We start from the raw sequence: 56802 nt of genomic DNA, 5'->3' as shown, positions 1-56802 counted from the left end.
GGGCGGGCGAGGCGCCGGACTGCCGCCTCCTCGAGCTGCCCGGCACGCCCCGCCACCTCCGCCAGGCACTCCCGGAACACCCGCACGGCCGGCGACGCCAGCTGCGCCTCGCGCTGGGCGGTGAAGATCGTGCGGCGGGGCGTGCCGGGCAGCTCGAGGAGGCGGCAGTCCGGCGCCTCGCCCGCCCAGACCAGGTCGGGCATCAGGGCGACGGCGTGGCCGGAGGCGGCGAGTCGGATCTGCGCCTGCAGGTCGGCGGTCTCGAAGCGGACGTCCGGCTCGAAGCCCGCGACCCGGCAGGTCTGCTCGGCGAAGTGGCGGCTCGCGGTGCCGCGCGGCTCCATCACCCAGGCGGAGTCGCGGGCCGAGGCGAGGTCGACGACGGCGGAGTCGCGGCTCACGGCGAGGCGGATCGCGTCGGTCGTCAGGTCGCTGCGCACCAGTCCGGGCAGCCAGGAGGTCGAGTGGCCGGGGTACTGCTCGGCGACGACGAGGTCGAACTCCCGCGCCCACGACGTCTCGTGCAGCGCACCCTCCGGCTCGCGCTGCACCATCTCGACCCGCACCTCCGGGAAGCGGTCGGCGACGGCCCGGAGCGCGCCCGGCATGAGCGCGAGCGCGGCCGACTGGAACACCGCGACGCGCACCCGCCCGGTCACCGACTCCCCCGAGGCCGCGAGCGCCGCCTCCGCCCGCTCGAGCAGGGCCATCACCTCGCCGGCCGCCTCGACCAGGATCTCGGCCTGGGGCGTCAGCTGCACGCGCCGGCCCGCCTTCCGCAGCAGCTCGACGCCGGCCTCGCGCTCGAGCACGGCGAGCTGCTGTGAGACGGCGGAGGGACTGTAGGCGAGGGCCTCGGCCGCGGCGGCGAGAGTGCCGCGGATGGCCACCTCGCGGAGCAGGACCAGGCGGCGGACATCGAGCACGGCGTCTCTCCGATCGTTCAGCTGAGCTGACCGGTACCGGTAAGGAACGGTCGCTTCTGCTCAACGGTAGTCGGTCGAATACTGAAGGCACCCACCTCAGAGCAGAAGGACCGCACCATGACGGATCTCGCCAGCCCCGCTCTCGCCACCGGCCCCGCGGCCGACGGCCCGTCCGCCGATTCGATCGATCCCCGCCTGGTCGACGAGAGCGTCGCCCTGGTGCGGCGCTGGCTGCGCGAGGCGTCCGCGATCCCGATCGACGCCTCCGGGGCGCAGCTGGCGGGCGTGCTGAAGGACCCGGCCGGCCTGGACTTCACGGTCGGCTTCGTCGACGGCGTCGTCCGCCCCGAGGACACCCGCGTCGCGGCAGCGGCGCTGAAGGCGATCGCGGGCGGCGTGCCGTCCTTCCTCCCGGCTCCGATGCGCGGCGCGGTCGCCCTCGGCGGCGTGATGGCGCCGCTCCTCCCGGACGTCGTGGTGCCGATCGCGCGCCGGGTGCTGCGCCGGATGGTCGGCCACCTGATCATCGACGCGACCGACTCCCGCCTGGGCCCGGCCATCGCCGCGATCCGCCGCGACGGCGTCCGGCTCAACATGAACCTGCTCGGCGAGGCCGTCCTCGGCCGCGAGGAGGCCCACCGCCGCCTGGAGGGGACGCACCGGCTCCTCGCCCGCGACGACGTCGACTACGTCTCGATCAAGGTCTCCTCGAGCACTGCCCCGCACAACCCGTGGGCCTTCGACGCCGCGGTCGACGACATCGTCGAAGAGCTGGCGCCGCTGTTCGCCCGGGCCGCCGCCTCCTCGCCGCAGAAGTTCATCAACCTCGACATGGAGGAGTACAAGGACCTCGACCTCACCATCGCGGTCTTCACCCGCATCCTCGACCGGCCGGAGTTCCTCGGTCTCGAGGCCGGCATCGTGCTGCAGGCCTACCTGCCGGACGCGCTCTCGGCGATGATCCGCCTGCAGGAGTGGAGCGCCGCCCGCCGGGCCCGCGGCGGCGCCGGCATCAAGGTGCGCCTGGTCAAGGGCGCGAACCTGCCGATGGAGCAGGTCGAGGCCTCGGTCCACGGCTGGCCGCTGGCGACCTGGAGCAGCAAGCAGGACTCCGACACGAACTACAAGCGCGTCGTCGACTACGCGCTGCACCCGGAGCGGATCCGCAACGTGCGGGTCGGCGTCGCCGGGCACAACCTCTTCGACGTCGCGTACTCGTGGCTGCTCGCCGGCACCCGCGGCGTCCGCGAGGGGATCGAGTACGAGATGCTCCTCGGCATGGCCCAGGGCCAGGCGGAGGCGGTGCGCCGCACGGTCGGCTCGCTCCTGCTCTACACGCCGGTCGTCGCGCCGGCCGAGTTCGACGTGGCGATCGCCTACCTGATCCGCCGGCTGGAGGAGGGCGCGTCGAGCCAGAACTTCATGTCGGCCGTCTTCGAGCTCGAGGCCGACCCGGCGCTCTTCGCGCGGGAGGAGGAGCGGTTCCGCGCCTCCGTCGCCGCCCTCGACGGGGCCGTCCCCCCGGCGCACCGCGTGCCCGACCGGTTCGCCGCGAGCGGCCGTCCGGGACCGGGCGACTTCCGCAGCACCCCCGACACCGACCCGTCCGTCGCCGCGAACCGCGAGTGGGCGCAGGCGATCCTCGCGCGCGTCCCCTCCTCCCGGGCCGGCGCCGACGCGATCGAGGCCGCCACGATCGTCACCCTCGACGAGCTGGAGTCGGTGCTCTCCGGCGCCCGCGGCAGCGGCTGGAGCGACGTCCCGGCCGAGGAGCGCGCCCGCATCCTGCACCGCGCGGGCGACGAGCTGGAGGCGCGCCGCGCCGAGCTGCTCGAGGTCATGGCGGCCGAGGGTGGCAAGACCCTCGACCAGGGCGACCCCGAGGTCTCGGAGGCCGTGGACTTCGCCCACTACTACGCCGAGCGCGCCCTCGAGCTCGACGCGGTCGACGGCGCCCGCTTCCACCCGGCCGCGCTGACCCTGGTCGCTCCGCCGTGGAACTTCCCGGTCGCGATCCCGGCCGGCGGCGTCCTCGCGGCGCTCGCGGCCGGCTCCGCCGTGGTGCTGAAGCCCGCCGGTCCGACCGCGCGCTGCGGCGCCGTGGTGGCCGAGGCGCTGTGGGCGGCGGGCGTGCCCCGCGAGGCCCTGCGCCTGCTCCGCCTGCCGGAGGAGGAGCTGGGGCGCGACCTGATCGCCTCCCCGCAGGTCGACCGCGTGATCCTCACCGGCGCCTACGAGACGGCGGAGCTGTTCCGCTCCTTCCGGAACGACCTCCCGCTGCTCGCCGAGACGAGCGGCAAGAACGCGATCGTGGTCACCCCCTCGGCCGACCTCGACCTGGCGGTGAAGGACGTGGTGGCGAGCGCCTTCGGGCACGCGGGCCAGAAGTGCTCCGCCGCCTCGCTCGTCGTGCTGGTCGGCTCCGTCGCTCGCTCGAAGCGGTTCCGCGCGCAGCTGCTCGACGCGGTCTCCTCCCTCACGGTCGGCTACCCGACCGACCCCGCGACGCGGATGGGGCCGGTGATCGAACCCGCCGAGGGCAAGCTGCTGCGCGGCCTGACCGGGCTCGGCGCCGGTGAGACCTGGCTGCTGCAGCCGCGGAGCCTCGACGACTCCGGACGCCTGTGGAGCCCCGGCGTCCGCGACGGCGTGCGCCGCGGCTCCGAGTTCCACCGCACCGAGTACTTCGGGCCGATCCTCGGGATCATGACGGCGGCGACCCTCGACGAGGCGATCGCGATCGTCAACGAGGTCGACTACGGGCTCACCTCGGGCCTGCACGCGCTCGACCCGGAGGAGATCGGCACCTGGCTCGACGGGATCGAGGCGGGCAACCTCTACGTGAACCGCGGGATCACCGGGGCGATCGTGCAGCGCCAGCCGTTCGGCGGCTGGAAGAAGTCGGCGGTCGGCCCGGGCACCAAGGCGGGCGGGCCGGACTACCTGCTCGGCCTGGGCTCGTGGACCGCGGCGCCGTCGGAGGCGACCGCTCCCGTCGTCGGACCGGCCGCCCGCCTGCTCGCCGCGTCGCGCGCGGAGCTCCCGGCGGAGGAGCACGCCGCGGTGGAGCGGACGGCGCGCAGCTGCGCGGCGGCGCGGGCCGCGGGCGCTCCTCGCGACGTGACGGGGCTGGAGGCGGAGCGCAACGTCTTCCGCCGCCTGCCCTACGACTCCGCCGTGCTGGTGCGCCTGGCCGCCGGGGAGCCGCTGGGCTCGCTCGTGCGGGTGGCCGTCGCGGCGGCGACCGCGCAGGCACGGGTGGTCGTCTCGAGCGCCGCGGCGCTGCCTCCGCAGCTCGCCGCCGGTCTCGACGAGGCGGCCGGCGCCGTCGTGGTCGAGGACGACGCGGCGTGGGAGGCGCGGGTGCGCGCGCACGGCGCCGGACGGGTGCGCCTGCTGGGCGCGTCCGCCGCGACGGTGACGGCCGTGACGGGCGGGCGCCCCGACCTCGCGGTCTACGCCGGCCCGGCGACCGAGGCGGGCCAACTGGAGCTGCTGCCGTTCCTCCGCGAGCAGGCCGTGTCGATCACGGCCCACCGCTTCGGCACGCCGGACCACCTCACGGACGGGCTGCTCTGACCGGCGTGATCCGACCGGCGTGATCCGACCGCCTGCCACGAGGTGCCGCTCCGGTACGCCCGCTCCGGCGTGTCGCGTACCGGAGCGGCGTCTCGCGGCAGAGGGAGACGGAGGGACGACGGGGCGGAGAGGGATCAGCCGCAGGCCGCACGTCAGTCCGCGTCAGCTCCGCGGCGGGTCCGCAGGGGTGGAGCGCGCGTCGTTGCTGGTGCGCGGGCCCTCCGGGAGGAGCGCGGCGCGTCCCACGCCCGATCGACGGCGGCGGCCGGGGTCAGCAGGATGTGCGCATGACCCGCCAGGAGAACGGCCGGCGCACCGCCGCGCCCGCCCGCGCGCCACGCACGCGCCCGACCGTCGGCTCCGCCTTCGACCCGCGGTCGAACAGCATCAACGCCCTGCGGCTCGGGCTGGCGGTCCTCGTCATCGTGTCGCACTCCTTCCCCCTCGGCGGCTACGGCGACGACCCCGGGTTCGGCGGCTCGACCCTCGGCGCCTGGGCGGTCGGCGGGTTCTTCGCCACCTCCGGCTTCCTGATCACCGCGAGCCGGCTGCGCTCGCGATCGCTGGTCGACTTCCTCTGGCGGCGCTTCCTCCGCATCCATCCCGCCTTCCTCGTCTCGCTCCTGGTCGTGGCCTTCGTCGCCGCACCGCTCGCGTCGCTCCTCCTCGGAGCCGGCGAGTACAGCGCGGCCGGGGCGGTGCGCTTCGTGGTCGCCAATGCGGCCCTCTACATCCGGGAGTACGGCATCGCGGGGATGCTCGGCTCCGTGCCCTACCCGGGCGCGTGGAACGGCTCGCTCTGGAGCCTGTTCTACGAGTTCGTCAGCTACGTCGTGATCGGCCTGCTCGTCTCCCTGGCGCCCGCGCGCTGGGTGCGCCCCCTCGTGGTCGCGGGATTCGCGGGCCTCACCCTCGTCGCGGCGGTGCTCGCGACGGACCTCGTCCCGTTCCCGGCGCCCCTCAACCAGACGGTGACGCTCGTCGGGTACTTCCTCGCCGGCGCGCTCGTGCACCTGTACCGCGACCGCCTCCCCCTGACGGGCGCGCTCACCGCCGTCGCGGCCGTGCTGCTCGTCCTGGTGATCGCGACCGGCCTCTACAGCGTGCTCGCCGGCCTCCCCCTCGCCTATCTGATGATCGCGCTCGGCGCCCGGCTCCCCCTGCGCCGAGTGGGCGCGACCCACGACGTCTCCTACGGGATGTACATCTACGCGTTCCCCGTGCAGCAGCTGCTCTCGCTGGCGATCGTCGGAGCCGGAGCCGACGTGCCGCTCTGGGCCTACATCGCGCTCTCGGTCGCAGCGACGGTCCCCCTCGCGTGGGCGAGCTGGCTGCTGGTCGAGCGCCCCGCGATGCGGCTGAAGCGCCTCACCGCCCGGGCTCCCGTCGACGTCGAGGGCCACATCCTGCGCTGAGAGCCCGGAGCCGCGAGCCCGGAGCCGAGAGCCCGCGGCCGTCCACGCCCGGTCGCGCCCCGGAGCCGCCCGCCTCCGACCCGCCGCGTCAGCCGTCCCAGCCGCCGGGGAGGTCGCGGACCACCCGCCAGCGCGGGTCGAGCTGCGTCGCCGCCCCTCCGTTCCACGCGCGGCTGTGGAACCACGGCGCGATCACGTCGGCGCCGCCGTGCACGTGGTCGCCGAGATGAGCGCCCCAGTACGAGAAGGTCGAGTTCGTCAGCACGAGGCGGCGGGACGCGGCCAGCAGGGCGAGCTGCTGCGGCACCGGCGTCCCCGCCCCCGGGAAGCGCACCTCGAGGCCCTCGAGGACGCGGGCCAGCTTCACCCGGCACCAGTCGAGGTCGTCCGACACGATCAGGACGCTGCGCACGGGCTCCCGCTCGCGGGCCAGGGCGAGCGCCGCGTCGACGTACTCGACCACGTCGAAGGAGTAGCGGCCGCGGAAGGCCGGGACGCTGTAGTAGTCGCCGCGCCGGATGTTCAGGGTGAGGTCCGCCTCCGGTCGCGCCGCCGCCACCAGAGCGGTGAAGGAGCCGCCGGGCGGGAGCAGCATCGTCGCGACGAAGTCCGCCAGCTCATCCGTCGTGAACTCCACGCCGAGCTCCTGGTGGACGCTCCCGAGCTCGCGGGGGCTGAAGAACGACATCTCCGCCGGGGGCACCACGAGCTCCTCGAGGACCCGCGGGAAGACCTCCGCCCACTCCGCGGTCCTCCGCGTCGCGCGCACCGCGGTCGGCACCCCGCGGCCCCGGCGGGCGTGGGCCTGCAGCCAGAAGTAGGCGAGGTTCCCGACCCCGAACGACTCGCCGGGCAGCAGCACCGTCGTGCCCCGTCGGCGGAGGGGCGCCAGCAGCGCCGAGCGGACGTCGCCGAGCGTCACCACCGCGGGCCTCCCCCGCTCACGAGAGCTCTCCGAGCGCTACGAGCTGGGCGAAGCCGGGGTGCGCGGCCCGCACCTCCTCGAAGGTGCCGGCCCCCTCGATCCGGCCGCCGTCGAGGAAGAGCAGCCGGTCGGCGCCGCGCACGGTCGAGAGCCGGTGGGCGACCACAAGGACGGTCATGCTGCCGTGCAGCTCGGCGACGGCACGCGAGATCTCGTGCTCCGTGCGGTTGTCGAGCGCCGAGGTCGCCTCGTCGAGGACGAGGACGGAGGGGCGCCGGTACAGCGCCCGGGCGAGGCCGAGCCGCTGGCGCTGGCCGCCGGAGAGGCGGACGCCGCGCTCGCCCACGCGGGTGTCCAGACCCTGCGGCAGCCCGCCGACGAACTCCTCGAGCTGCGCCGTCCGCAGCACCTCGCGCACGCGCTCGTGATCGACCTCGGCCGCCGGGACCCCGAAGGCGACGTTCGCGGCGACGGTCGCGTCCAGGAGGAACACGTCCTGCGGCACCACGCCGAGCCCCGCGTACCAGGCCGCGGGGTCCTCGTCGATCGGCCGCCCGCCGCAGAGGATCCGGCCGCTCGTGGGCGGGAGCAGGCCGAGGACCAGGTCGAGGAGGGTGCTCTTGCCGGCGCCGCTGGATCCGACGAAGGCGGTCGTGGCGTTCCGCTGGATCACCAGCGAGACGTCCCGCACCACGTCCACGTCGGAGTCGGCGTAGCGGTACGTGACGTGCTCGAGCGCGATGTCGCCGGAGTAGCGGCCGCCCGGCCCGGGCGTCTCGTCGTGCGCCCCCTCGGAGGCGAGCTCCTCGGCCGCCTCGGAGACGATCCGCAGCCCCGCCTGCCCGCTGCGCACGATCGCGAACGTGGCCGAGACGCGGTTGAGCGTCGGCAGGGCGCGGAGGGAGGCGGCCGCGAAGACGCCCAGGACGGAGAGCGCCTCGGCGCCGGAGCCGGTGGCGACGAGGATCCCCGAGACGCCCACGACGGCGACGACGAAGCCGATCTCGAGCAGGTACTTCGGCAGCTCCGAGACGAGCGAGAGGGAGCGCAGAGCCTGGGCGCTGCGGCGCTTGGCCCCGCTGAAGCCGGCGACCAGGCTCGCCGCGCTCGAGGTCAGGCGCGCCTCGCGGAACCCGTCGAGCGAGGGGAGCAGGAACTGCCACGACTCCAGCGCGGCCTCCGCCATCTCCTCGCCGATCCGGCCCTGCCGCCGCCGCAGGAGCGCCTGGACGCCGCCGAGCAGCACCGCGAAGAAGACGGCCGCGAACAGGGTCGCGACCGGCGAGGCGACCAGCAGGATCGCCACGATCGCGACGAGCACCAGCAGGTCGGAGGCGATGCCGATCACGCCGAGGAGCACGCCGGCCGCCTGCGCGCTGGCGTCGTTGATGGTCCGGTACACCTCGGCGAGGCGCCGGGAGCGGTGGACGGCGTAGGGCGCGAGGACGTACCGCCGGAGCAGCTCCGTCGCAGCGTCGGCCGATATCCGCGTGGTGCGGCCGAGCAGCCACCACCGGAAGACGATCGTCCCGGCGCTCTTGAGCACGAAGACGACCGCGACGAAGCCGGCGATGATCGGGAGGAGGGTCTGGACGTCCGTCGAGCCGAGGACGCCGGAGAGGACGCCGAGCGCGCCCGTGGTGGTGTCGGTCCCGGTGAGCAGCGCCATGAGCGGCACCATCGCGGCGACGCCCAGGGTGTCGAGGACCGCGAGCGCGAGGGAGCCCGCGACGGCGGCGGTGATCCAGCCCGGAGAGGCGGCACCGGCCAGCGAGAGGAGGGTGCGCAGTCCCGGTCGCAGGGACCCGCCGCTCACGCCGCCACCCCCTCGTACACGGCGGCGATCCCGCCGCACATGGCGGCGACGTCCCGCACGGCGCGAGGAGCCGCGGCTCTCGACGCCTGCCGCTCCAGCGCCGCGGCCACCGCCTCCGGGTCGTCGGCGTCGACCAGCGAGTCCCGCTCGACGATCTCGGGGTTCCCGCCCACCGCGGAGGCGACCACGCCGATCCCGCGGGCGGCCGCGTCGAGCAGCGTGTAGGAGCAGTTCTCCCAGACCGAGAGCTGGGCGACGACGTCCGCCGCGGCGAGCGCCGCCTCCGGATCGGCGAAGCCGGGGAAGGACACCGCGTCGCCGAGGCCGAGCCGCTCGGCCCGGGCGCGCAGGGCGCCGTCGAGCGGTCCCTCGCCCGCGACGGTCAGCGTGGCGCCGGGGACGCGCCGGTGCAGCACCGCGAAGGCCTCGAGCAGCGCGTCCAGGCGCTTCTCCGGCGCCAGGCGCGCGAGCGAGAGGACCCGGAGGGAGCCCGGCTCCCCCGGCTCGCGGTCGCGGGGCGCGGCGTCGACTCCGTTGAGCACGACCTGCACCGGCAGGCTCGGCCGCCACTTCTCGATCATGGTGCGGCGGGTGGCCTCCGAGACGGCGATCGCGCCGTCGAAGGACCGCAGCCGCGCGTGGTGCGCCGCCGCGGTCGTCCGCGCCCGCAGTGCGGTGCGGTGGTAGACGTCGGGCCCGGCGATGCCGTGCTCCGTCGTGACGCGGCGGACCCCGCGGGGCAGCGGGGTCGCCGCGGTCACGAGGTCGGCGTGGGCGAGGTGGGAGTGGACGACCGCCGGGCGGAGAGCCGCCGCGGTCGCGCGCAGGGTCGCCACGGAGGCGGCGGCACCGGCGGACACTCCGAAGCGCCCGGTCGTCACGGCCGAGCCCTGCTCCCGCAGCCGCTCGGCGAGCGCTCCCTCCGGGCAGAGCACGACGAGCCGGTGGCCGGGGATCCCGTGCCGGGCGGCGTCGAGGACGTGGCGGGCCACCCCGCCGAACTCGCCGACCGGCACCGCCCAGAGCGCGAGCGGGGTCACAGCCACTCCTCCAGCCGCTCGAGCGCGGTCCAGAAGCCCTCGCCGCTGTTGACGTGCCCCTGCCAGATCTCGGGGATGAACGGCACCCCGGGCGCCAGCTCGTCGAGCGACGCCGCGAAGTCCGGCCAGTCGATCTCGCCCTCGCCGATCTGCACCCCCTCGCCGTCGACACCCGTCGCGTCGACGAGGTGCAGGTGCGCGCTGAGCGGAGCGAGCAGCGCCACCGCCTCCGAGAAGGCGAGCCCGAGGTGGTTCGCCGCGAGCTTGGTGTGCGAGGCGTCGAGGCAGAGCGGCGTGCCGGTCGCGGCCGCGAACTCCGCGGTGTCGCGCGGGTCCACGAAGAGGTTGTGGAACTGCTGCCCGCCCATGAGCCACGGGTAGGGCGGGAGGGTCTGCGCCAGCACGCGGACGCCGCTCGTGTCGATGCGCTCGAGGGCGTCGGCGACGCGCTCGTAGAGGGGAGCGCGCTGATCCGGAGCCACGTGCGCGTGGCGGGTGAAGCCGCCCATCGTGACGACCATCATCGGGTCCTCCTCCTGGCGGAACCAGCGCGCGAGGCTCCGGGTGGTCTCGACGGTGCGCTGCACCTCCGCGATCGAGCGCTCCCACACGTCGTCGTCGAAGGAGGCGAGGTCGACGAGGAAGTCGCCCGCGAACAGGTCCGGCAGGTGGGTGGTGAAGCCGGAGTCGAGGCGGCGGGTGAACACGTCGTCCGGCTCGATCTCCAGGTCGCGGTACGAGAAGTGGAACTCGAGGAAGTCGGCGTTCGACTCCGCGGCGAGCGCCGCGTGGTCGTGGTACCGCACCGGCAGGCCCCAGGGGCGGCGGAACCGGAACGGCCGGCCGGACGGCGTGCTCTCGCGCAGGTCGCCGGCGAAGAAGAACCCGCCCTCCTCGACGTCGCGGTGGAGGGCGCGGCCGAGCAGCTGCGGCAGCTCGTTGGGCTGGAGGCCCCGGCCGGGGCTGCGGACGACGACGTCGGCGGCGCGCACCACGTCCCCGATCGAGAGGTCGCGGGAGGCGACCAGCGACTTCGCGAGCGAGACGCGGTTCATCGACTCCCCCGTCGAGACCGATCGGGCGTCGCGCGTGCCGAGCGAGTCCTCGATGTCGCGGATCTCGCCGACCATGCGGCGGAACTCGTCCGGGAGCAGGGACACCGTGTGGTCGTTGCCCTCCATCCCCCGGTCGACCGTGAAGTGCTTCTCGACGATGCGGGCCCCGCGGGCGACGGCGGCGACGGGGACGTGCCAGCCCCGCTCGTGGCCGGAGTAGCCGACGACGCCGCCGCCGATCTCGGCGAGCCGGTCGAGGTAGGCGAGGTTCAGGTCGCGGTAGGGCGCCGGGTACGTCGACTGGGTGTGCAGCAGGGCGAAGGAGGTGCCGAGCGAGCGCAGCAGCGCGACCGACTCGAGGATCTCGGACTCGCGGGACATCCCGGTGCTGAGCAGCAGGGGCAGCCCCCGGGTGCCGGCGTCCTCGATCAGGCCGTGGTTGGTGAGGTCCGCCGAGGCGATCTTGAGACCCGGGATCCCGTAGTCGACGAGCGCCTGCACGCTCGGGGCGTCCCACGGGGTGCAGAGGACGTCGATCCCGGCCTCGGCCGCGTGGTCGAAGACCCGGAGGAGCGGCTCGGCGGGCAGCGAGAAGCGGCGCAGGAGGTCGATCGTGTACTGGGCGCCGAGGTCCTCCCCCGCGGTGGCCCCGCCGGCGCGCCGGTAGAGGGAGTCGAGGTCGCGCAGCTGGAACTTCACCGCGTCGGCTCCCGCCTCGACCGCGAGGTCGACCAGCCGCCGCGCCAGATCGACCGAGCCGTTGTGGTTGTTGCCGATCTCCGCGATCAGGAAGGCCGGGTGGCCGTCGCCCACCTCGTGGCGGCCGATCCGCAGCGCCCGATCGCCCTCGACCGCGATCGCGACGAGGTGCCCGCGGTCGTCGACGAGCGGGAGGTGGCTGATCCCGTCGCGGCCGAGCCGGGCGGCGATCGCGGTGGCCGGCTCGTCCGCTCCCGCCGTGCGGACGGCGGTGTTCGCGACGGCGAGGGCCGGGACGTCGAGGGAGGCCGTCGGGTTCGCGATGATCCAGCGGCGGAAGTCGCCGTCGGACACCGACCCGCGGAGGATCCCGTGCCCGTCGACGCAGAAGACGATCCGCTGCTTGTTCGCGTTGATCTTGGCCAGCGCGGTGAGCACCGGGTCCTCGGCGAAGACGATGAACGGGGCGAGGTGGCGGTCGATGATCATGCGCCGCCTCCCGCCGCGAGGCCGAGGAGGGTCTGCTCGACCACCGCGAGGTCCGCCTCGGTGTCGATGTCCCCGCCCTCCGCCTCGTCCATGACGAACAGGCCGACCCGGCCGCCGATCCGGTTGCGCTCGCGCTCGTAGACCTCGGTGCGGGTGAGGTAGAGGGACCCGGTCTCCCGGTAGAAGAAGTCGGCCTCGGCGAGGTCCTGGCGCCGCGGGCGGGCCGTGACGTCGTACTGCGGCACGGAGGCGCCCTCCTGCAGGCGCCAGAGGAACGGCGTCTGCGGGACGACGCCCACCAGCGAGTCGACCGCCGTCGAGGCGAACTGCTCGAGCGCGCGGGCGAGGGTGCCCGGGAGCCGGATCGGCGAGGTCGCCTGGAGGAGCATCACCGCGTCCGGGCGGCGGCCCAGCGCGGCCCGGTGCTCGATCGCGTGGAGCACGACGGGCTCGGTCGCCGTTTCGTCGCGCGCCAGCTCGGCGGGCCGGAGGAACGGCACGTCCGCTCCCGCCCCCTCCGCGATCGCGGCCAGCTCGGGGTCGTCGGTCGACACGAGCACGTCGAGACCGGCGGCGAGCGCCTGCTCGATGCTCCAGACCACCAGCGGGCGGCCAGCGACGGGGCGGGCGTTCTTGCGCGGGACGCCCTTCGAGCCCCCGCGCACGGGGATGACGCAGAGAACGGTCACGGGGTGCCTCCTTCGGCGATGGCGAGTGCCCGGCGGGCGACGGCGACGGCCGGCTCGACGGCCGGGACGGGCGGAGCCGCGGTCGGCGTCTGCCCGCCCCAGCGCGCGAGCCGGTACCGGCTCCAGAACTCGAGCACCCAGGCGGGCGGGTCCTCGCAGACGACCCACGCGGGGATCCCGGCGGCCGCGGCCTCGAGGACCCCGGTCGAGAAGATCGAGGCGACCGGCCGGGCCTGCGCGGCGAGGTCGCCGCCGCGGAGCACCCGGATGCCGCGGCGCTCCCACCGCGCGTGCTGCCAGCGCGAGCGGCGGTCGACCTCGGCGGGGTGGGGGCGGTAGTCGGCGCCCGCCTCGCGGCAGAAGCGGGAGGCGGTGGCCGCGGCCGTCCGCCGGGGCAGCTCCGCGCCGTGCAGCTGGCCGAGGAACAGGGGCCGCTCCTCGAGCCTCTCGGGACGCGGGCGGCGCGACGCGGTCCAGAGCAGCTGGCTGCCGACGACCTCGGTCTCCACGTCGCTGCGGCCGGAGGTCCAGAAGGCCGCGTCCTCCTCCGAGAACGCCAGCAGTGTCGCTCCGGGCGGGAGCGGCGGGGCGGAGGGGGTGAGCAGCCCGTGCTGCACGACCAGGAAGCGGGCGCCGAGGATCGCGGACCAGCGGTGGGCGGCCGCTCCCGCCGCGAGGAAGTGGCCGGTGGCGATCACGGCGCGGAGGCTCCGCAGCTCGGCGGGCGGGTCCGCCTCCGGGTCGACCGGGTGCGCACTCCAGCGGCCCGGCAGCAGCCCGGACAGCGCGTCGCCGGCTCCGGAGGGAGCGAGGACCGCCGCGGGAGCCCCGCCGAGAGGAGCGAGCGAGGCCGCGGTCGAGGCGAGGGCGCTCGCCGTCGACGCCTCCACCGCGAGCAGGACGGCGGGCCGGTCGCCGCGCACGTGCAGCACCAGGCGGGTCGGCTCGGAGCGCCGCAGCGCCGCCCGGGCGGTGCGCAGCGGGTCGCGGCCGCGCTGCCAGCGGCGCCAGGCCTCCAGGTCGGTCGGGTGCGTCAGCGCCACAGGGCCCTCACCTCCCGCATCCGGTGCACGAAGGTGTGCTCGGCGCCGGTGCGGCGCGCGCCCGCCTCGCGGATGCGCCGCGCCCACGAGGGGTCCGCGCCCGCCCGCCGCACGTGCTCGACGAGCTGGTCGCGCTCCTCGAAGACGAGCACCTCGCTGCCCACCTCGTAGAACTCCGCCACCTCGGGCCGGTCGATCAGGGTCAGCGCCCCGACGCCCGGCGCCTCGAAGGCGCGCATCGAGAGTCCGCCGTGGCCCGCGCCGTGCAGAGCCAGGGTCGCGGTCGAGCCGGCCATCACTCCGTAGTAGCCCGCCCGCGGGACGTCGCGGCGGGCGGGGACGCCGGCCGAGCGCCAGCGGCCGGTGCGCGCCACGTCCCAGGGATGGCGCGACCACTGCCGCCCGTACGCCTCGACCGCGACCCCGCCGGCCGCGAGCTCCCGCAGCACGCGCTCGCGCTCGGGGTAGCGGGCGCCGACGAAGGTCACCGCGGAGGAGGGGCGGGGGCGGAAGGAGAGGAGGGAGTCGAAGGCGTCGGGCAGGTGCCCGGCCGGAACCCCCGCGCGGGCGAGCTCGGCGACGTCGGCGGCGGAGTAGCTGACGATCGACACCGCCTCCCCGGCGAGGGAGCGCAGACGGTCGACGGGGTGCCCCATGTTGCGGAGCTCGTCGTAGAGCCAGAGCACCACGGGGACGCCGGCGCGGCCGATCTCCTCCCACCAGGCGTCGCCGAGGGAGTCGCCCTTCACCACGAGGACGGCCCGGGGCCGGACGGCCCGCAGCGCCGCGATCGCGCGGTCGGTCTCGGCGCGCATGGACGAGCGCCGGAGCCGGCCCCCGGGGAGCCGGTGGCCGAGGGCGTCGCGCACGTGGCCCAGCCCGGTCGCGGCGTCGTAGCGGTGGACGACCACGTCGTCGCCCAGGTGGGCCAGCGCCGACTCGAGCGCCTCCCAGTAGCCGTGGAAGACCGGGCTCACCACGAGCACGGGCCCGCTCACCGGGACGCCGCCTCGGCGGCGGCGACGAGCCGGAGCTCGCGCCGGAGGACGGCCAGCGGGCGCACGTCGCTGCCGGCGGCGGCGCGCACCGCGTTGGCGGCGAGGTTCACGGCGGAGGCGGCGCGCAGGGCCGCGGCGAGGGCGGCGGGGCGTCCGCCCCACTTGCGGGCGTAGCGCAGGCGCGAGGCGACCAGCCAGACCAGCCGGCGCGCGGGGTCGGAGGAGCCGCCTCCCGTGTGCTCGGCGACGACGGAGCCGGCGAAGACCGAGGGCACGCCGCGCTCGCGCAGCCGGCGCTGGAGGTCGACCTCCTCGCAGTTCATGTGGAAGGACTCGTCGAACCCGCCGACCGCGCGGAACTCGGCCACCGGCAGCAGCATCACGGCGCCCACCACCCAGTCCACCGGCACCGTCGCGCCCGGGGCGCACCGGGTGTCGTGGCCGACGGCGGCGTGCAGCCGCGGGCGCCAGCGCGCGAGCGGAGTGAGCCACTCCACGACGTAGTGGCGCAGCCGCGGGAAGCGCCGGCCGACCCACTGCCGCTCCCCGCCCGCGTCGACGAGGTCCGGAGCGACGACCGCGGGCAGCCACGGCCGTCCCGCCTCGAGCAGGTCGCGGAGGAAGGAGGGTCCGACGACGAGGTCGCTGTTGAGCACCAGGAGCAGCGGGTGGCGCGCCCGGGCGGCGCCCGTGTTCACCGCGGCGCCGAAGCCGCCGTTCCGCTCGCGCCGCACGACCTCCACTCCGTCGTTCCCGGCCGGGAACGGGACCGGGGAGGCGTCGTCGACGACGACGATCTCGAGGGCGGGGGGCGACTCCTGGCTGCGGAGCCGCTCGACGAGGGCGAGCGCGGGCGCGGGGTCGCCGTAGTGCGGGATCACGACGCTCACCCCCTCGGCGGTCACCTCGCGACCGTCTCGGCGGCGCGATCCCGGCGGAGCGAGCGGCGGGTGCTCCGGACGGTGGCGGCCGGGGGCTCCGCGCCGACGGGCAGAGCGCCGAGAGCGGGGAGGATCACCCGGAGCAGGGCGTCGATGTCCTCGACGGCCGCCGCGGCGACGTCCGGTCCGCGCCCGAACGGGTCGGCGAAGTCGTCCTCGGCGCCGTAGGGGGCGGTGTCGTCGGCGAGCAGCCGCAGGAGCGGGACGCCGGGGGCGGCTCCCGCCAGCCGCGCCGCCCGGCGGACCGTGGTGGTGCGCCGCGCGGCGGCCGGGAAGTGGCGGGTGACCCACTCGCGCTGGCCCGCCTCGAACACGAGCACGGGGTCGGTGCCGGCGAGCATCCGGCCGTCGACCTGGCGCGCGCGGTGCCCGGCCGTGGAGAGCCCGCGGGCCCGCAGCGCATCGCTGAGCTCGGGGTCGAGCCCGCGGCCGACCTCCGCGTGCGTTCCCGCGCTCTCGACCCGCCAGTCGGAGCCGGCGCCGAGCAGGCGCGCCGCGATCAGCTCGGCCGAGGGCGACCGGGCCACGTTCGCATGGCAGAGCAGGAGCAGGCGCCCGCTCATCGAGCCGCCCGGCGGGACGTCTGCGGAGGCAGGGCTCGCGACTCCACCGGGGCGAGCTCGGACCGGCGCGGTGCCGTCGCCGCGCGCTTGCGCCCCGTCGCCGGCTGCGGCTCGGCGTAGTACGCGTTCTTGCGGTCGTAGTAGTAGTACCCGGTGTCGCCGTCGCGGGCGGTGACCATGTTGAGCACGGTGCCGAGCACGCGGGCGCGGACCTGCTGGACGATCCGCCGGGCGGCGACGACCTCGGGCCGGCGCGTCTGGTTCGAGGCGACGACGAAGACGACGCCGTCGACGACGGTCGCGACGATGGAGGCGTCGGTGACGGGCAGCACGGGCGGCGCGTCGATGACGACGAAGTAGTCCTTCGAGAGGCGCGCGACCAGGGCGCGCATCGCCTCGGAGCCGAGCATCTCGGACGGGTTGGGCGGGATGTGCCCGGCCGGGAGGGCGTAGAGGCCCGCGGTGCCGGTGGGGCGGATCGCGTCGTCCACGGGGATCTGGTGGCTGAGGACCTCGCTGAGGCCGATGGCGCCGTCGATGTCCAGCATCCGCGCCACGGAGGGCCGGCGGAGGTCCGCGTCGACCAGGAGGGTGCGCTGCCCGGACTCCGCGGTGACGCGGGCCAGTCCGGCGGCGATCGTGGACTTGCCCTCGGCCTGGTTGGCGCTGGTGATCACGACGCTGCGCGTCTCCTCGTCGACGCTGGAGAAGCGCAGGCCCGTCCGGAGCGAGCGGAACGCCTCCGCGGTGAGCGCGTCGGTGCCGCGGCGGCCGCCGGTCCGGCCCGGGCGTCCCGCCTTGGGGATGCGGCCGAGGACGCCGACGCCGAAGAGCTCGGTGAGGTCGTCGACGGTCCGCACGCGGATGTCGAGGGCCCGGCGGAGGAAGGCGAGACCGAAGCCGAGAACGAGCCCGCCCAGGGCGCCGAGCAGGATGTTCCGCACCCAGTCGGGGCTCGTCGGGGCGGCGGGCGGCTCCGCGTTCTCGAGCGGGACGACGGTGATCTGCGGTGTGCGGTCCGCGGTGGACTGCGTCTCGATGTCGGTGATGACGGCCGCCAGCGCCGCGAGCGCCCCGTTGGCCAGGGCGGCGGCGTTCTGCGCGGTCCCGGCCGCGGCGGTGACCTCGATCAGGGTGCTGCCCGGAGCGACCCTCGCGGTGAGGCGGCCGCTCAGGGCCTCCCCGCCGGGGTTCGCCTCCGGGTCGGCCTCGATCCGCTCGGAGACGGCGCTGCTCGAGATCAGCGGCAGGTAGGCGTTGGCCCGGGTCACCGCGGTCTGCGACCCGCTGATCGCATCGGCCGAGCTGCCGTCGCTCGCGGCGATCACGAATCCGGCCGAGCTCGACTCGTAGACCTTCGGAGTGAGGAACGAGAAGGCGGCCATCGCCAGGGCTCCGACGAGCACGGCGACCACGAGGGTCCGCCAGTTCCGCCGGATGAATGCGATGAGATCGACGACAGTCACTGCGCACCTTTCTGCGTGCCGCGCATGCGCCGCACGACGATGCTGAGGTGTCGGTCACGCTAGCAATGCGGAGCGCCTTTCCCTAGGCGGTCCCCGACCCCTCGGGAGGCCCTTTCTGCGAGGATGACGACATGTCCGCGCCAGGGGGAGAGATCGTCGTCGAGAGGCGTTACCCGCTCGTTCACGCGGCCTTTCCGATAGCACATTCCACTCGGATACTCGATGCCGTCCTGATGGGCCTCCTGGTCTACCGGCTCCCCACCCCCTTCCTCCCGGGGAGCGTCCCGCTGGCCCAGACGGCGCTGGCCGCCCTGGTCCTCGTCAGCCTCTTCCGGCGGCCCACCCGCCGTCTCGGACGGGCCGCCTGGTACCCGTGGCTGTGCCTCGCACTGCTCGCCTTCGTCCTCGCCGGCTCGTCCTTCGACGGCCTCGACGCCCTGCGCCGGGCGGCGAACATCGCGCTCGTCATGCTCGCCGCGGGCTTCCTCGCGAGCGGGCGGATCGACGTGGTCTCGGGGCTCAAAGGACTCGCCGCGGCCCTGTCGCTGAACGCTGTGCTGTTCGTCGCGGGACTCGCCCCGGACAGCTACCAGGGCGCACTGACCGGCTTCCTCCAGGACAAGAACGTGGCCGGTCTCGTCTACGGAGCGGCGGCGCTGCTGGTCTCGGCGCTCAGCTCGCGGCTGTGGCTGCGGGTCGGCGTGCTCGCGCTCGGGGCCGCCGCGGTCGTCGCCACCGACTCCCGCACGTCCATGGCGGCCTACGCCTGCGCGCTCGTGTGGCTCGTCGCGGCGCCGCACCTGCGCCTGCTCTTCCGCGCGCTCCTCGGCGGCGGCCTCGTCCTGCTGTTCCTCTGGGCCGAGCGGAACCTGGCGACGGCGGGCGACTACGGGGTGGAGCGGGCCGGCTCCGACGCCCTGCGCGCCCGCATCCTCGACGCCTCGGTCGACAAGGCGGCGCTCTCGCCGTGGACCGGCTCCGGACTCGGCGAGGCGACCGCGCGGGTCGACGGGATCGACTGGTTCTTCCACAACTCCTACCTGGCGCTGATGGCCGAGGGCGGCGTCGTGCTGCTCGTCGGCGTCGTCGGCACCGTGCTCGTGGCCGGCTTCGCGACGACGGCCGCCGGGGCCGGGAGCCGCCCGGGGCACGCGGTCGGCGCGGCGAGCATCCTGGTGCTGCTGTGCGCGACGCAGCTGGGCGAGGTGTTCTTCGCCCCGATCTCGTTCGTCGTGATCGGCGCGGGTCTCGCTCTGCTCGCGGAGCGGTCCGCTCGCGCCCGCGCTCTGCCGCCGGAGTAGCGCCTCCCGCGTCCGCCCGATCCGGCGCGGATCCACGGGTCCGGGGCGCGGAGGTCCCGGTCGGCGGGCCCTTCCCGGCGCGACGGAGGTCGCCTGGTGGGGCCCCGGCCGACCGCCGCTCAGACGCGGCCGCGCTCGCGGACCGCGTCGCGGAGGACCGCGCGGACGCCCGCCCACATGTGCCGCGCGTTCAGCTCGGCCAGCACCCGCTCCCGGCCCGCGCGGGCGACCTCGGCCCGCTTCCCGTCGTCGCTCAGCACCGCCTCCAGCACCGCCGCGATCCCCGCTGGATCGTGCAGGGGCAGCGAGAAGGACGTCTCGCCGTCGCGGACGTAGCCGGTCATCGCGGCGCTCGCGGTGACCGCCGTGCAGGTCCCGCAGCCGGAGGCCTCCAGGAGGACGCTCTGGCCCGTCGGGTAGGCGAGGTCGTGGCTGGTGACGACGACGAGCTCGGCGTCGCGCAGGTTGTCGCGGTGCCGACCGACCGGGACGGGATCGTGCAGGACGACGTTGGCCGGCAGCGCCCGGGACGGCCGCCGTGCAGGAGTGGTCACGATGTCGAACCGCCGGTGCGGCAGGCGCTCGGCGGCGGCGACCAGCGAGTCGAAGTCGCGCCCGCGGTCGACCCCGACGGCGAGCACCTCGAACCGCTTCGGACGCGGAGGAACGGGCCGGTAGTAGTCGGAGTCGACCCCGAAGAGGACCGGTGCGATCCGCCGCTCATCGACGCCGTGGCGGGCGAAGACCTCGCGCTGGTTCTCGCTGAGCACGACGAGCCGGTCCACGCCCTGGAGCAGCCGGACCACCTGTCGGCGCCGCTGCGGCGAGCCGGTGAGCAGCTCCTCCGCCCACCAGCAGGAGAGGACCACGAGCGGCGTGCGGCCGTACGGCCCGAGCCGCGCGCGCCGGAGCAGCGCGGGGAGGCCCGCCTCCGGCTCGAGCACGCAGAGCACCGCGTCGGCCGAGCGGACCGCCCGGAGCGCGCGCAGCTGCGTGTCCACGTTCAGCCCCGTGCGGTGCTCCACGACGTCGCGGAGCTTCACGTGCGCGGGCCGAGACGCGTGACCGGGGACGAGGAGCCGCGTCGAGTCGTCCCGGAGGAGGTCGGCCCGGTACGGCAGCCTCCCGCGGGCGAAGGGCTCACCCGGAGCCAGGCGCAGTGTCGGGTGCTTGAGGAACAGTCCGAGCACTCTGAGGACTTCCGGTTCGCGGGTCATCGTCGTCCTTTCCCGAGGGAGGAGGAGAGGCTCCCCGCGGCATTCCTCGGAAAGTGGATCGGTCTCCTGGCGGGAGGATCAGGAATCATCGGAGAGGGCCATCCGCGCCAGAAGTCCGTCGATAGCCGACTTCCCGGAGGACGGGGAGTAGGAATCGTTCCAGCGGGCACGATCCCTCTCCCGCGACTCCGATAGTCCTCTCTTCTTCCGGGCTCTGATCAGCTCGGCCAGAGCCCGCGGATCCCCGGCTCGGAACGTGGCGTCGATCGACGGGCCGACGACCTCGGGGAGCGCACCGGCATCGCTCACCACCACGGGGACGCCGGCCGACATCGCCTCCGTCACGACCAGGCCGAACGACTCCGGCTGCACCGACGGCACCACCAGGAGGTCGATCCGCGAGAAGAGGTCGCCGGGCTCGATCCACCCCGGCCGGTCCACCAGAGCGGCGACCGGAGCGAGGGCCGCCTCCACCTCGCGACGCTCCCGCTCCGCCACGAACCGGGGCTCGCCCGCCAGCACCAGGCGATACGCGCCCGGTTCCCCGGCCTCCAGCAGCGCCAGCGCCTCGGTGAGGACCCGCACCCCCTTCGCGAGCGAGGGACGCCCGAGGAAGCCGAGGACGGTCGTCCCGTCCTCCCGCGGCCGCGCCTCCGGCAGGTCGACGCGGCGGCTCCAGTTCGGCAGCACGGTCGACCCGGGGACGACCCCCGCGAGGTAGCGGGAGGGGACGAGGGTCGCCAGCGCGCCGCGGCGGGCCACGGGCGCGAGCAGCCGCTGCAGGCCGGACGGGCGCTGGTGCAGGTGCACGATCCGCCGCGGACGCCCTGCCGTCGCCACGGCCGGCACCAGCCCGTTGCACCACAGCACGCCCTCGCGGGAGGACGCGTCCCAGCGCCGCAGCGCGCGCATCCAGGCGGGTCTGCCCGCGGCCTCGAGCTCGACGACCCGGTGGCCGGCGGCGAGGGCGGCGGCGACGAGCGCACGCGGCTCCGAGGGGCCGACGACCACGACAGGCACCTCGAGCGCCTCGAGCGCCTCCGCGATGCTCAGCAGCATCACCTCGCCGCCGCCGATGTCGCCGTTGTTGGTCGCGAGCGCCACCGGAGGCCGCCCGGCGCCGCCCGCTCCCCCGTGGATCATCCGCCGCCCCGCCCGCCTCCGTGCGGTGCCCCCGCGGCCCGCGCGCCCATCCTCACCGAGACGAGCGCCCGGCTCCACCGGGCCCGGCCGGGCTCCGCGGGCCGCGGGAGCGCTGGAATACTGACCGGATGGAGCTCGTGGGCGTTCTCTGGGCCGACGAGGCCGTGCCGCTCGTGTCGGCGTTCGTCCACCGGCGGGCCGACGCGGCGGGCCTGCGCGCACTCGTGCTCAAGGGACCGACCGCCGCCGCCGACCGGCTCCGGCCGCCCCGCGCCTCCGGCGACGTCGACCTTCTGGTCGCCCCCGACGACCTGCCCGGGATCCTGGCCCTCCTGGCCGCCGACGGCTGGACCGAGCGGCCCTGGCCGGACGGACCGACGCTCGCGGCCAAGCACTCGCGCTCCTACCGGCACGCCGCGTGGCCGGTCGACATCGACGTGCACTGGCGGTGGCCGGGATTCCTCGTGCCGCCGCGCGACGCCTTCGAGGCGCTGTGGAGCCGGCACCGGATCGTGGAGCTGGCCGGCCGTCCGGTCGCGACCGCGAGCGTCGCCGACTCGGCGCTCGTGCTGGCGCTGCACGCGCTCCGCGACGCCTGGCAGATCACGGACCCGCGCCTCACGCGGCCCTCCGACTACGACCTGCTCGTCGAGGCGGTGGCCGCCCGCGCGCAGCTGCACGCTCCGCTCCGGGCGGCGGCGGAGGAGCTCGGCGCCGTCCAGACCGCGCAGCCCTTCCTCGATGCGCTCGGCATCCGCGCGCGCGCCGGGGAGGTGCCCGCGGCCGAGCTGCGGGCGTGGCGGATCAACGCGAGCTCGCCCCACGCCTCCGCGGGGTGGGTGCAGGCCGTGCGCGCGGCCGGCTGGCGGCAGCGGCCGCTGCTCCTCGCCCGCGCCGTCTTCCCCGCTCCCCACGCCCTGCGCGCCGCCGACCCCGCCATCGGCCCGCGCCGGATCGACGTGGCGGCCGGCTGGTGGCGGCGGCTGCGCCGCGGCGCCCGCACAGCTCCGCTCGCGTGGGACCACCTCCGACGGACGGACAGGACCTGACATGACCCGCCGACTGATCCGCGCCCCCTTCGGGCTCGGCGTGCGCTTCACCTTCGACGACACCGTCCCCGACCGCTTCGTGGCGGAGGTGGAGGAGTCGTGGAACGACGTGGACGACGACGCCGATCGCCCGGGCTCCGAGTACCGGGTGTCGCTGACCGAGCCGGTCGGGGAGCCCGGAGTGATCGCGCAGCCGACCGAGGACGCCCTCGCCGAGCACATCGGCGCCGCGCTCACCCTCGCGGCGGCCGACGCCTGCGAGGGCCGGCTGCTCAGCGTTCACGCCTCGGCGGTCGCCCTGACCGACGGCCGCGTCGTCGCGTTCGTCGGCCGGCCCGGTGCCGGGAAGTCGACCCTCGTGAGCCTCGCCGCTCGGCGGTACGGGTACGTGACCGACGAGACGCTCGCCGTCCGCCGCGACGGGCGGGTGCTGCCGTTCCGGAAGCCCGTCGCCCTCCTCGACGGCGGCGACTGGAAGCGGCACCGCTCCCCCGCCGCGATGGGCCTGCAGCCGCTGCCGGACGCTCCGCTGCGCCTGGCCGCCCTGCTCCTGATCGCCCGCGACCCGTCCGGCCCGGCGGAGCCCCGGCTCGAGCCGATCGCCTTCGACGAGGCGCTCTCGGTGCTGCTGCCCGAGCTGAGCCACTTCGCACGGCTGCCCGCGGCGCTGCACCAGCTCGCCGGGCTGCTCGATTCCGTCGGCGGGGCGCAGGTGCTCCGCTACCGCGAGGCGGAGACGGTGCTGCCCCTCCTCGAGCGGATCGGGGAGCCGTCGTCGGTCGTCGCCGACGCGCCGGAGGCCGATCCGGCGGCGCCCGGCCCGGGCCTGCTCGCGCGCGCCGCCGGCGTCGAGTGGGTCGAGCGCGACGGAGTGGTCAGCTGCCTCCTCGACGAGCGGGTCGAGACGCTGACCGGGATCGGCCCGGTGCTGTGGCGCGTTCTCGGGACGCCCGCGACGGTCGACGCGCTGACCGGGGCCGTCGTCGCCGAGCACGGCGCCCCGCCCGCGGGCGACCCCCGGGCGCACGTCGAGGCCGTGCTCGACGCGATGGTCGAGCACGGCCTCGTGGTCCACGGCGCCTGACGGCGCCGAGCGCGCGGCTAGCCCGTGCGGACGTTCGGCCCGACGGAGCCGCGGGCGATGAACAGGTCGAGCAGGTTCACGAGCCCCACCGCGCGGATGTAGAGCGCCGCGACGTCGTAGCGGCCGACGGGGAGCGCCTCGAGGGCGGCGGGCCCGGTCGGGTTGGTCGAGCGGTTCTGCGCGTTGACGTCGATCTGGATGACGTCCCGCAGGGCGGCGAAGACCGGGGTGATCGCGGTGGTGACAACGGCTCCGACAAGAGCCGGCAGGGCCGCGAGCAGCGGGTTCAGCACGTTCAGGACCAGGGTCAAGACGTTGGCGGGCACGCCAGGGCCGTTCAGCGGGATCCCGAGGATCCTGATGTTCTCGCGCAGCCTCTGCGTGAGAACAGTGACCAGAGTCGTCGTGAAAGCGGTCAGGGCAGCTGCCGGAACGCCGAGACCGCTGTCCACGAGGAGAGTCGAGTTCGGTGGCAGGTTGTTGAGGAAGGCGGAGTAGGAGCCGAACTGCGTGCTCCCGGGCTGCCCGGGAGCAGGACCGAGAAGCGAGGCGAGATCGATCGTCAGCGTCGCCGGAGTCGTCCCGAGGCTCGCCTGGATCGGCTGACCTCCGCCGGGCAGGTTTCCCGCCAGGATGGCGGCGACGTCGACCGTGACAACAGCGACCGTGGCAACACGAATGTCTTCGATCAGAGCAAGGGCGTTCCTCACCGCGGTGACGAGAGCTGTCAGCGCCGTCGACGTGAGCACCAGGTTCAGCCTGGTGATCTGGTAGTCGCGCTGCAGGTTGTCCGACCCGGGCACGCAGGCCGACTGAAGAGCAGCGCGTCCGGTGACGGCGCCGATCTGCAGGGTGAGCCCGGCAACGTTGGTCAGGAGGTCAGACAGATCCGGCCTGCCGACGGCGGCGAGGATCGCCTGCAGGTTGACGGTGCCGAAGTCGGGGTAGCTCCCCGAGGTCGGGGTCAGCGCCAGCTGGCCGGCATTGGTGATCGCACCGGAGGCTCCGCGGACGGTGCCGGTGGTGCTCGCCTCCGCGTACTGGTTGAGGGTGCCGACGCCGGCGGGAGCCGCCAGCGTGAGGAGGGAGGAGAGCGTGCCGGTCAGCCCGGTCGCGTTCACGGCGATGCCGTTCAGTACCGTGGCGTTGACGCCGCCCGTCACGACGACCGGGTCGGGCGGATTCGGTCCCGACGCCGGCGCAGTCGCCGTCACGCCCGAGACACCGGCGACATTGTCGAGGTTCACGCCGCCGAGGAAGCCGCTGAGGAGGCGTCCGCGGGCGACCGCCTGGAAGACCGTCCCCACCGGGAAGCAGCTGATCGAGACGGCGGAGGCGGACTGCGCCAGCATCACCGCGGGCACCGACCAGACCGCTCCGGCCACGACCGTCCGCCGTGCGAAGACGCCCGCGGAATTCGCGCTCTTCTTCTCGCTCTTATCGCTGATATCGCTGGATGCGAGCGGATTAGACTCCGACATTGGCGGCCCTCCGGTGCTGTCGCTCGACGTACACCCCTTGGCGCGTCGGCGGCAAACATAGCGAGAGAGGCGTCGCGATAAGAGGCGCTGGCGGATTTCTACTCGCACTGGCGGTGATCAGCGGAGAGGACGCGGAGAAGATGGCAGAGGACCCCCGGCTCCTTCTCTGGCGGCGCCGCCCGGACACGGCCTCCGTCGATCTGAACGGGCGCGTCCTGGTGCTCCCGCTGGACGTCTCCCCGATGGGCAGCCCCTACGCGCTGCGCGAGAGCGTGGCCGCGACCTGGCGGGCGCTCGACGACGAGCCGCAGGACTTCTCCGGCCTGGCCGACCAGCTCGCCCGCCTCCACTCCACCGATCCCGGCGCCATCGCCGACGACCTGGCGCGCGTGCTGAGCGGGCTGGAGGAGCTGCTCCTGGTCGAGAGCAGCCCGCGCGGCGAGGAGTCCCGATGAGCGTCGCGAGCGTCGTCGTCCCCAGCTACGCGGGGGCGGCCCGCCTGCCCCGCCTCCTCGCCGCCCTCGCGGCTCAGACCCACCGCGATCTCGACGTGGTCGTGGTCCTCGACGGCGTCGTCGACGCCAGCGAGCGCGCCCTCGACGCCTCCCCCGTGCCCGTGCGCCGCGTCGTGCTCCCCGAGAACCGGGGGCGCTCCGCCGCGCTCACCGCCGGCTTCGACGCCGCGCGGGGCGACGTGCTGATCCGCTGCGACGACGACCTCGAGCCCGGCCCGGGCTGGGCCGCCGCGCACGTCGGGGCCCATCGGGACGCGGTCGTCGGCGTCGTCGGCCTCTGCCCCGACGTCGACCCGGGCACCGCCTACTCCCGCGCCTACGGCCGGCCGGCCGGCGAGCGCTTCCGCCGCGGCGCCTACGCGGCGGGCCCCGACGCCTCCTGGCGCTACTGGGGCGGCAACGTCTCGGTGACGCGGGCGACGTACGACCGGGTCGGCGGCTACAGCACCGACTACCGCGAGTACGGCTGGGAGGACGTCGACTGGGGCTACCGGCTGCACCGCCTGGGAGTGCCGGTGCGGATCGAGCCCGGCGCGGAGGCCCTGCACCACGGCGCCTCCGTCTCGGCGGCGGTCCGCAGCCGGCGCGCGTTCCTCTCGGGGGCGGCCCGCCGCACCTTCGAGCGGCTGCACCCCGAGCAGGTGCGGGAGGCGGTGCCCGCAGCCGGCGCGTGGGACGCAGCCGTGCGCCTCCTGGCCCGCGGCGGGAGCGAGCGGCGGACGGCACTGGTCGCGGGATTCGCGGACGCCGCGCTCGGAGTGGTGCCCCGCCCGGTCGGCGAGAAGCTGGTCGCGCTCGCCGTCGAGTCCGCAGCGATCGCGGGCTACGACCGCGGCAGAGAGCGTCCCGCGCACGGGTGACGGCGGCGCGGATCGACGGATCCGCGGGCCCGGCAGCGGCGCCGACGCCGTGCGGGAGCCGATCTAGGCTCCCCCGCATGCGAGTCCTTCTGGTGGGCGGAGCGGGCTACATCGGGAGCCACACCGCCGTCGCGCTCCTCGAGAGCGGCCATGAGGTGCTGGTCGTGGACGACCTCTCGCACGCGAGCGAGCGGACCCTCGACGCGGTGGAGGAGCTGACCGGCTCGGTGGTCCCCCGCCTGATCGCCGACGCGCGCGACACGGCCGCACTGACCCGCTTCCTCGCCGCCCACGGCCCGGTCGACGCCCTGGTCCTGCTCGCCGGGCTCAAGTCGGTCGGCGACTCGGTGCGGCGGCCCCTCGAGTACTGGACGGTCAACGTCGGGCTCGCCACCGCGGCGTTCTCGGTCGCAGCGGAGGCGGGGATCCGCACCGTCGTGTTCTCGAGCTCGGCGGCCGTCTACAGCCCGGGCGGCGCGATGCCGGTCGGGGAGGACTCCCCCGCCGGGCTCAGCGCGGCGAGCCCCTACGGCGCGACCAAGCGCGTGATCGAGGAGATCCTCGGCGACGCCGCGCGCGCCGATCCCCTCCTGCGCGGGGTCAGCCTCCGCTACTTCAATCCCATCGGCGCGCACCCGTCGGGGCGGATCGGCGAGGATCCGGCCACGGCGCCGGGGAGCCTCCTGCCCGTGCTGACGCGGGCCGCGGGCGACCCCTCCCGGTGCGTCGACGTCCTCGGCGACGACTACCCGACCCCCGACGGCACGGGGCTGCGCGACTACATCCACGTCTGCGATCTCGCGGCCGGGCACGTCGCGGCGCTCGAGCGCGCGCGGCCCGGGCACCGGGTCTACAACCTCGGCACGGGCTCGCCGACGAGCGTCCTCGAGCTGATCGACGAGGTCGAGCGGGCGAGCGGGGAGACGGTCCGGTGGCGGGCCGTGGGGCGCCGGCCGGGCGACCTCGCCGCGAGCTGGGCCGACCCGGCACGCGCCGAGCGGGAGCTGGGCTGGCGGGCGGTGCGCACCGTCCGCGAGGGCGTCCGCGACCAGTGGCGGTGGCAGACCCTGCAGCGCATCGGCGTCTCCTGATCCTTCCGGCACGGCGTCACTGAAAGAGTGACTTCTTCTTCTCCGCGACTCTCCTCCATCGTTGTGATCTCCGAGGGAATAGCGCCTCCGCGACGCACTCCAGACGATCCTCGCCATTCCGCTCGCGGCTTATCCGGATTATCGGACTCTCCTTTCCCCGTCGTTCTGCGACGACTCGTACTCGCCTTTCGATTCCTTCTCCACGAGCCGGTTAGCTTCTACTGCACTGCTGATCGGTCACCGACGACGGATAAGCATTCGGAGCCGCTCCCGTCTCCGGATGGCCGCCCGATCCTCACCGCACGCCTGGGGGAAGGGGCCCATCATCACTGCCGTCATCGACGCGACCACCCGTTCCCGATCCGTCCCCCCGGTCGGTCCCGGCCTGATCGTGCACGAGTGGGTCGAGCGCCGCGGAGGCGCCGAGCGCGTGCTCGAGGCGATGACCGAGGCCTTCGCCGACGCCGACGTCCGCGTCCTCTGGAGCGACTGCGCCGAGGTCGTCGGCAGGCCCGTCTCGGAGTCCTGGCTGGCGCGCACGCCGCTGCGCCGCCACAAGGTCCTCGCCCTGCCGGCGATGCTGCCCACGTGGCGGCTCCCGGTCGGCGCCTCCCGCGAGTGGGTGCTGGTCAGCTCGCACCTCTTCGCCCACCACGTCCGCACCAGCGGGCCGACCCGCAAGCTCGTCTACGCGCACACGCCGGCCCGCTACATCTGGGAGCCCGACCGCGACGGCCGCGGCAGCAGCCTCGCCGCCCGCACCGCGAGCCTGCTCCTCAAGCCGATCGACCGCCTCCGCGCCGCCGAGGCCTCCTCCATCGCGGTGAACAGCCTCTTCACCGGGCAGCGGGTGCGCGACGCGTGGCACCAGCCGTCGAGGGTCATCTACCCGCCGGTGAACACCGAGCTGCTCTCGACGATCACCGACTGGCGCTCCCCGCTCGACGACGACGAGCTGCGCCTCCTCGACTCGCTCGCGCGGCCGTTCATCCTGGGCGCCTCGCGGTTCGTCCCCTACAAGCGCCTCGAGAAGGTCATGGACGCCGGAGCCCGCACCGGGCTGCCGGTCGTCATCGCCGGGCACGGCCCCTGGGAGGCGCGGCTCCGCGCCTACGCCGAGGAGATCCGGGCCGACGTGACCTTCGTCATCTCGCCCTCCGACCAGCTGATCCGCGCGCTCTACGCGCAGGCGCTCGTGTACGTCTTCCCCGCCGTCGAGGACTTCGGGATCATGCCCGTCGAGGCGATGGCCTGCGGGACGCCGGTCATCGGGACCGACATCGGCGGAGTGCGCGAGAGCGTGTCCCTCGCCGGCGGGGGCGTCATCGCCGACCTCGAGGGCGATCCGGACTGGAGCGACCTGCTGCGCCGTGCGCTCGCGCTCGACGTCGACGCCTTCCGGGCTCGCACCCGGGTCTTCTCGCGCCGGCGCTTCATCGCCGAGATCCAGGACTGGGTCGCCGAGCAGACCGCCTGACGACGGCGCTCCCCGCCACGGGAGGCCGTCCGTGCGCGCGTCACCGTGCGTGCGGACGACGCTCCCGCGGAGGGATCAGAACAGGCCGCGCGGGGGCTCGATCGAGGCGAGGACGCCGGGGGCGGCGATCACGCTGAGGCGGCCGACCTCCTCCGGGGTCAGCTCGGGCAGGCGCTGCGCGAGGTCGAGGAAGCGCTCGATCTCGGACTCCTCGAGCACGTCGGCGGCGAGCGTGCGGAACTTCGACACGTACTGCTCTCGGCTGAACGGGTGCGCTCCCAGCGGGTGCGCGTCCGCCACCGCGATCTCGTCGACGATCGTCGTGCCGTCCGTCATCAGGATCTCGACGCGGGCGCCGAACGCCTTCTCGCCCGGATCGGTGGAGTGGTAGCGGCGCGTCCACTCCTCGTCCTCCTGCGTCGTGACCCGGTGCCAGAGCGCGATGGTGTCGGCGCGGGCGGCCCGCTCGGGGGCGTAGCTGTGCACGTGGTGCCAGGCGCCGTCCTGCAGCGCCACCGTGAAGATGTACGGCACGGAGTGGTCCAGCGTCTCGCGGGACGCGGCCGGGTCGTACTTCTGCGGGTCGTTCGCGCCCGAGCCGATCACGAAGTGCGTGTGGTGCGAGGTGTGCAGGACGATCCGCTCGACGCGCTCGGGGTCGGCGGCCTCGGGGTGCGTCCGGTGCAGGCGGCGGGCGAGGTCGATCAGCGCCTGCGCCTGGTACTCGGCCGAGTGCTCCTTCGTGTACGTGTCGAGGATCGCGCGCTTGGCCTCGCCGCGGTCGGGAAGCGGGACGTCGTAGCTCGCGTCGGCGCCGTCGAGCATCCAGGCGATGACGCCGTCCTCGCCCTCGTAGATCGGCGACGGGCTGGTCTCACCGCGCATCGCCCGGTCGACCGCCTCGATCGCCATCTTGCCCGCGAAGGCCGGCGCGTACGCCTTCCAGCTCGAGATCTCGCCCTTGCGCGACTGCCGCGTGGCGGTCGTCGTGTGCAGGGCCTGCGCGACGGCCTGCTCGATCGTCGCGACGTCGAGGCCGAGCAGCGTGCCGATCCCGGCGGCGGCCGAGGGGCCGAGGTGCGCGACGTGGTCGATCTTGTGCCGGTGCAGGCTGATCGCGCGCACCAGGTCGACCTGGACCTCGTAGCCGGTGACGATGCCGCGGACGAGCTGCGCCCCGCCGATGCCCGCGTGCTGGGCGACGGCGATCAGCGGAGGGATGTTGTCGCCCGGGTGCGAGTACTCGGCCGCCAGGAACGTGTCGTGGTAGTCGAGCTCGCGCACGGCGACTCCGTTGGCCCAGGCCGCCCACTCGGGCGAGACCCGGCGGGCCGGGTCGACGCCGAGGACGACCGAGCCCTGGCCGCCGATGGAGGCGGGGTGCGCGAGAGCCTGCGCGCGGGCGGCGACGACCGGGCGGCGCAGGAGCGACGCGGTGGCGACGGCGGCGTTGTCGATGACCCGGTTGACCACCATCTCGGCGACCTCGTCGTGGATCTCGACCGGATCGGCGGCGACCTCGGCGAGCGCGTGGGCGAGCTGCCCGTGTCGCGGGAGCTCCTCGTCGCTGCGGTGGACGCGGACGTGGTGTTCGTGCACGGGCGGCTCCTTCGTCTCTCCCCCAGGCTATCGCCCGCCTCCGGCCCCGGCCGCGCGGGCAGAATGGGCGGATGTCCTCCCCCACGCGCGTCGCGGCGCTCGACTGCGGCACCAACTCCCTCCGCCTGCTGATCGCCGACGTGGAGGGCGGCCGCCTCCGGGACGTCAAGCGCCGCACCGAGCTCGTGCGGCTGGGCCGCGGGGTCGACCGCACCGGCCGCTTCGACCCGGCCGCGCTCGAGCGGGCCCTCGCCGTCACCCGCGAGTACGCGGCCGCCGCGCAGGAGGCCGGCGCCGAGCACCTCCGCTTCGTCGCCACCTCGGCCACCCGCGACGCGGCCGACCGCGAGGACTTCCTCGCCGCCGTCGAGCGGATCCTCGGCGTCACCCCGGAGACGATCTCCGGCGAGGAGGAGGCGCGGCTCTCCTTCCGCGGCGCGGTCTCGGCCGTCGACTCCGCCCGGCCCGTGCTGGTCGTCGACCTCGGCGGCGGCTCGACCGAGCTCGTGCTCGGCGGAGCGGAGCCGGAGCAGGCGCACTCGATGGACGTCGGCAGCGTCCGCCTGACCGAGCGCCACCGCCGGGCCGCCGCACCGACGGAGGGCGAGCGCGCGGCGATGCGGGCGGACGTGGGCGCCGCGCTGGCCGCCTCCTCCGTCGACCTCTCGCAGGCCCGGAGCGTCGTCGGCGTCGCCGCGACCGTGCTCACGATCACCGCGCACGTCCTCCGCACCACCGACCGCGCCGCGCTCGAGACGTCCCTCCCCCTCTCCGACGTCCTCGCCGCCTGCGACGAGCTCGCCGCGCTGTCTCCGGAGGGGACGGCGGCCCTCCCCTGGGTCCGCCCGGGGCGCGAGGACGTGCTGGCGGCCGGCGCGCTGGTCTGGGGCGAGGTCCTCCGCGCGGTCCACGAGGCGTCGCCGGGCGTCGACCGGGTCCACTCGACCGCGCACGACATCCTCGACGGCATCGCGCTCGGCCTCGCCTGACGCCCGCGCGGGTCAGGCGGTGAGGGCGCTCCCGAAGTCGCGCGGGAGCCGGGCGGCGGCGGCGAGCGGCACGAGGGTCAGCACCGCGAGGGCGAGGAAGGCGACGCGGTACGGGACGAGGCCGGGCCCGATCGCGGTGCCGACGGCGAGCGCCACCGCGCCCACCGCGACTCCGAGTCCGGCCGCGATCTGCTGCGTGGTGGCGTTGAGGGTGTTCGCGCCCGACATCGCCTCCTGCGGGACCTCGGCGAACGTGACGGTGTTGTACGCCGTGAAGCCCGCCGAGCGGGCCACTCCGCTCAGCACCAGCAGCGCCACCACGAGCGCCACCGGAGTCGCCGGCTCGAGGAACGCCATCGCCGCCATGCACGCCGCCCCGACCGCGCTCGCCGCGACCAGCACCCCGCGGAAGCCGAGGCGCCGCAGCAGCGGAGTCGTGGCCGGCTTGATCGCCAGGTTGCCGGCGAAGAGCGCCAGCACCACGGAGCCGGCCTGCACCGGGCTCCAGCCGAACGCGTCCTGGAACAGCAGCGGGAGCAGGAACGGCACCGCGTTCACGGTCGCCCGGTAGAGCGATCCGCTCGCGTTGGCGACCCGGAAGGTGCGGAAGCGGAAGGCGTCGAGCCGCACGAGCGGATGCTCGGCGCGGCGCAGGTGCCGCACGGCGAGCGCCGTCACGACCGCGCCGACGAGCAGCGGCGCCACCGCCCGCCCGTCGAGCTCGGAGCCGGTGAGGAGCCCCGCCGCTCCGACCAGCGCGCCGAGCCCGACCGCGACGAGCACCAGCCCCGCGACGTCGAGCGGGGGCGGCGCGCTCTCGGAGGTGGCGGGGACGATCCGGCGCGCGATCGCGAACGCGACGACCCCGAGGGGCAGGTTGATCAGGAAGATCCAGTGCCAGGAGGCGACGGTGGTGAGCAGCCCGCCGAGGAACGGCGCGATCACGGGGGCGACCAGTCCCGGCCAGACCAGGATCGCGATGGCGTGGATGATCCCCTCCCGCGGAGTCGCCCGCAGCACCGCGAGCCGGCCGACCGGCACCATCAGCGCGCCGCCGACGCCCTGCAGGACCCGGGCGCCGACCAGAAGCGGCAGCGTGGGGCTGAGCGCGCAGAGCAGGGAGGCGAGGGTGAAGACGGCGATCGCGGTGGTGAAGACGCGGCGCACGCCGAAGCGCTCGCTGAGCCAGCCCGAGGTCGGGATGAGGACGGCGACGGTGAGGAGGAACGCGGTGACGGTGATCGAGACCGCGGCGGAGTCGACGCCCAGGTCGGCGGCGATCGCGGGCGCGGCGGTCGTCACGATCGTGGCGTCGAGGTTCTCCATGAAGAAGCAGCCGGCGACGAGCAGCGCGAGGGAGCGGTGGCGGGGGTCCGTGCTGTCCTCCTCGGCGTGGGGCTGTCGGCGGCGAGCGTAGCGCGGCGACGGCGCGGCCGCCGGGCGGGTACCGTCGCAGCATGAGCGCTGCAGCCGAGACCAGGACGATCCAACTCCGACGCTACGAGCTGATGGACGGGGTGATGGACGACTTCCTCGCCTGGTTCCCCGAGCGGATCGTGCCGGCGCGCGAGGCCCACGGCTTCCGGATCGAGTTCGCCTACGCCGACCGCGAGGTGAACGAGTTCGTCTGGGCGGTCAGCACGGCCGGCGACGCCGACGCGTTCGCCGAGGTCGAGCGGGCGTACCTGGCCTCGCCCGAGCGCGACGCCGCCTTCGCGGGCGAGCCGAAGCGCGTCGCGGTGCAGCACGTGCGGCTGGTCGAGCGGATCGTCTGACTCGGGCGGCGTCCGAGCCGAGCGGCGTCCGACCCGGGCGCCGTCGTCTCCGGGGCGCCGCCGACTCCGGGCGCCGTCGGGTCCGGGCCCGTCAGCTCCGGGCGCGCCGCACGGCCGCGAGGACGCCGCGGACCACGAGCGTCCCGACCGCGATCGACCCGATCGCTCCGGTCAGGCGTGCCCAGACGTGCTTCGGCCGGTCGATCCCGGCACGGTCGGCGGGCGAGGGGAGCGAGGCGGGCGCGAGCGTGCGTCCCGCGGCTCCCGCCTCGGCCATGTGGGCGAGCCGGCGCACGGCCTCGCGGTTGCGGATCCAGAGGAACGAGTGCATCAGCGGCTTCGGGACGAGCGTGCCCGGGCCCTTCACGGGCGCCTCGTGCATCCGCACCTTCGCGCCGCGCGCGTGCGGCTCGACCTCGACGCGCACCCGGGCCTCGCCGAGCGGCCAGCCGGCGGCCTGGATGACCATCCGGCGCGGCGGGTCCCACTCGAGAACCGTGGTGCGGTCGTCGATCACGAGCGGCCAGAGGCCGAAGGAGTGGTGCAGCTGCGAGCCCACGTGCGGGAAGTCCGCGTCGACCTTCCGCATCCGCGACGCGCCGACGACCCAGCTCGGGAACAGCCAGCCGGAGGCGAGCACCGCGAAGACGGACTCGGGCGGGCAGTGGACGACGCGGGTGGTGCGGGACATCGCGGGCTCCTTCGAGTGGTGGTGGGGCGCGTGGCGGCGCCGTCCCTCAGCCTGGCAGGCCGGGGGCGGCGACGGGCGCAGCGCAACGGCGGCGGCTCAGGCCGGGTGCGCCTCCGGCGACAGGTCGGGCGACTCGCGCACCCCGAACTCGTGCCGCAGCGCGCTGCGGGCGGCGTGCCAGCCGGCCATGCCGTGCACGCCCGGCCCGGGCGGGGTGGACGAGGAGCAGAGGTAGAGCCCCTTCGCGGGCGTCCGCCACGGGTCGGTCGTGGGGACCGGGCGCGAGAGCAGCTGCGCGACGCTCGCGGCTCCGGCGGCGATGTCCCCGCCCAGGTAGTTCGAGTTGTAGGCCTGCATGTCGCGGGCGGTCATCGAGGAGGCGCCGATCACGCGGTCGCGGAACCCGGGGGCGAAGCGCTCGATCTGGGCGGTGATCGCCTCCTGCTGGTCGGCGGGCGAGTACCGGGGGACGTGCGTGTACGCCCAGAGGACGTGCTTGCCCTCGGGCGCCCGGGTCGGATCGGCGATCGAGGGCTGCGCCACCAGCACGTAGGGGCTGCGGCTGTGCCGGCCGCGCTTCACGTCACGCTCGGCGGCCGCGATCTCGGCGCGGCTGCCTCCGACGTGCAGCGTGCCCGCGCCGGCGAGCTCCGGGTTCGTCCACGGCACCGGCCCGTCGAGGGCGAAGTCGACCTTGGCCACGCCGTTGCCGTAGCGGAAGCGCTGGAGGGCCGCGGCGTAGGCCGGGGGCAGCCGGTCCCCCGCCATCGCGAGCAGCGCCGTCGGCGTGCCGTCGACGAGCACGGCGCGGGCCGGGGGCAGCTCGGAGAGCGAGGTCACCTCGACGCCGGTCTCGATGGTGCCGCCGTGCGCCCGGAGGTCGTCGGCGAGCGCGTCGACGATCGACTGGCTGCCTCCGATCGGCACCGGCCAGCCGCGCGCGTGGGCGTAGGCGCCGAGCGCAAGGGCGGCCGCGGCCGTCGACGGGCTCGGCATCGGGCGGATCGAGTGCGCGGCGACCCCGGAGAACATCGCCGGGGCGACGTCCTCGCGGAAGCGCAGATTCCACACCGGGGTGCCCTGCTCGAGCACCCGCAGTCCGAAGCGGATCAGCACGCTCGGGTCCGTCGGGATCCGCAGCAGCGCGTCGTTGGTGAAGCCCGCGACGCGGTCGGCCCGCTCGGAGAGAGGTCCCATCAGGGCGCGCCACGCCGCTCCGTCGCGCCCCAGCGCCTCGACCGTGCGGTCGAGGTCGCGGTAGGCGATGCCCGCGCGGCCGCCGTCGAGAGGATGCGCGTACGAGATCTCGGGGACGACCAGCTCGATGCGCCGGTCGAGCCCGAAGGCGCGGAAGAAGCCGGACGCGAGTGCCATCGGGTGCACCGCCGAGCAGACGTCGTGGTGGAAGCCGGGCAGCGTCAGCTCCGCCGTGCGCGCGCCGCCGCCGATCGTCTCGTTGCGCTCGAGCACGGTGACGGAGAGCCCGGCCCGCGCGAGCGTGACCGCGGCGGCGAGGCCGTTGGGGCCCGCCCCGATGACGACGGCGTCGACCACGGTCACTTCCTCCGCAGGGCCGAGACGACGCCCGCGGCGCCGGCGGCGAGGGCCGCGGCGGCCCCCGCGTAGCTCAGGGCGCGGTGGCGGATCATCCAGATCTGGGGCGTCATGGTGTGCGCGCGGTCGCTGAAGAGGCCGCGGGCGCCGTGATCGCCGGGGACCGGCTCGTAGACGTTGTTCGGCAGCATCGGCTCCGTCTTGTCGGGGGCCTGCTGACCGTCGAAGGCGCTGCGGGCGAGGTACCAGTCCATGAAGCGCCCGGCGAAGCGGTCGCCGAGGATGGTGCCCGCGGTCGGCTCGCCGACCCAGGTGCGGCGGCGCGGCTTGTCGGCCACGTCGGCGATCGCGATCGCGCCCACCTCGGGCTCGTAGATCGGCGGCACGGGCTGCGGGTGGTGCGGCAGCTGCGACTTCACCCAGTTGAACTGGATGGTGTTGAGCGCCGGCATGTCGACCTCGGACAGGCGCACGCGGCTCTTCGCGTGCAGCAGCTCCGCGGTGACGGCCTCGGTGAAGCCTCGGGCGCCGAACTTGGAGGCGCAGTACGCGGCCTGCAGCGGGATGCCCCGGTGCGCGAGGGCGGAGCCGACCTGGATGACGTGCCCGCGGTCGCGCGGGGTCATCCGGGAGAGGGCTGCGCGGGTGCCGTTGACGAAGCCGAAGAAGTTGACGCCCACGGCGCGCTCGAAGTCGGCGGGCTCGGTCGACAGGAACTCGCCGAAGACGCCGACCATCGCGTCGTTGACCCACAGCTCGATCGGGCCGAGCTCGGCCTCGACCCGGTCGGCCGCCGACTCGACGGCCTCGCGGTCGGCCACGTCGGTCGGGATGCCCAGCCCGCGCCGGCCCTTCTGCTCGATCTCGGCCACCGTGGCCGCCAGTCCGTCCTCGCCGCGCGCCAGCACGGCGACGTCCCAGCCGCGGGAGGCGAGCTCGCGGACCGTGGCGCGTCCGAGCCCGGCCGTGCCGCCCGTGACGACGGCGACTCCGCGGCTCATGCGCGGGCCTCGCGGGAGGAGGTCTCGAGGCGGGGGTGCTGCGTCATGGTGCGGGCTCCTTCGTGAGGGCGCGGTGTGCGTCGGGAGTCCCACGCTAGGCGGGAGCGGCGGCGCGGCGCGCGGGGTTGCGCCCGATCGGTGGAGAGCTCGGTGGATCCGCGCCCGGGGAGGAGAATCGCTCCCGACAGCTCCCGGCTCTCCTCCAGAGACCGCCGCCAGACTGACGCCCGCCCGAGCACCCTCCGACCGGATCGACGCATGACCTCTCTCCTCGACCTGAGCCTCGTCTCCGGCCCCCTCGTCGTCGCCGTCTACGTGCTCGCGATCGGAGCGCTCCTCCTCCTGCTCGCCGCCCACGTCCGCGCTCCCCGCCGCGGGCGCTCCCGACGCGGCGGGATCGCCGTCGCTGTCCTCCTCCTGGGCCTGATCGGCGGCGCCGCCCTGGCCGCCCTCGTCGACGGGCCCGACGGCCCGTTCGGCGTCGACTTCACGCCGGTCACCCGGGTCGCGATCGGCCTGGGGATCGGCGGGCTGGGCGTCGCCCTGGTCGTCCTCGGACACGCGATCGCCCGCCGGCGCGCGCGCGGGGTGCTCGCGTCGCTCGCGGCCGGAGTGCTCATCGTCGCGGCGGCCGCGATGACCGTCAACATCGACTTCGGCCAGTACCCCACGGTGCGCAGCGCGCTCGGGATCAGCGCGTACTCCGACTCCTCCGTGCCGGTCGCCGCCGCGGACGGACCGCACTCGGACCTCGCGACCTGGACGGCCCCGGCCGGGATGCCCGCCGTCGGCTCGGTCTCGACGGTCGCCATCCCCGCCACCGCGTCGGGCTTCCCGGCCCGCGACGCCGTGGTCTACCTCCCGCCCGCGGCCCTCACCGCGACCCCGCCGCTGCTGCCGGTGATGATCATGCTCTCGGGACAACCGGGGTCGCCCTCCGATCCGCTCTCGACCGAGAAGTTCCAGCAGACCCTCGACGCCTACGCCGCCGCGCACGCCGGCCTCGCCCCGATCGTCGTGTCGCCCGACCAGCTGGGCGATCCCGACAGGAACCCGATGTGCGTCGACTCGCCGCTCGGGAAGTCCGCCACCTACCTCACCGTCGACGTCCCGAACTGGATCCGCGCCAACCTGCCCGTGCTCGGGGACGCGCAGCACTGGGCGATCGGCGGCCTCTCGCAGGGCGGGACCTGCTCGATCCAGCTCGGCGCCGGCCACCCGTCGCTCTTCGGCAACATCGTCGACGCCTCGGGCGAGCTCGCGCCGACCCTCGGCAGCGAGGCGGCGACGGTCGCGCAGGGGTTCGGCGGCGACCAGGCCGCCTACGAGGCCGCGAAGCCGGTGAACGTCCTCGCGGAGAACGCCCCCTACACGGGCACCGTCGCGATCTTCGGAGTCGGCGCCGAGGACACCTCGTTCCTCCCCGGGGCGAAGACCGTCTACGCCGCGGCCGTCGCCGCCGGCATGAGCGCCACCTACCTCGAGGTGCCGGACAGCGCCCACGACGTCACGGCGTGGTCGGCGACCTTCGACAAGGGCCTCGAGATCCTCGCCGACCGCTGGAAGCTCGTCCCCGCCTCCTGAGCGGCTCCGCGCCTCAGGCGCTCTCCACCAGGCGCCTTCACCCTCGGCGGCGACGTGGAGAGCGCCTGGCGCTTCGGGCTGGAGCGGATCGTCTCCGCGCTCGCTCCGGCCGCGTCGCGCTGAGCGCCGCCGCTCAGGCCCGGCGGAGCGCCGCCTCGTCCTCGAGGAACCGCGGACGGCACGCGACGATCCCGCTGACCAGCAGCACCGCCACTCCGGCGAACAGCAGCGCGTACGCGCCGCTCCAGTCCCCCTGCGCCTCGTAGAGCACGCCGATCAGCAGCGGGCCGAGGCAGGCGAGCCCGTAGCCGAGCCCCTGCGTGGCGCCGGAGAGGGTCGAGGAGCCGGTGGTCGTCCGGGTCCGCGCGTTCACGAGCGTCAGCGTCATCGGGAACGTGCTGACGCCGAGCCCGAGGCAGACCACCCACGCCACGGCTCCCTCCAGCGGAGCGACGACGAGGCCGGCGTAGCCGACCGCGAGCAGCGCGCAGCACACCACCACGACCACGACCGGGTTGCGCATGCCCAGCGTCAGCGGCGGCACCACGAACGCGGCGGCGAGGCCGAACACCGAGAACAGCGCCAGCAGCGCCCCGCCCTGCGCCGGATCCGCGCCCGCGTCGACGAGGATCGTCGGCAGCCAGGTGATGATCCCGTAGGTGTGCAGACCGGTCATCCCGAGCATCAGCACCATCGCCCAGAGCAGCGGCGTGCGCCAGGCCCCGTCCACGCGGCCGCCGGCGGCGGCCGGAGCCGCCCCGCCTCCTCCGCGGGCCGCGAGCGCCGCCCAGAGCAGGCAGGCCGCGGCCGTCATCACGGCCCAGATCCCGATCGCCCAGCGCCACCCCGCCGTCGAGGCCAGCGGCACCGCGACCAGCGGAGCGACGAACTGGCCCACCTGCAGCAGCGCCAGGTAGAGCGAGCTGACCGTCTTGATCCGCTCGGCGAAGTACCGCTTCACGATCGGCACGATGAGCACGTTCGTGGTGCCCACGCCCGCGAAGGCGACGACGGTCGAGAGCACCAGAGCGACCGGGCTCGGGCTGAGCGCGCGGAGGGCGATGCCCAGTGTGGTCACCAGCGTCGCGATCGCGAGCGTGCGCTCCAGGCCGATCCGGCGCGAGACGGCCGCGGCGACGAAGCCGAAGACGGCGAAGGAGGCGGTGACGATCGTCCCCAGCGCCCCGTAGAGCGAGGGCCCGAAGCCGAGATCGGCGCCGATCGTGTCGAGCAGCGGGCTGAAGCCGGTGACGGCGGTGCGGAGGTTCAGCGCGGTGATCGCGATGGCGGCGAGGGCCAGGAGGGCGGTGGCGCGGAGCGTCGGTGCTGCGGTCATGGAGTCCCCGAGAGATAGGATGATGGGATGAATCCTGGCGAGTCTAGCCCCGCGGCGCCGTTCCAGCGCGAGAGCGTGATCGACCACGTCACGGCGCTGTTCCACGAGGAGATCCGCTCCGGCCGCTGGGCCGTCGGCGAGCGGATCCCGGTGGAGGCCGAGCTCGCCCGCTGGACCGGCGCCGGACGCAACTCCGTCCGCGAGGCCGTCCAGGCCCTCGTGCAGGCGGGCCTCGTGCGGCGGGAGCAGGGGCGCGGCACGTTCGTCACCGCGCGCTCGCAGCTCGCCGAGTCGCTGCGCCGCCGCATCCCGAGCGCCGCCCGCCGGGAGGGCCTCGAGCTGCGGTTCGCGATCGACGGGGCGACGGCCGCGCTGGCGGCCGAGCGCCGCACCGGGGAGGACGTCGCCGCCCTCCGTGCCCTGCTGGCCCGCCGGGCCCGCTCGTGGGAGGCGCCGGAGCTCGCCGAGCGGATCGCCGCGGACACCGCGCTGCACCGGGCCGTCGTCGTCGCGACCCACAACGACCTGTTCGTCGAGCTCTACGACGGCCTCACCGGCATGTTCGAGTCGGTGCTGGAGGAGGACGTCGTCGGCGAGGAGGACGTGCACGCCCGCCAGCACGCCGAGCTGGTCGAGGCGATCGCCGCGGGCGACGCCGAGGGGGCGCGGCGCCGGATCGAGGAGCTGCTCGCGCCGCTGCTGGCCGAGGCGCAGCAGGGCGGCGGCTGAGGAGGATCCTCCGAGGCGGGCGGCACGCGCTCACGGCCGGCGTCGTGCCGCCCGGCGAGCGGGATCAGCCGAGTGGGATCAGCCCCGCGGACGACGGGTCGACCAGAGCGCCCACGCCACCAGCAGCGGCTGGAACGCGAGGCGCACGGCGCGCTTGCGGTCGGTGTCGAGGCCGAAGGCGCTCGTCCGCGTCACCCACTGCGAGACGTTGCCCGGGAAGATCGCGGTGAAGAAGGCGGCGGCCGCGGCTCCGACCAGCGGCGCCCGTCGGCGCGCGAGCACCAGCGAGGCGCCCAGGCCGATCTCGACCACGCCCGAGGCGAGCACGACCGCGTCCTTGTCCAGCGGCACCCACTCGGGCACCTGCGCCTGGAACTCCTCCCGCTTGCGGGTGAGGTGGCTCACCCCCGCGAAGAGGAGGGCGGAGCCGAGGAGCACCTTGGCGCCGGTGCGGAGGAGGGACGGGGAGGAGGATGTCATGCGCTCCATCGTTCCCGATGCGGGCCGCCGCCGCCGCCGTGGCGCGGCCAGTGCGCACGAACGTGCCGGTGTCGGAGGCGGCGCCTAGTCTGATCGCGTGACTGACCGCATCCTCGTCCTCACCACCGGTGGCACCGTCGACAAGGAGTACTCGCTCGCGGGCGAGCTCGAGATCGGCGCCCCGATGGTGCCGCGCCTGCTCGCCCCGGTGCTCACCACGCTCGAGTTCCGCGTCGAGGAGGTCCTCGCCAAGGACAGCCTCGAGCTCGACGACGCCGATCGGGCCCTCATCCGCGAGCGGGTGCTCGCCGCCGAGGAGGACCGGATCGTCCTCACCCACGGCACCGACACGATGACCGCGACGGCCGAGGCCCTCGGCGTCGTCCGCGATCGGGTGGTCGTCCTCACCGGCGCGATGCAGCCCGCACGGATGCTCGACAGCGACGCCGCGTTCAACCTCGGCACCGCGGTGGCCGCCGTGCAGCTGCTGCCGCCGGGCGTCTACCTCGCGATGAGCGGGCGGGTGCTGCCCGCCGGCTCCGTGGTGAAGGACCGGTCGATCGGCGTGTTCCTCCCGGCCTGAGCCGAACGCCGGGCCAGGGTCGCCCGCGGACGGGCTTCCGGCCGGACCACCCTCAGGCCTCGGCGAGCTCCGCGGTGCAGGCGGCGCAGAGCCCGAAGACGTCCACGACGTGGTGCGCGTCCGTGAAGCCGTTCTGCGACGCGACCGAGCGCGCCCACTCCTCGACCTCGTCGGCCGCGATCTCGACCGTCAGCCCGCAGCGGCGGCAGATCAGGTGGTGGTGGTGCGTCCCCGGCGTGCAGGCGCGGTAGAGGCTCTCGCCCTCGGGCGACTGCAGCGAGTCGGCCTCGCCCTCCACGGCCAGGTCCGAGAGCGCGCGGTAGACCGTCGCGAGCCCGATCGGCGAGCCGGAGGCGTGCAGCGCACTGTGCAGGCCCTGGGCGCTGACGAAGTCCTCGCGACGCCCGAGGGCCTCGCGCACCGCCTCGCGCTGCCACGTGTTGCGCTTGACCACTGGACCACCTCCACTCCGCACGACCCGGGCCACGCTACCGCCCCCCGCCGACGGCGAGCCGGGAGCGCCGGACGCCCTTGCGGCCGATGATCCGGCAGACCGCGTAGATCGCGAACGAGATCGTCGTCACGTAGGGGCTGATCGGGATCGATCCGCCCAGCGCGAGCAGGATGCCGCCCACCAGCGCGCCGACGGCGAAGAGCACGCTCAGCAGCGGCACGACCACCGGCGAGGCGGACAGTCGCAGCGCCGCGGCCGCCGGCGTCACCAGGATCGCGAGCACGAGCAGCGAGCCGACGATCTGCACCGAGACGGCGACCGCGAGGCCGAGCAGGAGCATGAACGCGATCGAGAGCGCCCGGGTGGGGATGCCGCGCGCGGCCGCCACGTCGGCGTCGACGCTCGCGAAGGTGAGGGGGCGCCAGATCAGCGCGAGACCGACGAGGACGACCACCGAGATGCCGATCAGCCACCCGAGCTGCGGGTCGTCGACCGCGACGATCTGCCCGGTGAGCAGGCCGAACTTGTTCGCGCTGCGGCCCGGGTAGAGGGCCAGGCAGAGGATGCCGATGCCGAGTCCGAAGGGCATCAGCACCGCGATGATCGAGTTGCGGTCGCGGGCGCGCGAGCCGAGCACGCCGATCAGGACGGCCGCGATCAGCGAGCCGACGATCGATCCCTCGACGACGCCGACGCCCAGCAGCAGCCCCGCGGACGCCCCCGCGAACGAGAGCTCGCTGATGCCGTGGACCGCGAAGGCCATGTCGCGCGACATCACGAAGACGCCGATGAGCCCGCCGACCACTCCGAGGACCGCGCCGGCGATCACCGAGTTCATCAGCAGCGACAGCAGCGCTCTGTAGTCCGAGAAGTCGAAGATCTGCGACCAGACGTCCGTCACGACTGCCCCTCCTCGTGCTCGTGCACGTGCGAGTGGTCGGGGGCGCCGACCACGATGACCCGGCCCCGGGCGCGGATCACGTCGACGGGTGCGTCGTAGAGCTCGCTGAGCACCTCCGAGCGCAGGACCTCGTCGGGGGTGCCGATCCGGAACCGGCCGCCGGCGAGGTAGAGCACGCGGTCCACCATGCCGAGCACCGGATTCACGTCGTGCGTGACGAAGAGGACGCCGAGGTTCCGCTCGCGGCGGTGCCGGTCGATCAGCTCGCTGACCGCCCGCTGGTGGGCGAGGTCGAGCGCGATCAGCGGCTCGTCGCAGAGCAGGAGCGCCGGGTCGCCCGCGAGCGCCTGGCCGACGCGGACGCGCTGCTGCTCGCCGCCGGACAGGCTGCCGATGGGGGCGTCGGCGAAGGCGGTGGCGCCGACGGCCTCGAGCAGCGCGTCGACGGCCGCGCGCCGGGAGCGGGAGGGCAGGGGCAGGCCGAACCGGTGGCCGTCGATCCCGAGCCCGAGCAGATCGCGCGCGCGCAGCGGCGTGCCCTCGTCGGCGAGCTTCTGCTGCGGGATGTAGCCGATGCGCCGGTTGCCGCGGTGCACGGGCTCGCCGAGCACCTGCAGCTCCCCCGCGCTCAGCTGCTGCTGGCCGAGCACCGCGCGCAGGAGGCTCGTCTTGCCGGAGCCGTTCGCGCCGAGCACCGCGACGAACTCGCCGGCGCGCACGTCGAGGTCGACGCCGCTCCACAGCTCGCGGTCGCCGAAGCGGAGGCCGGCGCCGCGCAGCCGCAGCACGGACGCCGAAGGGCCCGCCTCCGGGGAGACGGGCCTGGTCGGGGAGTCGTGGCTCACTGGGAGAGGGCTCCCTCGATCGCGTCGAGGTTGGCGGTCATCCAGCCGGTGTAGTCGTCGCCCTCGGGCAGCGTCTCGGTGACGGGGACGGCCGGGATCCCGGCGGCCTTCGCGGCGTCGAGCACCGCGTCCGTCTGCGCGCCCTCGGTCTGCTCGTTGTAGATCAGCGCGTCGACGGCCTCGCCGGAGAACAGCGCCAGCGTCTCCTGGAGCGTGGTCGCGGGGACGTCGGTGCCCTCCTCGACCGCCTCGCTGAAGGCCTCGGGAGTCGCGTCGGTCAGGCCGAGCGCATCGGTCATGTACAGCGGGACGGGCTCGGTGATCGCGATGGAGCGGCCGGAGAGCGTGCCCTTCAGCTCGCCCTCGCGGGCGATCAGAGCGTCGAGCCCCTCGTCGAGGGTGGCGAGATTGGCGGAGTAGGCGGAGGCGTTGTCGGGGTCGAGCGCGGCGAGCTCGTCGCCGATCCGCCCCGCGACCTCCTTCATCACCGAGAGGTCGTACCAGACGTGCTCGTTGAACTCCGCGTGCTCGTGCCCGCCCTCCGACTCCTCCTCCTCCGCGTGGTCGTGGACGTCCTCCAGGCCGGCGATCACGGTGGCCGTGATGACGGGGGCCTCGGTGCCGGCCGCGCTGATCATGGTGTCGAGGAAGTGGTCGTAGCCGCCGCCGTTCTCGATCACGAGGGTCGCGCCGGACACCGCGAGCTGATCGCGGGCGGTGGCCTCGTACTCGTGCGGGTCCTTGTCCGGGCTGTCGATGATGCTGGTCACCTCGACCAGGTCGCCGCCGATGCTCGAGACGAGGTCGCCGTAGACGTTCGTCGACGCGACGACCTTCACGGGTCCGCCCGCGGCGGCGGCGGAGGATCTGTCGGAGGCGCTGCCCGCTCCGGAGCAGCCACTCAGGGCGAGCGCGGTGCCGCCGAGGAGGGCGGTGAGGGCGAGGAGGCGGGTCTTCACGGTGAGCCGATCTGGGTCAGGGGCCGGGCGGGTGCCCCCACGCTAACGGCTATTGATAACGATTGTCAAAATCGTGCAGAGGCGCCCGCCGGTCATCCGCGGACACACGCGGACACGGGGCGACACGCGCCTCGCTCCGGACACCTCGCCCCTGGCACAGTCGCTGCACACCGCCCCCGACGAGACGAGGACACCGTGACCACCACCGCACCCACGACCACCGGCGCCGACGCCGCGACGACGATCGGCGCCGCCGCCGAGCACTGGTCGACCGCCCCCCGGCCCGACTCCCCCGACGCCTGGCTCGTCCGCGCCGAGGAGGTCGCCGCCGTGCTCGCGACCGACGCCCTCGAGCGCGACCGCGCCGGCGCCGCCCCCTTCGCCGAGGTCGCCCTGCTCAAGGCGGCCGGCCTCGTCACGCTGCTCGGGCCCGCCGAGCACGGCGGCGGCGCCCAGGAGTGGACCACCGCCCTCCGCGTCGTCCGCACCGTCGCGCGCGGCGACGGCTCGATCGGCCAGCTGCTCGGCTACCACTACCTCTGGGCCTGGGCGGCCCGCCTCGTGGGGACCCCTGAGCAGATCATCGCGGTCGAGCAGCTCGCGACCGAGGGGGACCTCCTCTACGGAGGCGCGGTGAACCCGCGCGACTCCGACCTCACCGTGCGGGAGGAGGGCGACGAGCTGGTCTTCACCGGCCGCAAGTCGTTCTCGACCGGCGGCGTGGTCAGCGACCTGACCGTGCTCGAGGGGGTGCTCGAGGGGACGGACACCCACCTCTTCGCGATCGTCCCCACCGATCAGGAGGGGATCGTCTTCGGCCGCGACTGGGACAGCCTCGGCCAGCGGCTCACCGAGTCCGGCTCCGTCGAGATCCGCGGCGTCCGCGTGCCGTGGGCGGCCGCGGCCGGCTTCGTCGACAAGGTCTACCGTCCGCTCGTCTACAACACCCTCAACGTGCCCGTCATCCAGCAGGTCTTCGCCGAGTTCTACCTCGGCATCGCGCAGGGAGCGCTCGAGCGCGCGGCGCAGTACACCCGCGAGCGCACCCGGGCCTGGCCGTACGGCGGCGACGACAAGGAGCGCGCCGGCGACGAGTGGTACGTGCTCGAGGGATACGGCGACCTGCAGTCCCGGCTCTGGGCCGACGAGGCGCTGATCGACGCGACGGGGGCCGCGCTCTCGGCCGCGCTGCACGCTCCGCGCGAGGAGCTGACGCCTCGGCGCCGCGGCGAGATCGCCGTGCGGATCGCCGCGGCCAAGGCGCGGATCGTGGAGGACGGCCTCGCGACGGCGACCCGCGTCTTCGAGCTGACCGGCGCCCGCGCCTCCGCCAGCTCGGTCGGACTCGACCTCTACTGGCGGAACCTCCGCACCCACTCCCTGCACGATCCGCTGCCCTACAAGCGCCGCGAGGTCGGCGTCTTCGCCCTGCTCGACACCGTCCCCGAGCCCAGCTGGTACACCTGATCGGCCGCGGGGCGCGTCCTGCTCCGGCGGCGCGCCCCGCCCGCACGCCGCCCCGGCGTCGATCCGCGACAGGCCGGAGCGGAGCCCCGGGGTAGCGTGAGGGCCGAGCGGAGGGAGGACCGTGGCCGTCACGCTGCACGACGTCGCCCGCGCCGCCGACGTCTCGATCAAGACCGTCTCGAACGTGATCAACGATTATCCGCACGTGCGCCCGGCCACCCGCTCCCGGGTGCAGGCGGCCATCGCGCAGCTGGGCTACCGCCCCAACCTCTCCGCGCGGAGCCTGCGCCGCGGCCGCACCGGCGTGATCGGCCTCGCCCTGCCGGAGCTGAGCCTCCCCTACTTCGCCGAGCTCGCCGACAGCGTGATGCGCGCCGCCGACGAGCGCGGCCTGACGGTGCTGATCGAGCAGACCGGCGGCGACCCCGAGCGCGAGCGGAGCGTGCTGGCGAGCGAGCGCCGGCAGCTCACCGACGGGCTGCTCTTCAGCCCGCTGGGCCTCGCCGACGAGGACGCGCTCGCGGTCGGCTTCCCCCTGGTGCTGCTCGGCGAGCGGATCTTCACCGGGCTGGTCGACCACGTCACCATGCAGAACACCGCGGCGGCGCACGCGGCCACCGCGCACCTGCTCGCCTCCGGAAGGCGCCGGATCGTGGTGCTCGGGACGCACCCCGACGCCGCGGTCAGCTCGGCGTCGCTCCGCCTCGAGGGCTACCGCGCCGCGCTCGCCGAGGCCGACATCGCCTACGACGAGCGGATGATCGGCGTCTCGGGCCCGTGGCGGCGCTCCGGCGGCGCCGAGGCGATGCGCCGCGTGCTCGCCTCCGGGCTCGACTTCGACGCCGTGTTCGCGCTCAACGACACTCTCGCGCTCGGCGCGGTCCGCGCGCTCCAGGAGGCGGGGGTCCGCGTGCCCGAGGAGGTGGCGGTGATCGGCTTCGACGACATCGACGAGGCGGGCTACTCCTCCCCCAGCCTCTCCACCGTGGACTCGGGGCGCGACGAGATCGCGCGCACCGCGGTCGAGGTGCTGCAGGCCCGGATCGAGGGCACCCGCACCGGCCCCGGGACGCTCCACGAGGCGGCGTTCACCGTGGTCGCCCGGGAGTCGACCGCGGGCCGGCCGATCGCGGAGGACCCGGCCGTCGGACGGGCGTCGGCCGGGGCCTAGGCGCAGGTCCCGCTGCCGCAGATCTCGCGGCGGATCCACGCTCCCGCGTCCGCGACGGCCAGCTCGCCGCGGCGGAGGAGCCGGCTCCACTCCACGGCCCGCGTCGTCAGCCGGTCGTCGGCCGAGCCGCGGACGTCGCCGCCGACGGTGCGGAGGAACAGGTGCGCGAGCGGGCCGCCGAGGTACAGCGTGGCGCCCGCGACGCCGGCGAAGTGGCGGGCCTGGCCGCGGGTGCCGTCGTCGTAGGGGCGGCGGAAGCCCTTCCCCCGGACCCGGTTGCGGCCGCCGTGCGCCAGGTCGAGGGCGCCGAGCGGGGCACTGCGGATGCCGGCGACGTCCTTCGCGACGGCCGCGAGGAACGCCCGCGGGCGGGGATGCGACGCCGCGAGGGCGTCGGCGCGGTCGGCGAGCTCGGAGCAGGCGTCGGTGACGGCATCGGAGGAGGGCACCCGCCCAGTCGAGCACAGGTGCGCTGAGCGGCGGCGGGGAGACGCGACGCCCGAAGAGGTCTGCCGCCGTCGGCAGCGGCGAGCAGCGAGGCAGGAGGGGGCCGGTGCCGCTCTTGACAGCGACCGATCCCGGGCGGACCATCGTGTACAACGTTAGAAAGACCGCTCGCCGCCGAGCCCGCTGCGGGAGCCCGAAGCCCGAAAGGCCCTCATGACCGACGCCCCCGCCGCCACCGCGCGCATCAGCCTCGACCCCGCCGCGGTCGTCGCCCCCGTCACTCCGCGCCTCTTCGGCTCGTTCGTCGAGCACCTCGGCCGCTGCGTGTACGACGGCATCTACGAGCCCGGCCACCCCGCCTCGAACGAGGACGGGTTCCGCCTCGACGTGGTCGAGCTGGTCAAGGAGCTGGGCACCACGACGATCCGCTACCCCGGCGGCAACTTCGTCTCGGGCTACCGCTGGGAGGACGGCGTCGGCCCGCGCTCCGAGCGCCCCCGCCGCCGCGACCTGGCCTGGCACTCGCTCGAGACCAACGAGGTCGGGCTGGACGATTTCGCGAAGTGGGCGGAGCTGACCGGCAGCGAGATCATGTACGCCGTCAACCTCGGCACCCGCGGCGTCCTCGAGGCGCTCGACGTCCTCGAGTACGCCAACGGACCGGCCGGCACCGCTCTCGCCGACCAGCGCATCGCCAACGGCGGGACCGAGCCCTACGACATCCGCATGTGGTGCCTCGGGAACGAGATGGACGGCCCCTGGCAGGTCGGCCACATGAGCGCTGACGACTACGGCAAGCTCGCCTCCCGCACCGCCAAGGCCCTCAAGATCGCCGACCCCTCGCTCGAGCTGGTCGTCTGCGGCTCGTCGAGCTCGTCGATGCCGACCTTCGGCGAGTGGGAGCGCGTGGTCCTCGAGCACGCGTACGACGACGTCGAGTACGTCTCGTGCCACGCCTACTACCAGGAGTACGACGGAGACCTCGGCTCCTTCCTCGCCTCCTCCCTCGACATGGAGTACTTCATCGCCACCGTCGCGGCGACCGTGGACCACGTGAAGTTCAAGCTCAAGAAGACGAAGGACATCAAGCTCTCCTTCGACGAGTGGAACGTCTGGTACCTCGAGGAGTGGCAGGCGAAGGAGAAGGCCGACGCCGAGGGCGACCAGAGCACCCGCGAGTGGGCCTACGCCCCGCGCCTGCTCGAGGACGTCTACTCCGTCGCCGACGCCGTCGTCCTCGGCAACCTGATGATCACGCTGCTGAAGAACTCCGACCGGGTCACCTCCGCCTCCCTCGCGCAGCTCGTCAACGTGATCGCGCCGATCATGACCGAGCCGGGCGGAGCCGCGTGGCGCCAGACCACGTTCTTCCCGTTCTCGACCACCGCGCGCCTGGCCTCCGGCTCGGTGCTGCGCCCCCGGATCGACGCGGGGACCTACTCGACCGCCCGTCACGGCGACGCTCCGCTCATCGACTCCGTCGCCACCGTCGACGAGGGCCGCGCGGCCGTCTTCCTGGTGAACCGGTCGCAGACGGAGCCGATCGAGGTCACCGTCGACGTCAGCGGCCTCGGAGTCTCGAGCATCGCGGAGGCGGTGGCCCTGTTCGACGAGGACCCCTACGCGAAGAACACGCGTGACGACCAGGACCGCGTGCGCCTGCGCGAGGCCCCGGCGACGCTCGAGGACGGCGTGCTGACGCTGACCCTCCCGCCCGTCTCGTGGACGGCGGTCGCGCTCACGGCGTAGCGGCGTCCGACCCGCGGGACCGCGTCCGGCTTCCCGGAGCTGCGCGGTCCCGCGGGCCCCGTCGCGAACCGTCCCGGCTCAGGCCGCGGGCCGCAGCGGGGAGGAGGCGCTCGAGCTGGTCCGCGAGGTCGTCCGCCACCCCCACGAGTACGTGGCGGGGATCGGGCTCGACAACCTCGAGACGGCGGGTCCGCCCGAGCGCTTCGCCGACGCCTACCGCCTCGCCGGGGAGGCCGGCCTGGGCCGGACCGCCCACTCCTCCGAGCACGCCCCGACCGCGGCCAACACGACGACCTGCCTCGATCTGCTGGGCTGCGACCGGATCGACCACGGCTACTTCGTCCTCGAGGACCCCGCCGTCGTCCAGCGCGTCCGCGAGCAGGGCGTGGTGTTCACCGTCGCCTCGACGACCTCGCGCCGCTCCTGGCGGCCCTGGCGGCGCGCGTCCATCCGGGCGATGCTCGACGCGGGACTGCGGGTCGTGCCGTGCTCCGACGATCCCGGGATGTTCCCGACCACGCTCGCCGACGAGTACCGCCTCGCCGCCGGCCCGATCGGCGCGACCGCCGCTCAGCTGCGCGAGATGGCGCTCACCGGAGCGGAGGCCTCCTGGCTGCCCGCCGACGAGAAGGAGAGTCTGCGCGCGTCGTTCGCCGCGGAGCTGGACGCGCTGGACGCGGAGTTCGGGCTCGTCTGAGGCCCGGGACGCGACGGGCTCCCCGCCCTGACAGAGTGGACGGATGAGCCCCCTCCCCGATCCCCTGGCCTTCGACCTCGAGGCGCTGCGCCGGGAGGTGCTGCCGGACGACGGGGGCGAGGTCGACGACAGCATCCCCGCGCTCGCGGACGCCGACCCGGAACTCTGCGCGATCGCGCTCGTCCTGCCCGACGGGTCCGTCCGCGCGAGCGCCGACGCGGAGGCGCGGTTCAGCATCCAGTCGGCCGTCAAGCCGTTCCTGTTCGCGCTCGCGCTCCTCGACACCGGCGGCGACGCGCTCGACCGCGTCGGCACCGAGCCCACCGGCGAGGCCTTCGACGCCCTCAAGCTCGAGAGCGGCACCGGGCGCCCGCCGAACCCGATGGTCAACGCGGGAGCGCTGCTGACCGCCGCCCTGGTCGACGGCGGCGACGCCGACGGCCGGAGCGAGCGGATCCTCCGCGGCCTCTCCGCCTTCGCCGGCCGCCCGCTCTCCGTCGACGAGAGCGTCGCCGCCGACGAGCACCTCCTCGGCGACCGGAACCACGCCCTCGCGCACCTGATGCGCGCGGAGGGCACCCTGCACCGCAGCGCCGACGACGCCGTCTCCGCGTACGCCCGGGCGTGCGCCGTGCTGGTCGACGTCCGCGACCTGGCCGCGATGGGCGCGACGCTCGCGTCCGGCGGCGTGCACCCGGGGACCGGCGAGCGGGTCGTGCCGGCCTCGGTCGCCCGCGACGTGGTCGCGGTCATGGCGACGTGCGGCGTCTACGACGGCTCGGGCCGCTGGATGCGCGCGGTCGGCGTCCCCGCCAAGTCGAGCGTCTCGGGCGCCCTCGTCCTCTCCGCTCCCGGTCGCCTCGGCGCCGCCGTCGTCAGCCCGCCGCTGGACCCCCAGGGCACCAGCGTCCGCGGCGCCCGCGTCGCCGCCCGCCTGAGCGACGCCCTCGCCCTGCACTCCTTCGCGGTCGCCCCCCGCTGACCGCTGCCGTTCCCCCGCTCTCCCCGCTCCACGAAACGCCCCACCTCGTACAGCCGACCGCGGAGCGGATGACGACGAAGGAGGAATCCGCCCGATCGAGCACCGCCCAGCTCACCGCCGAATCGCGTTCCAGCGATTCGCCGTAGCGGTACGCTCCCCGCTCCACGACACGCCCCACCTCGTACAGCCGACCGCGGAGCCGATGACGACGAAGGAGGAATCCGCCCGATCGAGCACCGCCGAGCTCACCGCCGAATCGCGTTCCAGCGATTCGCCGTAGCGGTACGCTCCCCGCTCCACGGCACGCCCCCACCTCGTACAGCCGACCGCGGAGCGGATGACGACGAAGGAGGAATCCGCTCAATCGAGCACCGCCCGCTCAATCGAGCAGCAGCGCCGGTTCCTCCAGCACGCTGGCGACGTCGGCGACGAAGCGGCTGACGACGTCGCCGTCGACGACGCGGTGGTCGAAGGAGCCGCCGACCGTGGTGACGAAGCGGGGGCGGACCTCGCCGTCGACGACCCAGGGCTTCTGCTTGATCGTGCCGAGGGCGATGATCGCGACTTCGCCGGGGTTGAGGATCGGTGTGCCCGTGTCCATCCCGAACACGCCGATGTTGGTGATGGTGATGGTGCCGTTCTGCATGTCGGCGGCGGTGGTCTTGCCGTCGCGGGCGTCGAGGGTGAGCTTCTCGAGGGCCTGGGCCAGTTCGAGGAGGCTCATCGACTGGGCGTCCTTGACGTTGGGGACGAGCAGTCCGCGCGGGGTGGCCGCGGCGATGCCGAGGTTGACGTAGTGGCGGACGACGATCTCGGTGTCGGTCCAGGCGGAGTTGACGGTGGGGTTGCGGCGGACGGCCCAGATGATGGCCTTGGCCATGATGAGCAGCGGCGAGACCTTGACGCCGGCGAAGTCGGGCGAGTTCTTGAGGCGCTTGACGAACTCCATGGTGCGGGTCGCGTCGACGTCGACGAAGACGCTGACGTGGGGCGCGGTGAACGCGCTCGTCGACATCGCGGCGGCGATCGCCTTGCGGACGCCGCGCACGGGGATCCGCTCCTCGCGGTCGTCGCCCCAGGCGGGGGTCTGGATGTTGCGGAAGACGCTGGCCTGGGAGGCGTGGCGGATGACGTCGTCGCGGGTGACCTCGCCGGCGAGGCCGGTGGCCTGCACCTCGAGGAGGTCGACGTCGAGGTCCTTCGCGAGCTTGCGGATCGGCGGCTTCGCGATGACGGGGAGCGCGGCGGCGGCCGGCACGGAGGCGGGCCGGGCCGGGGCCGTCGGGCGGGCGGCGGGCGCGGCGGCCGAGGCGGTGGCGCCCGGTCGGCGGCGGCGGGTCTGGACGTGTCCGCCGGCGGTGCCGTAGCCGACGAGCGCGGCTCCAGAGCCCTCGCCCGGCTCGGTGGTGGATGGGGCGGGCGGAGCGGCGGCCTGCGCGGGGTGGGCCGGGATCGCGGGCACCTCGGAGCCGATCGAGCCGGCTCCGGCCTGGACGGTGATGATCGCGGTGCCGACGTCGACCGTCTGGCCCTCGTCGACGAGCACGTCGACCACGGTGCCGCTGAACGGCGAGGGGAGCTCGACGAGCGACTTGGCGGTCTCGATCTCGACGAGGACCTGGTTGACGGCCACCTCGTCGCCGACCTTGACCTTCCAGGCCACGATCTCGGCCTCGGTGAGGCCCTCGCCGACGTCGGGGAGGAGGAACTGCTCTGTCATCGGGGGGACTCCTGTGGGCTCGTGCGGGCGGATGTCGCGCGCGTCAGTACGCGAGCGAGCGGTCGACGGCCTCGAGCACGCGGTCGACGTCGGGGAGGAAGAGCTTCTCGACCTTGGCGGGCGGGAAGGGGGTGTCGAAGCCGGCGACCCGGAGGACCGGCGCCTCCAGCGAGAAGAAGGCGCGCTCGGTGACGGTCGCCGCGATCTCGGAGCCGAGGCTCACGTTCGCGGACGCCTCCTGCGCGACGACGAGCCGACCGGTCCTGCGGACCGACGCGAGCAGCGGCTCCCAGTCGATCGGGGAGAGCGAGCGCAGGTCGACGACCTCGACGCTCGTGCCCTCCTCGCCCGCGAGCTCGGCGGCCTGGAGGAGGACGGCGACCATCGGGCCCCAGCCGACCAGCGTGACCTCGGTGCCCTGGCGGACGACGCGGCTGGCGTGCAGCGGCGCGGCGGACCCGCTGAGGTCGACGTCGCCCTTGGGCCAGTAGCGGCTCTTGGGCTCGAAGAACATGACGGGGTCGTCCGAGGCGATGGCCTCCTGGATCATCCAGTAGGCGTCGTTGGGAGTCGACGGGCTGACCGCGCGCAGGCCCGCGGTGTGCGCGAAGTACGCCTCGTTGCTCTCCTGGTGGTGCTCGACAGCTCCGATGTGCCCGCCGTAGGGCACGCGGATGACGACGGGCATGGTGATCGCACCCTCGTGGCGGTTGGTCATCTTGGCCAGCTGCGAGGTGATCTGGTCGAACGCCGGGTAGATGAACCCGTCGAACTGGATCTCGCAGACCGGGCGGAAGCCGCGCATCGCGAGCCCGATCGCAGTGCCGACGATGCCGGACTCGGCGAGCGGCGTGTCGAGCACGCGCTTCGCCCCGAACTCGGCGTGCAGGCCCTCGGTGATGCGGAAGACGCCGCCCAGGGGGCCGATGTCCTCGCCCATCAGGAGGACGCGGTCGTCCTGCGTCATCGCTCGGCGGAGGCCGGCGTTGAGCGCCTTGGCCATGGACATGGACTCGAGCTGCGACCCGGTGAGGGGCGGCTGCGCGGCCGTCGTGCTGGTGTCGATCGTCATCACTCGCCTCCGAACGATTCTTCGTAGCGCTGCAGCCACGCCTTCTGCTCCTCGACGAGCACGTGCGGCTCCGAGTAGACGTGGTCGAACATGACGCCCGTGGGTGGGACCTCGAGGGCGAGGAGGCGGCGGCGGATGTCGGACGCGAAGTCCTTCGCCTCCTCGTCGACCTCGTCGAAGAAGGACTGCTCCACGCCCTCGCTCCGCAGGAACGCGGCGAAGCGGGTGATCGGATCCTTCGCGACCCACGAGGCGAGTTCGTCGTCGGTGCGGTACTTCGTCGGGTCGTCGCTCGAGGTGTGCGCGCCGATCCGGTAGGTCAGCGCCTCGATGAACTGGGGACCGCCGCCGGAGCGCGCGTCCTGCAGGTGCTTGGCGGTGACCGCGTAGCTCGCGAGCACGTCGTTGCCGTCGATCTGCACGCCGGGGATGCCGAAGCCGGAGGAGCGGAGGTAGAGGGGGCTGCGCGACTGCGTGGCCACGGGGACCGAGATCGCGTAGTGGTTGTTCTGGAGGAAGAAGACCTCGGGAGCCTGGTAGCTCGCGGCGAAGACCATCGCCTCGCTGACGTCGCCCTGGCTGGAGGCGCCGTCGCCGAAGTAGACGACGACGGCCGCGTCCTTCTCGGGGTCGCCCGTGCCGGTCGCTCCGTCGAGAGTGAGGCCCATCGCGTAGCCGGTCGCATGCAGGGCCTGCGAGCCGAGCACCAGCGTGTAGAGGTGGAAGTTCCCGTTGGTCGGGTCGGTCGGGTCCCAGCCGCCGTGCGTCGTGCCGCGCAGGAGCGCGAGGACGCCGAGCAGGTCGATCCCGCGGATCTTGCCGACGACGTGCTCGCGGTAGGAGGGGAACACGTGGTCCTGCGGACGCATCGCGAACGCGGAGCCGACCTGCGCCGCCTCCTGGCCGTGGCTCGGGACCCATAGTCCGAGCTGGCCCTGGCGCTGCAGGTTCGCGGCCTCGGTGTCGAAGCGGCGGACCACCGCCATCTCGCGGTAGAAGGAGCGGTGCTGCGCCTCGTCCACCCCGTCGAGGTAGGAGGCGTACTGCTCGGCCGCGGGGGTCGGCGAGAACCGCCCGTCCGCGGAGAGGAACTGGACAGTCGGCGACTCCGTGCTGGTGGCTACCACCCGACTAACCTATCCGTCTCGCGGGGTGGCCCTCGGGGAGGGAAGCCACAATCTCGGCCGCCGCGCTGAGGAGCTTGTCGACAGAGCGCGCCTCGCCGACGGAGACGCGGATCCCCTCCGGCGGGAACGCGCGGACCACGACTCCGGCGCGCTCGAAGACCTCGGCGGCCCGCGCCGTGTCCTCGCGGGTGTCGAACCAGAGGAAGTTCGCCTGCGACTCCGGGATCGTCCAGCCCTGGTCGAGCAGCGCCCGCCAGAGGTCGTCGCGGAGGCGGGTGATGCGGTGGACGCGCTCGAGGAGCTCCTCGCGGTGCTCGAGGGAGGCGACCGCCGCGGTCTCGGCGAACCGGGTGACCGAGAGCGGGATGGCGGTGGATCGGGCGGCGTCGAGGATCCGCGCGTGGCCGATCGCGTAGCCGACGCGGAGGCCGGCGAGGCCGTACGCCTTGGAGAAGGTGCGGGCGATCACGAGGTTCGGGTAGCGGCCGAGCAGGCGGGTGCCGTCCACGGCCCGCTCGTCGTCGACGAACTCGGCGTACGCCTCGTCGAGGAGCACGAGGACGTCTCCCGGGACGCGCTCGAGGAGCGCCTCGACGTCGTCGGCGGTGGCGACGGTGCCGGTGGGGTTGTTGGGGCTGCAGACGATCAGCAGGCGGGTGCGCTCGGTGACGGCCTGGGCCATGGCGTCGAGGTCGTGGGTGTCGTCGGCGCGGAGCGGCACGCGCACGCTGGTGGCGCCCGCGGTCGTGACGAGCGAGGGGTACGCCTCGAACGAGCGCCAGGCGTAGACGACCTCGTCGCCCGGGCCCGCCGCCGCGGTGATGAGCTGGGCGATGACCGCGACGGAGCCGGCTCCGACGATCACCTCCTCGATCGGGACGCCGTACTCCGCGGCGAGCGCTGTGCGCAGGGCGGTCGCCGCCGCGTCCGGGTACCGGTTGAAGTCGTCCACCTCGCGGACCCGCGCGAGCACGGAGGGCAGCGGGTCGAACGGGTTCTCGTTGGAGGAGAGCTTGAAGGCGTCGGCCGCGGCCGCGCGGCCCTGCTTGTAGGCGGGGAGCGCCAGGATCTCGGGGCGGAGGCGGACGGGAGGCTCCTGCTGGTCGGTCACCCGCCCCATGCTAGGCGGCGCGGCGGCGGGCGCCCCGCCGTTCCGCGCGCGCCGTCCCCCGCCCTCGACGGGTGTGCGCCGGGCCCCCTTCCCACCGGTCGAGCGCCGTGGGTGCGGCCCGGAGGTGCGGCCGACCCGGGTCTCGGATGCGCGAACCGCCCCGCTGACCGGCGCCCACGGCGGCCGTCCCCCGATTAGGGTGCAGTGATGCGGAGTCGAGGGCGAGCCGAGCGGCGCGGGGGTGCGCGCCCGCTCCTCCGGGGCGCCACGGCCGCGATCGCCCTGCTCGTCGCCGCCGGCGCGCTCACCGGATGCACGCCCTCCGCGGAGGGCACGCAGGCGACCCCGACTCTCCGCGAGACGTCCATCGACGTCGCCGCGCCTCCGGCCTACACCGCCGCGCGCGAGGCCGGCCTCGCGCTGCGGGACGACTCGCTCGCGCTCCTCACCGCGACCGACGGCACCGTCGCGGGCGCGGCCCGCACCGATCTGCTGGTGGCGATCGGATCCCTGAACGCAGCGCTCGAGGGAGTCTCGGCCGACGCCATCACCACCGCGACGACCGCGGCCGGGGAGCAGCGGACGGCGCTGGCCGAGCGCGTGCTCGGCCTCGCCACGTCGACCCTCGCCTCCGGTCGCGGATCGACGTCCCGGCGGGCGGTGCTGACCGACGCGGTCGAGCAGCTCCGGAGCGCCCTCGCCTCGGGAGCCGCGGTCGCTCCGCTGGCCGTCGCCGTGATCGAGGCGCGCGAGCCGCTCGTCCCGGAGCCGGGCAGCGGATTCGCTCCTCCCCCGCGCCCCGCGCCTCCCGCAGCTCCCCGGCCGACCAGTGCGCCCGAGCCGACCCAGGAGCCGACGCCCGATCCCCCGGCTCCGGAGCCGGGGGATCGGGCGTCGGCTCCTGGGTCGGCTCGGGC

At 74.6% G+C, this 56802-nt stretch carries 48 protein-coding genes and 2 pseudogenes; 20 read left to right on the top strand and 30 right to left on the bottom strand.

Features of this window, described 5'->3' with window-relative positions; translation table 11 throughout:
- Positions 1 to 926, bottom strand: a 926-nt coding sequence (locus tag C5B93_RS14865) for a LysR family transcriptional regulator (protein ID WP_104292787.1), incomplete at its 3' end; no start/stop codon positions are given.
- A 117-nt stretch (positions 927 to 1043) separates the two neighbouring features.
- Between C5B93_RS14865 and C5B93_RS14860 the strand changes: the two genes are divergently transcribed.
- Together C5B93_RS14860 and C5B93_RS14855 are read left to right on the top strand one after the other, a co-directional pair.
- Positions 1044 to 4505: a bifunctional proline dehydrogenase/L-glutamate gamma-semialdehyde dehydrogenase gene (locus tag C5B93_RS14860; protein ID WP_104292786.1), complete on the top strand. Its 3462-nt coding sequence runs from the start codon at positions 1044 to 1046 to the stop codon at positions 4503 to 4505.
- A gap of 287 nt (positions 4506 to 4792) precedes the next feature.
- A complete protein-coding gene (locus tag C5B93_RS14855; protein WP_104292785.1) occupies positions 4793 to 5920 on the top strand; it encodes an acyltransferase in 1128 nt (375 codons plus the stop codon).
- Between the two features lie 88 nt (positions 5921 to 6008).
- Here the strand turns inward: C5B93_RS14855 and C5B93_RS14850 are convergent, their stop codons facing one another.
- The 10 genes from C5B93_RS14850 to C5B93_RS14805 are packed head-to-tail and all read right to left on the bottom strand — an operon-like array spanning position 6009 to position 17644.
- Positions 6009 to 6845 (bottom strand): alpha-1,2-fucosyltransferase, encoded by an 837-nt coding sequence (locus tag C5B93_RS14850; protein WP_104292784.1) that lies wholly within the window; start codon positions 6843 to 6845, stop codon positions 6009 to 6011.
- Between the two features lie 16 nt (positions 6846 to 6861).
- Positions 6862 to 8661 carry an ABC transporter ATP-binding protein gene (locus C5B93_RS14845; protein WP_104224510.1) on the bottom strand — a complete coding sequence of 600 codons (1800 nt, stop codon included), beginning with the start codon at positions 8659 to 8661 and terminating at the stop codon, positions 6862 to 6864.
- Complete coding sequence (locus tag C5B93_RS14840; RefSeq protein ID WP_104292783.1) at positions 8658 to 9701, bottom strand: glycosyltransferase family 4 protein; 1044 nt, start codon at positions 9699 to 9701, stop codon at positions 8658 to 8660. The genes C5B93_RS14845 and C5B93_RS14840 overlap by 4 nt, the downstream gene beginning before the upstream one ends.
- A complete protein-coding gene (locus tag C5B93_RS14835) occupies positions 9698 to 11944 on the bottom strand; it encodes an N-acetylneuraminate synthase family protein (protein ID WP_104292782.1) in 2247 nt (748 codons plus the stop codon). The genes C5B93_RS14840 and C5B93_RS14835 overlap by 4 nt, the downstream gene beginning before the upstream one ends.
- Entirely contained in the window at positions 11941 to 12633 is a 693-nt protein-coding gene (locus C5B93_RS14830) for a cytidylyltransferase domain-containing protein (RefSeq protein WP_104292781.1), read from the bottom strand. Before C5B93_RS14830 ends, C5B93_RS14835 begins: the two co-directional genes overlap by 4 nt.
- Positions 12630 to 13676: a hypothetical protein gene (locus tag C5B93_RS14825; RefSeq protein ID WP_104258155.1), complete on the bottom strand. Its 1047-nt coding sequence runs from the start codon at positions 13674 to 13676 to the stop codon at positions 12630 to 12632. Before C5B93_RS14825 ends, C5B93_RS14830 begins: the two co-directional genes overlap by 4 nt.
- Entirely contained in the window at positions 13667 to 14674 is a 1008-nt protein-coding gene (locus tag C5B93_RS14820; RefSeq protein WP_104292780.1) for a glycosyltransferase, read from the bottom strand. Before C5B93_RS14820 ends, C5B93_RS14825 begins: the two co-directional genes overlap by 10 nt.
- Positions 14671 to 15579 (bottom strand): glycosyltransferase family 2 protein, encoded by a 909-nt coding sequence (locus C5B93_RS14815; protein ID WP_104258157.1) that lies wholly within the window; start codon positions 15577 to 15579, stop codon positions 14671 to 14673. The genes C5B93_RS14820 and C5B93_RS14815 overlap by 4 nt, the downstream gene beginning before the upstream one ends.
- Complete coding sequence (locus C5B93_RS14810) at positions 15576 to 16178, bottom strand: hypothetical protein (RefSeq protein ID WP_104258158.1); 603 nt, start codon at positions 16176 to 16178, stop codon at positions 15576 to 15578. Before C5B93_RS14810 ends, C5B93_RS14815 begins: the two co-directional genes overlap by 4 nt.
- On the bottom strand, positions 16175 to 17644 hold the full coding sequence (locus tag C5B93_RS14805; RefSeq protein WP_104292779.1) for a polysaccharide biosynthesis tyrosine autokinase: 1470 nt from the start codon (positions 17642 to 17644) through the stop codon (positions 16175 to 16177). Before C5B93_RS14805 ends, C5B93_RS14810 begins: the two co-directional genes overlap by 4 nt.
- A 233-nt stretch (positions 17645 to 17877) precedes the next feature.
- Between C5B93_RS14805 and C5B93_RS14800 the strand changes: the two genes are divergently transcribed.
- A complete protein-coding gene (locus C5B93_RS14800; RefSeq protein ID WP_104292778.1) occupies positions 17878 to 18945 on the top strand; it encodes an O-antigen ligase family protein in 1068 nt (355 codons plus the stop codon).
- A gap of 119 nt (positions 18946 to 19064) precedes the next feature.
- Here C5B93_RS14800 and C5B93_RS14795 read toward each other — a convergent pair whose 3' ends face one another.
- Entirely contained in the window at positions 19065 to 20162 is a 1098-nt protein-coding gene (locus C5B93_RS14795) for a glycosyltransferase family 4 protein (RefSeq protein ID WP_146078507.1), read from the bottom strand.
- Positions 20163 to 20240: 78 nt separating this feature from the next.
- On the bottom strand, positions 20241 to 21305 hold the full coding sequence (locus tag C5B93_RS14790; RefSeq protein ID WP_104258161.1) for a glycosyltransferase family 4 protein: 1065 nt from the start codon (positions 21303 to 21305) through the stop codon (positions 20241 to 20243).
- Between the two features lie 128 nt (positions 21306 to 21433).
- Between C5B93_RS14790 and C5B93_RS14785 the strand changes: the two genes are divergently transcribed.
- Positions 21434 to 22354, top strand: coding sequence for a nucleotidyltransferase family protein (locus C5B93_RS14785; RefSeq protein WP_104233575.1), 921 nt, complete (start codon positions 21434 to 21436; stop codon positions 22352 to 22354).
- Between the two features lies 1 nt (position 22355).
- Positions 22356 to 23438, top strand: a complete 1083-nt coding sequence (locus C5B93_RS14780; RefSeq protein WP_104258162.1) for a hypothetical protein — start codon at positions 22356 to 22358, stop codon at positions 23436 to 23438.
- A gap of 17 nt (positions 23439 to 23455) precedes the next feature.
- Here C5B93_RS14780 and C5B93_RS14775 read toward each other — a convergent pair whose 3' ends face one another.
- Positions 23456 to 24919, bottom strand: coding sequence for a choice-of-anchor G family protein (locus C5B93_RS14775; RefSeq protein WP_146078506.1), 1464 nt, complete (start codon positions 24917 to 24919; stop codon positions 23456 to 23458).
- A gap of 140 nt (positions 24920 to 25059) precedes the next feature.
- Between C5B93_RS14775 and C5B93_RS14770 the strand changes: the two genes are divergently transcribed.
- The 4 genes from C5B93_RS14770 (at position 25060) to C5B93_RS14755 (ending at position 28862) form a co-directional block, all read left to right on the top strand.
- Positions 25060 to 25374 (top strand): hypothetical protein, encoded by a 315-nt coding sequence (locus tag C5B93_RS14770; RefSeq protein ID WP_146078505.1) that lies wholly within the window; start codon positions 25060 to 25062, stop codon positions 25372 to 25374.
- Positions 25371 to 26294, top strand: a complete 924-nt coding sequence (locus tag C5B93_RS14765) for a glycosyltransferase family 2 protein (protein WP_104292776.1) — start codon at positions 25371 to 25373, stop codon at positions 26292 to 26294. Before C5B93_RS14770 ends, C5B93_RS14765 begins: the two co-directional genes overlap by 4 nt.
- Positions 26295 to 26371: 77 nt before the next feature.
- Positions 26372 to 27385, top strand: a complete 1014-nt coding sequence (gene galE, locus C5B93_RS14760) for a UDP-glucose 4-epimerase GalE (protein WP_104292775.1) — start codon at positions 26372 to 26374, stop codon at positions 27383 to 27385.
- A 280-nt stretch (positions 27386 to 27665) separates the two neighbouring features.
- Entirely contained in the window at positions 27666 to 28862 is a 1197-nt protein-coding gene (locus tag C5B93_RS14755; RefSeq protein ID WP_104292774.1) for a glycosyltransferase, read from the top strand.
- A 75-nt stretch (positions 28863 to 28937) separates the two neighbouring features.
- On the opposite strand, the gene C5B93_RS14750 is transcribed toward C5B93_RS14755, so the two are convergent.
- The gene (locus tag C5B93_RS14750) at positions 28938 to 30461 is read right to left on the bottom strand and encodes an MmgE/PrpD family protein (protein WP_104292773.1); all 1524 of its coding nucleotides are present in this window, start codon (positions 30459 to 30461) and stop codon (positions 28938 to 28940) included.
- A gap of 71 nt (positions 30462 to 30532) precedes the next feature.
- Here C5B93_RS14750 and C5B93_RS14745 point away from each other — a divergent pair, with 71 nt between their 5' ends.
- Complete coding sequence (locus C5B93_RS14745) at positions 30533 to 31450, top strand: exopolyphosphatase (protein ID WP_104292772.1); 918 nt, start codon at positions 30533 to 30535, stop codon at positions 31448 to 31450.
- Positions 31451 to 31462: 12 nt separating this feature from the next.
- On the opposite strand, the gene C5B93_RS14740 is transcribed toward C5B93_RS14745, so the two are convergent.
- Positions 31463 to 32776 carry an MFS transporter gene (locus C5B93_RS14740; protein WP_104292771.1) on the bottom strand — a complete coding sequence of 438 codons (1314 nt, stop codon included), beginning with the start codon at positions 32774 to 32776 and terminating at the stop codon, positions 31463 to 31465.
- A 131-nt stretch (positions 32777 to 32907) separates the two neighbouring features.
- Between C5B93_RS14740 and C5B93_RS14735 the strand changes: the two genes are divergently transcribed.
- Entirely contained in the window at positions 32908 to 33225 is a 318-nt protein-coding gene (locus C5B93_RS14735) for an NIPSNAP family protein (protein ID WP_104224531.1), read from the top strand.
- Positions 33226 to 33316: 91 nt separating this feature from the next.
- On the opposite strand, the gene C5B93_RS14730 is transcribed toward C5B93_RS14735, so the two are convergent.
- From C5B93_RS14730 to C5B93_RS14720, 3 genes are all read right to left on the bottom strand, one after another.
- Positions 33317 to 33916, bottom strand: a complete 600-nt coding sequence (locus C5B93_RS14730) for an SRPBCC domain-containing protein (RefSeq protein WP_104233566.1) — start codon at positions 33914 to 33916, stop codon at positions 33317 to 33319.
- 96 nt (positions 33917 to 34012) lie between these two features.
- Positions 34013 to 35470: a phytoene desaturase family protein gene (locus C5B93_RS14725; protein WP_374953148.1), complete on the bottom strand. Its 1458-nt coding sequence runs from the start codon at positions 35468 to 35470 to the stop codon at positions 34013 to 34015.
- 2 nt (positions 35471 to 35472) lie between these two features.
- The gene (locus C5B93_RS14720) at positions 35473 to 36471 is read right to left on the bottom strand and encodes an SDR family oxidoreductase (RefSeq protein WP_104233564.1); all 999 of its coding nucleotides are present in this window, start codon (positions 36469 to 36471) and stop codon (positions 35473 to 35475) included.
- Positions 36472 to 36729: 258 nt separating this feature from the next.
- Here C5B93_RS14720 and C5B93_RS14715 point away from each other — a divergent pair, with 258 nt between their 5' ends.
- Complete coding sequence (locus C5B93_RS14715; protein ID WP_104292769.1) at positions 36730 to 38055, top strand: esterase family protein; 1326 nt, start codon at positions 36730 to 36732, stop codon at positions 38053 to 38055.
- Between the two features lie 133 nt (positions 38056 to 38188).
- Here the strand turns inward: C5B93_RS14715 and C5B93_RS14710 are convergent, their stop codons facing one another.
- Positions 38189 to 39391 carry an MFS transporter gene (locus C5B93_RS14710; RefSeq protein ID WP_104256448.1) on the bottom strand — a complete coding sequence of 401 codons (1203 nt, stop codon included), beginning with the start codon at positions 39389 to 39391 and terminating at the stop codon, positions 38189 to 38191.
- 27 nt (positions 39392 to 39418) lie between these two features.
- Between C5B93_RS14710 and C5B93_RS14705 the strand changes: the two genes are divergently transcribed.
- The gene (locus C5B93_RS14705; RefSeq protein ID WP_104292768.1) at positions 39419 to 40120 is read left to right on the top strand and encodes a FadR/GntR family transcriptional regulator; all 702 of its coding nucleotides are present in this window, start codon (positions 39419 to 39421) and stop codon (positions 40118 to 40120) included.
- Between the two features lie 78 nt (positions 40121 to 40198).
- On the opposite strand, the gene C5B93_RS14700 is transcribed toward C5B93_RS14705, so the two are convergent.
- Positions 40199 to 40609, bottom strand: coding sequence for a hypothetical protein (locus tag C5B93_RS14700; protein ID WP_181027249.1), 411 nt, complete (start codon positions 40607 to 40609; stop codon positions 40199 to 40201).
- 88 nt (positions 40610 to 40697) lie between these two features.
- Between C5B93_RS14700 and C5B93_RS14695 the strand changes: the two genes are divergently transcribed.
- A complete protein-coding gene (locus C5B93_RS14695) occupies positions 40698 to 41183 on the top strand; it encodes an asparaginase domain-containing protein (RefSeq protein WP_104224541.1) in 486 nt (161 codons plus the stop codon).
- A 52-nt stretch (positions 41184 to 41235) separates the two neighbouring features.
- On the opposite strand, the gene C5B93_RS14690 is transcribed toward C5B93_RS14695, so the two are convergent.
- From C5B93_RS14690 to C5B93_RS14675, 4 genes are read right to left on the bottom strand one after another with little or no spacing between them, the layout of a single operon-like run.
- A complete protein-coding gene (locus C5B93_RS14690) occupies positions 41236 to 41637 on the bottom strand; it encodes a Fur family transcriptional regulator (RefSeq protein WP_104238381.1) in 402 nt (133 codons plus the stop codon).
- A 34-nt stretch (positions 41638 to 41671) separates the two neighbouring features.
- On the bottom strand, positions 41672 to 42475 hold the full coding sequence (locus C5B93_RS14685; protein WP_104224551.1) for a metal ABC transporter permease: 804 nt from the start codon (positions 42473 to 42475) through the stop codon (positions 41672 to 41674).
- Positions 42476 to 42534: 59 nt separating this feature from the next.
- Positions 42535 to 43383 (bottom strand): metal ABC transporter ATP-binding protein, encoded by an 849-nt coding sequence (locus C5B93_RS14680; protein ID WP_104227225.1) that lies wholly within the window; start codon positions 43381 to 43383, stop codon positions 42535 to 42537.
- Complete coding sequence (locus C5B93_RS14675) at positions 43380 to 44342, bottom strand: metal ABC transporter solute-binding protein, Zn/Mn family (RefSeq protein WP_104292767.1); 963 nt, start codon at positions 44340 to 44342, stop codon at positions 43380 to 43382. Before C5B93_RS14675 ends, C5B93_RS14680 begins: the two co-directional genes overlap by 4 nt.
- 195 nt (positions 44343 to 44537) lie before the next feature.
- On the opposite strand from C5B93_RS14675, the gene C5B93_RS14670 reads away from it, so the two are divergent.
- A complete protein-coding gene (locus tag C5B93_RS14670; RefSeq protein ID WP_308471257.1) occupies positions 44538 to 45809 on the top strand; it encodes an acyl-CoA dehydrogenase family protein in 1272 nt (423 codons plus the stop codon).
- Positions 45810 to 45930: 121 nt separating this feature from the next.
- On the top strand, positions 45931 to 46980 hold the full coding sequence (locus tag C5B93_RS14665; protein WP_104292766.1) for a LacI family DNA-binding transcriptional regulator: 1050 nt from the start codon (positions 45931 to 45933) through the stop codon (positions 46978 to 46980).
- Here the strand turns inward: C5B93_RS14665 and C5B93_RS14660 are convergent.
- Complete coding sequence (locus C5B93_RS14660) at positions 46977 to 47429, bottom strand: hypothetical protein (protein ID WP_104224546.1); 453 nt, start codon at positions 47427 to 47429, stop codon at positions 46977 to 46979. The genes C5B93_RS14665 and C5B93_RS14660 overlap by 4 nt on opposite strands.
- 211 nt (positions 47430 to 47640) lie before the next feature.
- Here C5B93_RS14660 and C5B93_RS14655 point away from each other — a divergent pair, with 211 nt between their 5' ends.
- The 3 genes and pseudogenes from C5B93_RS14655 to glsA all read left to right on the top strand — a co-directional run bounded on the left by C5B93_RS14655 (position 47641) and on the right by glsA (position 50855).
- Positions 47641 to 49176 carry an alpha-N-arabinofuranosidase gene (locus tag C5B93_RS14655; protein WP_104233557.1) on the top strand — a complete coding sequence of 512 codons (1536 nt, stop codon included), beginning with the start codon at positions 47641 to 47643 and terminating at the stop codon, positions 49174 to 49176.
- 112 nt (positions 49177 to 49288) lie between these two features.
- Positions 49289 to 49873 (top strand): annotated as a pseudogene (locus tag C5B93_RS14650) (adenosine deaminase); the annotation flags it as partial.
- A gap of 43 nt (positions 49874 to 49916) precedes the next feature.
- Positions 49917 to 50855, top strand: a complete 939-nt coding sequence (gene glsA / locus C5B93_RS14645) for a glutaminase A (RefSeq protein ID WP_104292764.1) — start codon at positions 49917 to 49919, stop codon at positions 50853 to 50855.
- 379 nt (positions 50856 to 51234) lie between these two features.
- Here the strand turns inward: glsA and C5B93_RS14640 are convergent, their stop codons facing one another.
- The 4 genes from C5B93_RS14640 to hisC form a co-directional block, all read right to left on the bottom strand.
- A complete protein-coding gene (locus tag C5B93_RS14640) occupies positions 51235 to 52575 on the bottom strand; it encodes a dihydrolipoamide acetyltransferase family protein (RefSeq protein ID WP_104292763.1) in 1341 nt (446 codons plus the stop codon).
- Between the two features lie 43 nt (positions 52576 to 52618).
- Positions 52619 to 53584, bottom strand: coding sequence for an alpha-ketoacid dehydrogenase subunit beta (locus C5B93_RS14635; protein ID WP_181027250.1), 966 nt, complete (start codon positions 53582 to 53584; stop codon positions 52619 to 52621).
- Between the two features lie 62 nt (positions 53585 to 53646).
- Positions 53647 to 54774 carry a thiamine pyrophosphate-dependent dehydrogenase E1 component subunit alpha gene (locus C5B93_RS14630; RefSeq protein WP_104226633.1) on the bottom strand — a complete coding sequence of 376 codons (1128 nt, stop codon included), beginning with the start codon at positions 54772 to 54774 and terminating at the stop codon, positions 53647 to 53649.
- Positions 54775 to 54778: 4 nt separating this feature from the next.
- The gene (hisC, locus tag C5B93_RS14625) at positions 54779 to 55894 is read right to left on the bottom strand and encodes a histidinol-phosphate transaminase (protein ID WP_104226632.1); all 1116 of its coding nucleotides are present in this window, start codon (positions 55892 to 55894) and stop codon (positions 54779 to 54781) included.
- Positions 55895 to 56092: 198 nt separating this feature from the next.
- Between hisC and C5B93_RS14620 the strand changes: the two are divergent.
- A pseudogene (locus tag C5B93_RS14620) lies at positions 56093 to 56802 on the top strand (hypothetical protein); the annotation flags it as partial.

This window comes from Rathayibacter sp. AY1A2, from assembly GCF_002930935.1.
Taxonomy (GTDB): Bacteria; Actinomycetota; Actinomycetes; order Actinomycetales; family Microbacteriaceae; genus Rathayibacter.
The sequence above is the reverse complement of the archived record's forward strand: the minus strand, read 5'-3'. Positions and strand labels throughout refer to the sequence as shown.

What these genes read in the sequence shown, in the direction of transcription:
- C5B93_RS14860 (WP_104292786.1), top strand. Translation starts at nt 1,044, where the DNA reads ATGACGGATCTCGCCAGCCCCGCTCTCGCCACCGGCCCCGCGGCCGAC.
- C5B93_RS14855 (WP_104292785.1), top strand. Translation starts at nt 4,793, where the DNA reads ATGACCCGCCAGGAGAACGGCCGGCGCACCGCCGCGCCCGCCCGCGCG.
- C5B93_RS14835 (WP_104292782.1), bottom strand. Translation starts at nt 11,944, where the DNA reads ATGATCATCGACCGCCACCTCGCCCCGTTCATCGTCTTCGCCGAGGAC.
- C5B93_RS14810 (WP_104258158.1), bottom strand. Translation starts at nt 16,178, where the DNA reads ATGAGCGGGCGCCTGCTCCTGCTCTGCCATGCGAACGTGGCCCGGTCG.
- C5B93_RS14800 (WP_104292778.1), top strand. Translation starts at nt 17,878, where the DNA reads ATGGGCCTCCTGGTCTACCGGCTCCCCACCCCCTTCCTCCCGGGGAGC.
- C5B93_RS14795 (WP_146078507.1), bottom strand. Translation starts at nt 20,162, where the DNA reads ATGACCCGCGAACCGGAAGTCCTCAGAGTGCTCGGACTGTTCCTCAAG.
- C5B93_RS14790 (WP_104258161.1), bottom strand. Translation starts at nt 21,305, where the DNA reads ATGATCCACGGGGGAGCGGGCGGCGCCGGGCGGCCTCCGGTGGCGCTC.
- C5B93_RS14785 (WP_104233575.1), top strand. Translation starts at nt 21,434, where the DNA reads ATGGAGCTCGTGGGCGTTCTCTGGGCCGACGAGGCCGTGCCGCTCGTG.
- C5B93_RS14780 (WP_104258162.1), top strand. Translation starts at nt 22,356, where the DNA reads ATGACCCGCCGACTGATCCGCGCCCCCTTCGGGCTCGGCGTGCGCTTC.
- C5B93_RS14775 (WP_146078506.1), bottom strand. Translation starts at nt 24,919, where the DNA reads ATGTCGGAGTCTAATCCGCTCGCATCCAGCGATATCAGCGATAAGAGC.
- C5B93_RS14770 (WP_146078505.1), top strand. Translation starts at nt 25,060, where the DNA reads ATGGCAGAGGACCCCCGGCTCCTTCTCTGGCGGCGCCGCCCGGACACG.
- C5B93_RS14765 (WP_104292776.1), top strand. Translation starts at nt 25,371, where the DNA reads ATGAGCGTCGCGAGCGTCGTCGTCCCCAGCTACGCGGGGGCGGCCCGC.
- galE (WP_104292775.1), top strand. Translation starts at nt 26,372, where the DNA reads ATGCGAGTCCTTCTGGTGGGCGGAGCGGGCTACATCGGGAGCCACACC.
- C5B93_RS14755 (WP_104292774.1), top strand. Translation starts at nt 27,666, where the DNA reads ATGGCCGCCCGATCCTCACCGCACGCCTGGGGGAAGGGGCCCATCATC.
- C5B93_RS14745 (WP_104292772.1), top strand. Translation starts at nt 30,533, where the DNA reads ATGTCCTCCCCCACGCGCGTCGCGGCGCTCGACTGCGGCACCAACTCC.
- C5B93_RS14740 (WP_104292771.1), bottom strand. Translation starts at nt 32,776, where the DNA reads ATGGAGAACCTCGACGCCACGATCGTGACGACCGCCGCGCCCGCGATC.
- C5B93_RS14735 (WP_104224531.1), top strand. Translation starts at nt 32,908, where the DNA reads ATGAGCGCTGCAGCCGAGACCAGGACGATCCAACTCCGACGCTACGAG.
- C5B93_RS14730 (WP_104233566.1), bottom strand. Translation starts at nt 33,916, where the DNA reads ATGTCCCGCACCACCCGCGTCGTCCACTGCCCGCCCGAGTCCGTCTTC.
- C5B93_RS14720 (WP_104233564.1), bottom strand. Translation starts at nt 36,471, where the DNA reads ATGAGCCGCGGAGTCGCCGTCGTCACGGGCGGCACGGCCGGGCTCGGA.
- C5B93_RS14715 (WP_104292769.1), top strand. Translation starts at nt 36,730, where the DNA reads ATGACCTCTCTCCTCGACCTGAGCCTCGTCTCCGGCCCCCTCGTCGTC.
- C5B93_RS14710 (WP_104256448.1), bottom strand. Translation starts at nt 39,391, where the DNA reads ATGACCGCAGCACCGACGCTCCGCGCCACCGCCCTCCTGGCCCTCGCC.
- C5B93_RS14705 (WP_104292768.1), top strand. Translation starts at nt 39,419, where the DNA reads ATGAATCCTGGCGAGTCTAGCCCCGCGGCGCCGTTCCAGCGCGAGAGC.
- C5B93_RS14700 (WP_181027249.1), bottom strand. Translation starts at nt 40,609, where the DNA reads ATGGAGCGCATGACATCCTCCTCCCCGTCCCTCCTCCGCACCGGCGCC.
- C5B93_RS14685 (WP_104224551.1), bottom strand. Translation starts at nt 42,475, where the DNA reads ATGAACTCGGTGATCGCCGGCGCGGTCCTCGGAGTGGTCGGCGGGCTC.
- C5B93_RS14655 (WP_104233557.1), top strand. Translation starts at nt 47,641, where the DNA reads ATGACCGACGCCCCCGCCGCCACCGCGCGCATCAGCCTCGACCCCGCC.
- glsA (WP_104292764.1), top strand. Translation starts at nt 49,917, where the DNA reads ATGAGCCCCCTCCCCGATCCCCTGGCCTTCGACCTCGAGGCGCTGCGC.
- C5B93_RS14640 (WP_104292763.1), bottom strand. Translation starts at nt 52,575, where the DNA reads ATGACAGAGCAGTTCCTCCTCCCCGACGTCGGCGAGGGCCTCACCGAG.
- C5B93_RS14635 (WP_181027250.1), bottom strand. Translation starts at nt 53,584, where the DNA reads ATGTCCATGGCCAAGGCGCTCAACGCCGGCCTCCGCCGAGCGATGACG.
- hisC (WP_104226632.1), bottom strand. Translation starts at nt 55,894, where the DNA reads ATGGGGCGGGTGACCGACCAGCAGGAGCCTCCCGTCCGCCTCCGCCCC.